The sequence below is a fragment of the Brevibacterium sp. FAM 24630 genome (assembly GCF_049804075.1).
Taxonomy (GTDB): Bacteria; Actinomycetota; Actinomycetes; order Actinomycetales; family Brevibacteriaceae; genus Brevibacterium.
Genome location: NZ_JBNBZD010000009.1, coordinates 57,672 through 115,342 on the forward strand (window position 1 = coordinate 57,672; position 57,671 = coordinate 115,342).

Below are 57,671 nucleotides of genomic sequence, written 5' to 3' on the forward strand. Positions count from 1 at the left end.
CGACTGGGGATAGAACAGAAGAAGAGTCTACGTGATGAGACTAGCGCAGACTCACAGTCGGCTGTGAGCCTTGAAGTCGAATTCCGGGTCCTCCAACTGGGCTCTCGTCGGAATGTGATTGCCGCCGAGCACCCGCCGTGCGGCGGCCTGCATGGGTGGCCAGTTGAACGTCTCGACACCTCGGAGTTTCGCCTCGGGGTCGGTGCTGGCGAAGTGGAAGACCTGGAACTTCTTCCCGCTCGGGTCGTGCCGGATGATCGTGTCGGTGGCGTCGGGGCTGGTCAGCCCCGCCGTGAACACCTTCTCCGGGCCTTGGAAACTCCAGTGCCAAGGCACTTCTGACCAGATCTTCGAGCCCGTTTCCGTCGGGTCCGCACCGGTCTCGGCAGGGGTGTCTTCGGTGCCGTTCGCGGTTTCGTCCGGGGCGTCGCCGAGGAGTTCGGCGAGGAACTTCCCATGGCTTTCGGCCACGGGTTCGCAGGCCCACGGATGGTCGAGAGCATAGGGTCCTGCAGTGACGATGGCACAGTCTCCGGCGGCGAAGACGCCTCGGTGAGATGTTGCCAAGCTCTCATCGACGTCCCATGCCAAGGCGGGCCTGTGACCGTCGATCGGGATCAGCCGCGGGCGGGCACCGACGCTGGTGATGAACAGATCGTGAACATCTGCAGCGATGTCGTCCGGGCTCGAAGAATGGGTGACGAATTCGACACCCGCAGCTCTGTGCCTGTCGAACAGTGCCTGCCGGACGGGGGCCGAGAGCTGTTTGCGCAGCGGCTCGTCCCCGCGCAGATAGACCGTGGCCCGGTGCCCGGCCGCCACCGCCGAGGAGGCGACCTCCATCCCGAGATAACCGGAGCCGAGCACGCCGACGTCGAACGGTCCGTGCGCCTTCTCCACCCGGTCGAGGACCCATTCGGCATCGCCGAGGTCGTAGACGGGAAGAGCGTCCGGATAGTTCGGGATCTGCGGCCGGTGGGCTTCCATCCCGGTCGCGAGAATGCAGTGGGTGAAGCCGATGGATTCCCCCGACGCCAAGTGGACGGTCCCCACGGTGGCGTGGTGATCGACCAGCGGATGGGGGTGTCGCTGGGACTCGGCGGTGTAGCGGGAGTCCGCGGACGCCTCGGCGAGGGTGATCTCTTCGGCCCAGTCACGGACGAAGGTGATGTGCTCGGTCGATTCGAGGTGGTACGGCAGGTGGTGGCGGGAATCGTCGAAGAGGTGCTTCGACAGGGGCGGCCGCTCGCAGGTGTCCCCGGCCTGCGGGTCGATGACGGTGACCGCCTGACCGCGCGCATTCAGCTCCCTGGCCGCAGTGGTCCCGGCCAGTCCTGCACCGATGATGACGATCCGCTTGCTCATGTCTCCATGCTAATGCCCGCGCTTCCCCACGCCGAGAAACGCCTTGGGTGCCTGCTGCGGCGCGACGGGGTTCCGGCTCTTTCCCTCCAAAAACGCACGGAGCGCCGAAACACGCTGGTGTGCGGGCGTGTCTCGGCGCTCCGTGCGTTATTCGGCGCGTGGCCTCAGCGGCCAGCGCCTGTGGTGTCAGAGTTCTGTGGTCTGTGTGCCACCTCCGGGACGGTCTCCGGTGATCTTGGACTTGATCATCTTCAACAGGCCCGAGGCCCTCCCACCAGGCAGCCCCCAGTGCTGGGCGGAGTCGGTGACGACCTTGATGAGGCCGAGGTTCGGGTCCTCCCGGCTCTCGAACCACGCCTTGGCCGAATCGCTCCACAGCTCCTCGACCTTCGCCCGATCATTGACGAACTCGACGCGGCCGGCCACGGAGAGCCAGTTGCCCGCCTCGGCGAGGCTGAGATTGACCTCCGGGTTCGTCCGCAGCGCCTTCGCCTGATCGCCGTCGAGAGTGAGGAAGAACCAGACTTCCGCGTTCTCCGTGACCTCCTGTGGGGCCATCGGGTGGGCGAGGATCTTGCCATCAGGCAGTGCGGTCGCGAGCATCACGGTGTCGGCACCGCGGAGGATCTTGACGACATCGGCGTGACCGAGATCGTTCGTCGCCGTCTCACCTGCGGCCTGACTGCTGCCAGCGCCGCGAGTCGGGCCGCCCTCGGTGTCGTCGCTGGCAGAAGCGGCAGCCGCTGCGCTCGCGGCACCGCCTCCAGCCGTGCTGGCGACCGCCGTTCCCATGCCGGGAACACTGTCGACGTCCTCGGCCTCAGGGGTGGTTCCGACCGCCGCGCCCATGCCGGGAGCAACTGCGGCGCCGGAGGACGGGGTCCCTGCGGCACCGGACGTCGGGCTCGCCTCGGCGGCTCTCGATTCGTCGATGGCGGTGTGCGATCCATCGGGATTGCGATGCAGCGTCACACCTTCATCCTCGGCCGCGTTCTGGGCGCGTGCCTCCACGTTCCGTTCGGTGTAGCCGACTTCGGCTCCCTGATCCACGTTCGAGGTTCCGCCCAGCGGCTCGGTCGACTTGTCGAGCTTGGCCGCGATATCGCGGGCCTTCTTCTCGCCAGTGGACTCATCGCTTGTATCCCTATTGACCATGACCATTTCCCTTCGCAGACGGTTCCTGGCACTTCAGCCGCTCGTGCGATCCGTGATCGAAACGGACATGAGCGACTGCACCGTCATTCTCACACGACTTCCCGAGTGGCAACAGCCCCCTTGGAACGGGACTACGGCGCCGTCGAACCCGGACGGTCTGGCTGCTGAATCGGCAGAAACGGTCTGGCTGCTGAATCGGCAGAATGGGGACCTCGATTCGAGACTGCGGAGCCACCGAACCGGGAACTGTCGACACGGCCGCGCGGGGCTCCCCACGGTGTTCGCAGTCTGCTTCGGGACGTGTGCGAACTCCGCAGCGCCGTGCCTAGACTGGGGCCATGGATGAAGAAACTACCGTCACCGTCAACGACATTCCCGAAGGTGCCGCCATCATCGACGTCCGTGAGGACGACGAGTGGGAAGCTGGGCACATCGAAGGCGCGATCCACGTGCCGCTGGGCGAACTGCCCGCCCGCCTCGACGATCTGCCCCTCGATGACGACATGTACGTCATCTGCCGCACCGGCGGACGGTCGAACCGAGCCGTGGCCTGGCTGAACCAGAACGGCTTCGACGCCTTCGACGTGGCCGGCGGCATGGGTTCCTGGAACCTCGATAACGGCAAGCCGATCGTCTCGGAGACCGGCGAGGAACCCTGGGTGAAGTGAGGGTCGAGACCCGTCACGGCTCGTCCCGCGGGTCTCACCCCCGTCCGGGGCAGCAGCCGAACGAGTCTTGATCCCACGCCACGTTGGGGTCTAGCGTCGGAACCACGGAACGCACTGTTCTGTTCACAATCACCGCCGCCACGATGGAACGCGGTACCGGTGTTCACCTCCGAAAGGAGTAGGAGTCCATGAGCGACGAGAAGAAGAACCTGCCGGAGAACACAGAGGAACACGGAACCGACGACGATCGCGAGATCAAGAGCTCTGCCGTAGGAGTCGGTCCCGACCCTGACGCGGAAGGCAGCTCGCAGACACCTGAAGAAAGGCTCGAGCGCATCGCCGCCGAGCACGAGGTTCCCATCGAGCGAGACCCTGAGGACGCCCAGGCCAAAGCCGAAGGGTCCTCCCCCGACAAAGACCGGGATATCAGCGGTGGAGACACGAAGGAAGAAGAGGACGACTCCGTGGAGCCGCCGGACTGAGTCTGCGACGGCGAGGGCTCGACCGTGGAATCTCGCTCAGTCATGTCTGCCGAGTCCACGATGCAAGAACTCCGTGGACACAACTGTGACAGGTGGCCCGGATTTGGCAAGGTAGAAGAATGACTACTCGCGCCGGCCAGTTGGCCCAGGACAAGGATCTCGTAGACATCCCTGCCCTTCTCGATTCCTATCACGATTTGGTTCCCGACCCTTCGGTGCCTTCGCAAGCAGTGAGCTTCGGGACCTCAGGCCACCGCGGTTCGAGCTTCAACCGATCCTTCAACGAGGCGCACATCGCTGCCATCACCGCCGCCATCGTCGACTTCCGCAGGGACAAGGGAATCCGCGGGCCGATCTTCCTCGGCCGGGATACCCACGCGCTGAGTGAGCCCGCGTTCCTCACCGTCCTCGAGGTGCTCGCCGCCGCCGAGGTGCCTGCGCGCATCGACGAACGCGACGGCTTCACACCGACCCCGGCCGTCTCGCATGCGATCCTCGGCTTCAACTCGGGAATGTCGCGCACGGATGCCCAAGCCGACGGCATCATCGTCACCCCCAGCCACAATCCGCCCGCCGACGGCGGCATCAAATACAACCCTCCCCACGGCGGCCCGGCCGGATCCGAGACGACGAAGTGGATCGCCGAACGCGCCAACGCCTACCTCCTCGACGGGTGGGAGAAGATTCCGCGCACCGCCTTCCAGCGGGCCTTCCATCTGGAGAACACCGAGAACTTCGACTACGTCTCGAACTATGTCGACGACCTCGAATCCGTCATCGACCTCGACGCCATCCGCTCCTCCGGGCTGAAGATCGGAGCTGACCCGCTCGGCGGCGCGAGCGTCGACTACTGGGCCGCGATCGCCGAAGACTACGACCTCAACCTCACCGTCGTCCATCCCGACGTCGACCCGGCCTGGTCATTCATGACCCTGGACTGGGACGAGAACATCCGCATGGACTGCTCCTCGCCGCATGCGATGGCGGGCCTCATCGCCTCCCGCGGCGACTACGACATCGCCACGGGCAACGACGCCGACGCCGACCGGCATGGGATCGTCACCCCCGATGCCGGACTGATGAACCCGAACCACTATCTGGCCGCGGCGATCGACTACCTGCTCGATTCCCGCACCGACTGGCCGACTGCAGCCGGCATCGGCAAGACCCTGGTCACCTCGTCGATCATCGACCGCATCGCGGCATCCCACGATCGGACCCTGTTCGAGGTTCCCGTCGGCTTCAAGTGGTTCGTTCCCGGACTGCTCGACTCCTCGCTGGCCTTCGGCGGCGAAGAATCGGCCGGGGCCTCGTTCCTCCGCCGCGACGGGAAAGTGTGGTCGACGGACAAGGACGGCATCATCCTCGCCCTGCTCGCCGCCGAGATGACGGCAACGACCGGGCAGAGTCCCTCGCAGCGTTACGCGGGTCTGGCAGCGAACCACGGAACCAGCGCCTACGCCCGCCAGGATGCCCCCGCCACCCGCGAACAGAAGGCTCGCCTCGGAGCGCTCGACGCCTCCCAGGTCAATGCACAGTCCGTCGGCGGTGAACCCGTGAAGGCGGTGCTCACCTCGGCGCCGGGGAACAATGCGCCCATCGGCGGGCTCAAGGTCACCACGGACAACGCCTGGTTCGCCGTGCGTCCTTCCGGCACGGAAGACGTGTACAAGATCTACGCCGAATCACTGCGCGATGAGGATCATCTGCGCCAGGTCCAACACGACGCCCGGACGCTGGTCGACGGCGTATTGAAGTGAGCGCCCTGCCGGCGCTCTGAACGGCGGGGTCTCTCAGCCCGTGTAATCCTGGTTCTGGGGAGGCAGGGCGGCCACAGCGGGATGGTCGCGACCGATGTTGCCGAGTTTGGCAGCACCGCCGGGCGAGCCCAGATCGTCGAAGAATTCGACGTTGTAGCTGTAGTAGTCCTCCCACTCGTCGGGCACATCGTCTTCGTAGAAGATCGCCTCCACTGGGCACACCGGTTCGCATGCGCCGCAGTCGACGCACTCGTCGGGATGGATGTAGAGGCTGCGTGCTCCTTCGTAGATGCAGTCGACCGGGCATTCCTCGACACAGGCTCTGTCCTTGACATCGACACATGGCTGCGCGATCACATAGGTCATCGGGTTCGACCGTCCTTCTTCTTCTCACATGGGGCATCGGGCATCGTCTGCCCTCCCGGTGTCGGTTGACCGACACAACACCCACACTAGGAAGCTGCGCGCCGACCGCACATGATCCCGATCATGTTCGAGCGATCGGCTTGATCAGGTTCGAGCGATCGGCTCGATTGTGGTGGCCACAATCAGTTCGATCATGGTGGGCACGGTCAGCTCGTGGCGATGTCGTGCAGCAGGGCCGGATCGATGATCGAGGTCCATTGCCGCCCGAAATCGACGGCCCCGACCGCGTGCAGTCGTCCCAATGCTCGGCTCGCTGACTCCGGTGTGATCCAAGCGATGGCTCCGAGATCGGCGCGGCTGAGAGGAATGGACAGCTCGATTCCTCCCGGTGTCTGACGCCCCAGCTTCTCCGAGAGATTCAGAAGCGCCGCGGCCACTCGCTTGTCGGCACTGCCGACTGAGAGCTGCTCGAGCGCCTGGTAGGACTGTTCGAGCCGGTCGGCGAGTTCATCGAACGCGGCCATGGCGACTTTCGGGTGCCTCTCCAAGACGCTGCGGACGACACGGACAGGGATGCCGATGATACACGAATCGACCATGGTCACGGCTGTCTCACCACAGCGTTCGATGCGGGTGAGTGTCCCGAAAGTGTCTCCCGGACCGAGCACGGACACGACCGCATTGTCACCTCGCGGAGACGGTCGCACCAGCTTGACCGCGCCCGAGGCCACGATGAACAGGGAACCCGCCTGGGCGCCGACCCGATAGATCCGTTCTCCCGCAACATAGCCGGGAGCGCTGACGAGTCGCTCGAGAGTGCTGAGCTCGGCAACAGGCAGCTCAGTGAAGAGGTGCGCATTGGACAGGGCTTCGATGCGGACCGAGTGCCGGCACGCCGCCGGGGCGGCCGAACAGGTCGAAAGCGGAGATCGGAGGCGGTGGGGCACGGTCTCCTCTTCCTTTCGCTGCCGCACAGAATCTGTCTTCGGGACAGCCTCGGGTCGGTTCCGCGCAGCTGCGATGAGCAAGCAACGAACTTCCAAGGCACTGTCAACAATACTCCGCCGGGCGCAGGCCAGGGTGGCCCGCCCTGGCCAGCGCCCGCGCCCGGCCGGCGCGGTTCGCCATTCCCCGCCCGGAGCCGAGGCGGCCCGATCCGGTCGGCCCATCACGGTCACGATTGCATATCGCTGTGCGGTCGGAGCTGTTGCATTCATCGCCAGTCGCACATCGCCGACGGCAGCCGCGCCAGCATTGCGGCGAAGCCCTCACCACCGAGCACAGTGGCAGGCTCCTCTGCAGTCAGAAACGTTCGCGGTGACCCACGACAAATGATCGCCGCACGGCTGCAACACTCCTGTCTTCGAGCTGTGACCCGCTCCGAGTCGCTTCTCAGTCGCTGTTGTCGCGCCCTCATGTTCGACCACAAGACTGGTCTGCGCCAACGACAGGTTGGCGTGCAACGGCAGAAGATGAATCGAAGGGATGGAAACAATGAAGTCCAGAATGCGCAACCGCGCAGCAGCCCTGGGAATCGCCACCGTCACCGGACTCGCCGGCATCGGGTTCGTCGGCGGGCCGGCCATGGCCGCCGATACCTCGTCCGCGAAGTCATCGAGCGAGACGTCAGACTCCGGCGTCGGCACGCAGTCGGTGTACTACCCGACAGTCCCCGTCACCTATGCCGATGAACTCGTGCGCGCATGGGGGCAGGGTGCCACGGACCGTGTCGAAGCCTTCGCTTCGCCCAAGGTCGCAAAGGCACTGGCCAATCACGAGATGACAATGGAACCCACTGGAACCGCGTCGGTGCAGAAGGAGCTGCAGGCACGATCTACGTCGATTACGAGAACACCGTGACCGGCGAGACCATGACTCTAGGAGTCGCTAACGAAGCCGTGTCCAACCCAGACAACGAGTGGGGCACACCCCACGGCGTGCACTCGGTCAAGTTCGAGGGCTGAAGCCTCGGCGTGACTCTCCGGCGCGGCTCTCGCCACGGAGCGCACCGCAGGCGCACCACTCGGCCTGCTTCGACTCGGCCTGCTTCGACATGATTCGAAGCAGGCCGGTGGCCCCGGGAGGACCAAGTTCTCTACGCTCCGGCGGCCAACCACATTTGGTGCCAGTCATCTGTATCGATCCAGATGCAGGGGACGAAAAGTGTCCGCCCGCGTACGGAATGTGTTGCGCAGCGCACGAAAAGTGGTTCGGAGCGTACGTAATGTGTCACCGGCCCCGATGGTGGGCGGGGCACTGGCCAGGATCGGCCGCCTCGGCGAAAGATTACAGGTGGGCCTCCGGGGCGTTCTGCACGTACTCGTCGACGGTGTCGTTCTGGAACGCGTCCTGGACCTTCTTCAGCTCGTCATCGTCGACCTTGACGATCGACGCACCGTTCGGCGCGGTGCCGACGCCGGCGACCGGGGCGGTGAAGAACTCGATGTCGCCGGGACGGACATCGCGCATGTTGAAGGCCGTGCCGGAGATGTACTTCGCGTCCAGGCCCGAGTCGACGTACATGTACGGCGCGAAGTTCTTCACCATGTCCTGGATCTTCTTCGGGTTCGACAGCGTATCGGCCGAGATGATCTCGTTCGTCAGCCCGCGGATGAACGCCTGCTGGTTGCGCGCCCGCTGGAAGTCGCCGTCCTTGAACTGCTTGCGCTCACGGACGAAGGTCAGCGCCTGGTCACCGTTGAGGTCGTTCTGGCCCTGGCTGAACGTGTAGCCGTTCTTCTCGAACGCCTGCTCCGAGTTCACGGTCACCCCGCCGAGGCTGTCGGTGAGAGCCTTGAATCCTTCGAAGTCGATGATCGCCACGTGATCGACGTCGGTGCCGATGAAGTCCGACACCGTGGACACCGCCAGCGGCAGACCGCCGTATGACAGAGCCGCGTTGATCTTCGCCTTCCCATGCCCCTCGATGTCGACGTAGCTGTCACGCGGGATCGACATGACCTGGACGCTGCCGCCGTCGTTGGGCAGGTGCATGACCATGATCGTGTCCGAGCGCAGACCGCGCGAATCGTTGACATCGACCTGATCCATGGGCTCGTCGGAGCCGAGCAGCAGGATGTTCGTGCCGCCGTCGCCCTTGTCGCCGACCTTCTGCTTGCCGAAGACCTGCTCGTCACTCAGCCGGTTCGAATTGCTGTCGAAGGATCGGCCGATGCTCCACACGTAGAGTCCGATGCCGAGCACGCCGAGGATGACGATGATGAGCAGGATGACGAGGACTTTGCGCCACACGCGTTTCTTCTTGCGCGGTCGCTGCTGTTCCTCGTACTGGTTGTCGAAGAGATCATCGAAGGTGGTGTTGTCCGTCATCGGCACTCCGGGATTCGGGCGGTCGGCGCAATGCGCCGGGAGAAAGTGGGCAATCTCGCTTATTGTATAGCTTTTGTTACATACCCAGGCGCACTTCGACGGCGCTCCCCCGCCGAGGTGAGAGGACTCACCAGTAATGGCACGGATCTGTATGGTCTGCGCGGGGGCGGGCTGGGTAGACTTCTCTGGTGTTCAACAACTATCGGGAAATCCTATCGCTTCCCGGTGCGCTCAAGTTCTCCTTGGCCGGTCTCGTCGCGCGCATGCCCATCGCAGTCCTGGGATTGGGAATCGTCCTCTTCATCCAGGGCGTGAGCGGATCATACGGTCTGGCGGGCATCGTCACCGCCGTGTACATGATCGTCCAAGCGCTTGCCGGCCCCGGAATCGCACGCCTCGTCGACCGCCACGGCCAGGCAAGGGTCATGGTGCCCATCGTCATCACCCACCTGGCCTCACTGACGCTGCTCATCTTCTCCGTCTACCTCGACTGGTGGGTCGGCTTCGTGTTCATCTTCGCCGGCATCGGCGGCGCCACTGTCGGCTCCGTCGGTTCGCTCGTGCGTTCACGCTGGTCACACATCGTTGACTCGCCGAAGAAGCTGCAGACCGCGTTCTCCTGGGAGTCCGTCGCGGATGAGCTGATGTTCGTCTCCGGACCCGTGCTCGCCACGGTGCTCGCCACAGCGGTGTGGCCGCCTGCAGGCATCATCCTCTCGATGCTCACCGTGGGCGTGGGATCGCTGCTGCTCTACATTCAGAAGGCCACCGAACCGCCTCCCGTCGAACGCACCACCGAGGCGAAGGGTCACGTGTTCTCGAACCCGGGGATCTTCGCGATCATCATCGTCAACATCTTCCTCGGCGTGAACTTCGGTGCCATCGACGTCATCGCCGTCGCGTTCGCCGACGAACTCGGGGTGAAGTCCTCAGCCGGTGTGCTGCTGTCGTGCCTGGCACTGGGATCCTTGCTGTCGGGCGCCCTGTACGGGGCCCGGAACTGGCAGACCGCGGTGCACCACCGCTTCGGTGTGGCCGTGACCGGCTTGGCCGTCGGCGCGTGCATGATGCTGCTCGCGCAGTCCATGGTCACCTACGGAATCATTCTCGTGGTCGTCGGCTCTGCGATCGCACCGAGCCTCATCGGCGCGAACTCCGTGATCGAGCAGCTGGCCCCGCCGAGGCGGCTGACCGAGGCTTTCGCCTGGCTGGGCACCTCCTTGGGCTTCGGCGTCGCCTTCGGTTCGGCGATCGCCGGCAACATCATCGATGCCTTCGACGCGAAGACCGCGATGCTGCTGCCTGCCGGCTGCGCGATTCTCGGAGCTGCGATTGCGCTGTCGCTGCTCAAGCTGCTCAACCCCTCACGGTCGAGCCACGAAGTACGGCTGGAGAAGGACCGTCGCCGCGTGAAGATCGCGGAGGACTGAAGAGGCTCAGATGCGGTCCCGACTGCCGGGCGACCGGCAGGATTCGGGGACAGCTTGAGCGGGGTGCTTCGCTGCGACGGCGAGAAGCACCCTCAGACAGCTCGTCGCCGCAGCAGGAGCACGCCGTCTTTGACCACGGCCGTCTCCTTACCGTCTGGACCGGCCGTCTCACGCGGACGGACCTCCTCGATCACGATCTCCCATTCGGCTCCGTCGAGCGCCAAAGCAGTGAGCTCGGCCGCTGGCGTGAGCAGGTGGCTGAGTTCGTCCTGCAGCGCGGGGTCCCTTGGGTCGTCGGTCTCGTAATAGCGCAGCACCCAGGGCGGAATGTCCTCAGGATCGTCGAACACATGAGAGACGATGAGCAGGTGCCCACCGGGTCGCAGCCGCTTGGCCGCACGGCGAAGAATCTCGGTCCTCGGCATCTCAGGAGTCGAGTGGAAGAACGATGCGGTCACGAGGTCGAAGGTCTCCTCGGTCGTCCATGTGGACAGGTCATGGCTGATCCAGGTGATCGCCTCGGCGACTCCGGACTCCCGAGCACTGTCGGCACCGCGTTCGATCGCCGTTGTCGAGACATCGACAGCGGTGACATGCCACCCCTGAGTGGCCAACCAGACGGCGTCACCGCCCTCTCCGCAGCCGAGCTCGAGCGCGGCAGTGCCATGGTCGGCACCCAGCGCCGCGACCACCTCGGCGGTGGTGGCGTTCGCCCGTCCCGACCATCGTTGGGCACTTTCGGCGTACAGGGCCTCCCAGTACTCCTCCAGCGAATCATTCGCTGGCGATGCCGTGCCCTGCCCGTCCGCCTTCTGCACGTCTGCCTTTTGTACGTCTGTCTTCTGCACCTCGGCGTTGTTCGCGTCTCCGGCGTGTTCGTCAGCCTGCCCGGATGAGGCTCGGTCGAAGTCCTCGCTCACCAACGCCATGTTGACCATGCCGCCGGCCGTCGACCCGGCCCCGATGGAGACGGCCACGTTCGCTGCGGGGTTGACGATATTGCCGACCGCCCAGACTCGCTCGTGGCTGGTCAGGCCGGCCGGGTCGACGGCGACGAAGCTGCCCATCGGGTTCTCGGCGCGGTCGAGGTCGAAAGGGGCAAGATACTCATCCTGCGGTCGTGACGACGGTGCGATGAACACCGCGTCGAGGGCGATGCTGCTGCCGTCGGCGAGGCGTGCCCCGGTCAGGCGTTCACCTTCGGTGAGGACCTCGGCCACCGGTGAGTCGATGAGTCTCACGCCCCGTGAGCGCAGGCGCGCAGCAACGTCTGGGCTGATGGCTCCGCAGTCGGCGGTGAAGAAGGTCACCTGGTCACTCCACTGCCGGATCAGTTCAGCTTGGTGCAGCGAAATCGCAGACGTGCCGAGCACAGCGAGACGCTGCCCGCGCACCTCCCACCCGTGGCAGTACGGGCAATGCAGGACGCCGGCGCCCCACTGCTGCGTCAGTCCCGGAATCTCGGGCAGCTCGTCGACGAGACCACTCGCTGCGATGAGGGCGCGCGTCGTGGCCGTACTGCCATCTGCAAAGGTCACGGCGAGTCCATCATCGACCTCTGCGACAGTCTCGACTGCCCCCGGGCGGATCGTGACATCGTAGGCGCTCACCTCTTCTCGTCCGCGCCGCAGCAGCTCGCTGGGGTCGACCCCGTCGCTTCCGAGCATGCCGTGCATATGCGCGGCAAAGCGGTTGCGCGGCTCGCCGACATCGACCACCAGCACCTGCCTGCGCGCGCGTCCCAAGGTCAGTGCCGCCGACAAGCCGGCGACGCCTCCTCCAACGATGATGACTTCCCAGTGTTCGCTCATGCTTTCATGGTCAGCTCAGACCTTGCCCGTGCGCAATGCTTCTTGCACAATTGGCAAGACAAGGAGTCGGAGACCACCGCATCCGGGAGATTCAGGGACGGACATGACTGAGGAACTCAAACACATCGGGCCGCGTCTGCGCGCACTGCGCAATGATCGAGACTGGACACTCGACGAGGTGGCCACTCGCGCCGGCATCTCACCGAGCACCCTCTCACGCCTGGAATCCGGAAAGAGACAAGCCAGTCTCGAGCTGCTCCTCCCCCTCACTCGTCAGTTCGGCATCAGCATCGACGATCTCGTGACTCCGAAGGCTGCCGACCCTCGGGTTCGCCGCCGAGCCATCCGCAGGAACGGCATGGTCATCACGCCCCTCGCGCCAGAGGGCTCTCCCGTCGCCACCTACAGGATCACCTACCCGCCCGTCGCCACTCCCCCGGAGCCGCAGGTCCACGACGGCTTTGAATGGCTCTACGTCATCTCTGGGCGACTGCGCCTGCTCCTCGGCAGTCAGGATCTCGTCCTCACCAACGGGGAGGCCGCCGAATTCGACACCCGCATCCCGCACAGCATCTGCGCAGCAGGCAAGCGCTCGGCCCAGGTGCTGAGCATCTTCAACAATGAGGGAATTCGCATGCACACGCACGCCCCCGGCGACGACATACACACGCACTCCCCCGGTGACGATACGAATCCCTGATCCGGCGCCCGCCATCGTCGCTGAGGCCGCGACGAGCACCCATCACCCACCGTTCGCGGCACTCCCTCCCGACTGCGTCACTTCACACCCGCCTGCTCACCCATCACCGGTAGCGTGAAAACGCCCTGGTGCACCGCGGTGTTTTCGCGCCCACGAGAGGTTATGCGCAAAGACCGCCGCGAAATGACCGGCACGCGGCACGGAACGGCGGAACCACCTCGGCGATGTCAAAGATCATCGACACCACAATGTCAACCATGCTTTACTTTGAGATGTAAAACAAAGTTGACACCAAGGAGCCCCATGGAAGTTCAGACCTCGAACCTCAAACAGGCTCGCAAGGCATCCGGGCTCACCCAAGCCCAACTGGCACAACTGACCGGAGTATCACGGCAGACGATCATCGCCACAGAAAAGGGCGACTACGCCCCAAGCGTCTACCTGGCCATACGGATCAGCCGCGCACTGAACACCACTGTCGAAGAGATCTTCTCACTGCAGGAGGAAGCCCCATGAGCAACATCAGCAACAAGAAGCACCGCGGCAACGAACTCGCCGACAAGATCGCCGGCTTCAACGACCCGTCCATGGGCGATGAACGCGAGCGCGACGTCATCCTGCGCGCGTATACGTTGGGGGCAGTCGTCTCCACCTACGTGTTCTTCGCGCTCGGCCTCATCTTCGCCGTTCTCGGCGCGGGAGTGTGGAGCGCGTTCATCATCCTCGGCTCCATCGCGACCAGCAGCGTCATTTCGGGCTACTGCAAGCGCGAGAATGTGGATTTCTCGATGTCGATGGCCCGCGTCTCACCGAAACGGCTGGTCGTCGGCAACATCGTCGGCGCGGTGTTCGCCATCGTCTGGGTCGGTGCGATTGTCTTCCACATGAGCGAAGGCCGTCCGCTCATCGATGCCGGCATGGGAACGAGCGCTACATTCGGCGCCCCAACCAGCATGTACGCCATCGTGATCGGTGCGGCGGTCGGCTTCATCGCTACGATCACCCTCACGACGATCTCTCGCACACGCAAGATCAAGCAGGCCCGCGCCGAGGCGGCCGCAGCTGCTGACATCGAAGACGAGGACTGACCGCCTCGGCGGTGTGGGCATCCGTTCAACCGGCAGTCGGACGGTCAGTGGGCATCACTTCACTGCCAGCGGCACACCGTCGCGGAAGTGACACTTCGCACTGCTGCCTGAGCATCCCTCATCGTTCACGCCAAAACACCCCGGCGCACCGGGGTGTTTTGCTGTTTGCGGCGAGGGACGCACCGTAAGCGTGAGCTGCCACGGACGCGAGGGCAGCGCGAGTGGCCACGGACGCGAGGGCAGCGCGAGTGGCCACGGACGCGAGGGCAGCGCGAGTGGCCACGGACGCGAGGGCAGCGCGAGCCGGCACGAATGCGAAGAACGCGCGGGAAGCCGAGCTCAGGCCCAGTTCTTCTTCGGCGAGGTCTCTCCGACTCCGGGGTTGAAGACGTTGCAGGGATCGAGTTCCTTGAAGTGGGCCTCCATCTTCGAAGGCACCTGATAGAGCCGACCGAAATTGTGCTCGGCGGGCACGGCCGCACCGCGCTCCTCGAGCAGCGCCGTCATCTGCTTCTTCAGCGCCACCGGATCAACACCCTTCTTCGCCACATGGTCTTGGTGGAAGACGTGGCAGAAGAAATGGCCGTAGTAGGAGCTGATGTGCAGCTGGTCGGCGATCTCGTCCGGCAGCACCTCGAGCCAGTCCTCATCATCACGGCGCAGCGCGACGTCGAAGGTGATCATGTCCGAGGAGTCCTCGCGGTTGAGGTTGAAGTAACGGGTGGCTGCACTCGCAGCACCGAACCGGTGGAGCATCGCGGACTGAGCCTCATCGGCATCGCAGACGAAGTACGCACCGTGGTGGGCCGCCTCGGCGAAGAAGTCATCGAGGAACGCACCCATCCGCGCCTTCTCCTCGCCGCTGACGACGAGCAGCAGGTGGTGTTCGAACCGGTCGCGGTACTCGAGCATCCGCTTCGGCAGCTGCTGCGGCAGCAGATTGAACGCGTTCTGCGCGATGGTGTCGGCAACGGTCTCGCCGAAGAACGGCAGCTTCGCAAACACCCCGTTGGCCCAGTTCTTCAGCGCGAAGAGCCTGATCTGCTCCCGGCTGCCTGCGTGCTTGATCGATACGAACGTGTCCTTGCCGTACTTCTCCGCGAGGTCGAATGACGGCCGGCCCATGTATTCGCCGGAGATCGGCAGCGGCATGTCCGAGGTCAGGATCGCGCGGCGCAGCGCTTCGAGCTCGGCCGGGGAGTTCGTGCCGACATAGAACGTGGTCGCGTCCGTGACCTTCGGGAAGGTGCGGGTGCGCACGGCGAAGACCATGAGCTTGCCCGCCGACCCCGAGGCCTCGTACAAATAGTCGGGGTTCGCGTTGAACCGGGCCGGCGAGTCGACGATCCGACGCACCTGCTCGCCGTATTCGGTCTCCATCGTGTCCTCGGGCGCGGGCGTGACATCGGCCGGATCCCAGTCACCGCGGTGCAGCTTGTCGAGGATGTGAGCGGGATCGTCACCGAGCTTCACGCCGAGGTGGTTGACCAGTTCCAGCCGTCCCTCCTCGGTCACTCGGGCGAAGATCGCCTGCTTCGTGAATGCCGGACCTTTTCGGATCTGAGACCCGCCGGAGTTGTTGGCAATTCCGCCGACGACGGACGCACCGATCGACGACGACCCGATGACCGAGTGCGGTTCGCGGCCGAGCGGGGCGAGCTTCTCATCGAGTTCGTACAGCGTCGATCCGGCGAGGCAGACGGCTTCGCGAGCGTCATTGATGAGGTGGATCTGGTTGATGCGCAGGGTCGAGATGATGACGATCTCGCGGTCGTAGTCCTGCGCGCCGGGGCCGGAACCGCCGGTCAGGCCGGTGTTCGCCGACTGCGGGATGACGATGAGGTCGTTGTCGACGCAGACCTGCAGCGCCCGCCACATATCGACGAGGCTGCCCGGCCGCAGAACGGCGAGGACGCTGCCGCCGCCGAAGCGGTTGCCCTTGGCATAGGGAGCAGTGGCCCGCGCCGAGGTGAGGACGTGGCGCGGTCCCATGATGTCGATGAAGGCGCTGACCGCCGGTGATGGCTTCGTGCGTTGATTACCGAGCATGAATGTCGACCCCTATCAGGTGGTTGCGAAGTGTTTTCATCCTAGTTCTTCCCCTGCGCCCCTCACCATGGTCTTTCCCACACCCCGGACGCTTGCTCACCGTGGTTGTATCCTCGCCACGGGCGCTTGCTCACCAGCGCCTGCTCGAAGCGCGGGCGACAGCGGCGAGGCAGAGCAGGCATATCACGGCCACCCCTGCCAGCGACAGGCTGTAGGGCATCACCGGCAGCAGTGCGGCGAGCACTGTCGGCAGGAGGAATCCGGAGTAGGCCAGTGAGTAGTAGACGCCGGTGATTCCGGCCAGGTCGTCCGGTGCGGCGATGGCCTGGACGAGGATGAGTCCGGCCACCACACAGGTGCCGTAGGCGATGCCGAGCACGATGGCCACGACGAAGGCAAGGATCGGGCTGGCCACCAGTGCCGCCACGACGGCGAGCACCATCCCGAGCGACATCAGGCCGAGCCCGACGACGAGCGCCCGACCTCCTGACCAGCGGTTGATCCGGGGAACGGCGTTCTGCACAAGCGCTCCGGCACCGAGGGTGACGACGGTGAGCACTGTCGCGTACAGCGTCGTCCACTCCCCCAGCGTGTCCTGCACGAGGGCGGGCATGACCGCGTAGGCGATGCCGGCGGCGCCGAAGACCCACGGGGCGGCGGGGATGATGAGTCGCACGAAGGTCCGGTGGCCGACCAGCGGGATCCGCAGTCCGCGCCACCAGTGTTCGGTCGAACGGCGGTCCCCGCCCAGGGACTCCGGCGCGGTGAGAACGATGACCAAGGCGATGATGCTCAGCAGTGTGTGGACCGCGTAGGGGGTCGCCTCGGGCAGTGGCCCCCATTGGGCGAGGCACCCGGTCACCGCCGCACCGAGCGCGAAGCCCAAGGTCAGGGTCAGGGCCGGGCGGCGAGCGCCAGCGGTGATGCCGGCCCGGTGATCGAAAGGCGGGGCGGAGAGTTCCTTGATCCAGCTCGTGCCCACGGACATCGCCACGCCGACTCCAGCACCGGCGAGCACTCGGCCCACGCACAGCAGCCAGAAGAGGTCGAAGCCGAGTCCCAGCAGCACGCTGCCGAGGATCGCGGCGATCGTTCCGGCGATGAGGAGCGGTTTGCGTCCGCGACGATCAGACAGCGCCGAGGCGACCAGGAGTCCCGGAATCAGTCCACCGACGTACATTCCCAGGAGCAGGTTCGCCTGCCAGACGGCATAGCCGCCGTCCTCTTCGTACATGTGCACGAGAGGGGTGAAGTGATTGCCGCCCCAGGCGAGGAGGAACATGGCCGGTGCTACGCGAAGCCACGCACCGCCTCGGCGCGGGCGAGGGTCGGCGGCGTCGGCCTGCATCTGGGCGGTCTCTGTGCGAGAAGCGGAGGCCATCGGCGAGGTCGTCGAATCGGTGGTCGCGGCATCGGACCCGGCGGTCACAGCGGTCGCCCCTGCGGGAAATGGGAGGCGTCGATGTGTTCGTGGACGAGCTGTCCGAATTCCTCGGCGCTGCCGTGCTCGGCACGGTCGGTGAGGCGTTCGTGCTCGCTCAGGAGGGTGTCGAGCGTGCCCGGCTGGTCGGTGGCGACTTGGTAGGTCAGCCGTGCCAGCCTCGGGCCCATCGTGGTCAGCAGCTCCTCGACGATGCTGTTGCCTCCGCCGCGGATGAGTCGGGCGTGGAAGGCGTAGTCGAAGCTCGCGAAGTCGAGCGGATTGCTCTCCTCGACGGCCTGCCGCTGCCCGTCGAGGAGAGCCCGCAGGTCGTCCGCGAGGGTTTCGAGGCCGCCGCGTGTGGTCAGCTCTTGGACGGCATCGGTTTCGAACATGGCGCGGACGGCGAGCAGGTCACGTCGTTCCCTGCTCGTCACGGTCGTCACGATCGCCCCCTTCTTCGGGACGAGACGGACGAGTCTCCACCGCTCGAGCTGGAGCATCGCCTCCCGTGCCGGGGTGCGACTGGCCTTCTGCGCCTCGGCGAGGTCAGCCTCGGTGAGGAGCTCGCCGGGTTCGAAGCGCCGTTCGATGATCTCTCGAGCCGCCCAGGCGGCCATCCGCGAGGCGATCGGGGCGGTGTCGTCGGTGCGTTGCCAGGGAAGCGTCAGCAGTTCGTTCACGCCAACAGGCTAACAGATGCATGCATTGATAGATGCATCAAGATCCTGAGGGCGCGAACACACAGCCCCCGCAAGGGTGACCACACAACCTCTTCTGCGGTTCGGTCAAGCCCCCGCAGACTCTCCCGCCCACTTTTCAGCGGGCCGGGAACTGTCGTCGATCTGCTGACCCTCAGCGCACAGACACACCTAACGGCGGCACTGCTACCTCGCGCGGGGTAGCTGCGCCGCCGTCGGGTGTGTTGGAGGGTCGTTGCGGGCGAGCCTCACTCCACGAGCTTGCCCTCCTGGCTGATCTCATCATGGCGCATGAGCTCGGCGACCTCGGGGGCAACGGGCGGGATGTCCTCGCGCACGACTCCCGTCGACGGCGACCACACGAGGTTGACCTGCAGGCTCGGGTCCTGCTCCGGATAGTCGCTGCGGTTGTGGCAGCCGCGGGTCTCGCGGCGCTCAAGCGCGCATTCGATCGTCGCCCGGGCCGCGAGCACCGAGGACTTGAGATCGAAGGCGTGCGAGAGATCGGCGAAGCCGGCGATATCCGGGTGGATGCCCACATTCTCCATCCGAGCCTCGATGCCCGCGAGCTTCTCCAGTCCGGCCTGCAGTCCAGCCTCGTCACGGACGACGCCGGCATGCTCGGTCATGAGGTTGCGGACCTCGCGCTGCAGCGCCCGGACATTCTCCGTACCGTCCGAGGCGAGCAGATCATCGATCTCGGCCCGCGCCTCGGCGACGGCATCGCGCGAACGCACCTGTGCCTCGAGCTCCTCGGAGTAGGCAACCGCGGACCGTCCGACGATCCGACCGAAGACGAGGAGTTCGATGAGCGAATTGCCGCCGAGGCGGTTGGCCCCGTGCAGACCGGACGAGGCCTCGCCGATGGCCCACAGTCCCTCGACATCGGTGCTGTGATCGACGGGATCGACCCACACCCCGCCCATCGAGTAGTGAGCGGTGGGTGCGATCTCGATCGGGCTGGCCGTGATGTCGAGCATCTGCGTCTCCATGAGTGTGGCGAACACGCGCGGCAGCCGGTTCATGATCGTCTCCCGCGACAGGTGGGACACGTCGAGCCAGACGCCGCCGTTCTCCGTGCCGCGGCCCTCGGCGATCTCCGTATAGGCGGCCAGGGCGACGCGGTCACGGGTGGACAGCTCCATCCGCTCGGGATCGTAGCGTTCCATGAACCGCTCCCCCAGGCCGTTGCGCAGGATTCCGCCCTCACCGCGGGCCGCCTCGGAGACCAGGGTGCCCGCGGCATTCTCGGGTTCGATGATGCCCGAGGGATGGAACTGGACGAGCTCGGCGTCGCGCAGACGCGCTCCGGCCTCGACGGCCAGGCGGAACGAGTCGCCGGTGTTCTCATCCCGACGGGAGGAGGTCCGCCGCCAGATGCGGTTGTGCCCGCCGGCGGCGAGGATGACGGCGTCGGCGTGGATGCGGTAGGCGGTGCCGTCGATGACGTCGAAGCCGAAGGCACCGAAGATGCGACCATCGGCGACGAGGAGCTTCGTGATGTAGACCCGATCGAGGATCGGGATGTTCAGGGCCTCGGCACGACGAATGAGGGTGCGCTGGATCTCCAGGCCCGTGTAATCTCCGGCGAAAGCGGTGCGGCGCCAGGTGTGGGCGCCGAAGAAGCGCTGAGAGATCCGACCGTCGTCCTCCTTCGCGAAGTCCATTCCATATCGCTCCAGGTCGGCGATGCCTTCGGCTGCGCCCTGGGTGACGATCTCGACGGTGCGGGGGTTGGCGAGGTCATAGGATTCCTTGATCGTATCGGCCGCGTGCTGCTGCCACGTGTCCTCGGGGTCGACGGTGGCCAGTGCGGCGTTGATGCCGCCGGCCGCGAGCGAGGTATGTGCATCTTCCTTCGGGCGCTTGCCCACGGCGAGGACATCGCCCCCTGCTTCGGCGACTTCGATCGCGGCGCGCAGGCCCGATCCACCGGTGCCGATGACGAGCACGGAGGTGGAGATGGAGCGTTCTCTGCGACGGGCTGTTCCCTGTGTAGTGGTCATGCTTCCACGCTAAGAGCGCCCACCACATACGTCCAATGCATTGTTTGAGTCGAGTTGATAGCGATACGCTATTGACATGAATCTGGAACAGCTGACGAGTTTCGTCGAGGTCGCCGCCACCGGTCATTTCACGAAGGCGGCCGCCACCCTGCACCTGGCTCAGCCCTCGCTGAGCCGCCAGATCTCGACCCTGGAGAAGGAGCTCGGCGCAGAGCTCTTCCACCGCGCCCACGGCCACATCTCGCTGACTGCGGCGGGCGAGACGCTGCTGCCGACGGCCCGTCGGATGCTCGCCGACGCCGAGGCGATCCGCCGTGACATGGACGAGCTCGCCGGCCTGCGCCGCGGTCGGATCCGCCTCGGCGCCACCCCGACCCTGTGCGTAAGCCTCGTCGCCGAGGCGATCAGTCGCTTCCACCATCAGCATCCTGGAGTCGAGCTCGAACTCGTCGAGAAGGGATCCCGGGAGCTCATCGAGGCTCTGGGTGCCGGCGAACTCGACCTCGCGCTCATCACCCGCACCGTCGACCTCGGCGCGCAGACACCCCGACTGCAGATGCAGGAAGTGCTCGGCGAGGATCTCGTCGTCATCGCGGCCGCCGACGGGGCGCTGATCAGCGGCGATCAGATCACCCTCGCCGAGGTGGCCGCACTCCCCCAGGTCCTGTTCCATCACGGGTACGACCTGCGGGAGGCCACCTCGGCGGCCTTCGAATCGAGCGGCCTGTACCCGAACGTCGTCGTCGAGGGCGGGGAGATGGACGCGGTGCTGCGCTTCGTCGAACGCGGCGTTGGCGTGGCGATCGTCCCCGCCATGGTCCTCGTCGACCGACCTCAGCTGATCTCGGCCCAACTGGTGGAGCCGAGCCTGTCACGGACGGTGAGCATCGCGACCCGCGCAGATGTGCGACCGACACGGGCCGCCTCGGCGATGGAGGACACGATCCTCAGCACCGCACGAGTCCTGGCCGCCGACGACACCGGGCTGGCCGCACATGTGCGGCTCACGAGGTGAGGTGCCGAGTCAAAACCAGGCGTCAGCCAACAGGCGCAGTGACCGCTGGCCCACCTCGATGTCGTAGGCGTAGGTGACGGTGATGAGCTCATCGGCACCGGTGCGCTCGACGAACTCGGCCATCTGCTCGGTCGCGGTGTCCGGCGAGCCGACGGCGCTGATCGTGAGCATCGGGTTCTCGCCCATGCCCTGAGCGGCGAATTCGCTCGGCTCGACCGGCGGCTGCAGCTGCCGGCTGCGTCCCCGGCCGATGTCCGCAAACATCTGCCTGACCGGGGTGAACTCACGCTGCGCCTCGGCGTCGGTGTCGGCGACCATCACATTGATCCCGGCCATGACGTAGGGCTTGTCGATCTGCGCGGTCGGGGCATCGGCGGTGAAGGAATCACGGTAGACCTTGATGGCCGCGTCGATCTGATCGGGAGCGAAGTGCGAGGCCAGTGAGAACGGCAGCCCCAGCTGACCGGCGATCGACGCCCCATTCATCGTCGACCCGAGCACCCAGATCGGAACGTTTGTTCCAGCCGAGACGGCCGACTTGATCGGTGCGCTGTAGGCCTGACCCCGTTCGCTGAACCAGCCCTGCAGGTCGTAGATGTTCTGCGCGAAGGACTGCGGTTCGGCCGAGGAACGGCTCAGCGCCTGGGCCGTCATGCCGTCAGTGCCGGGGGCGCGCCCCAGGCCCAGGTCGATGCGATCGCCATGGATGTTCGCCAGGGTTCCGTACTGCTCGGCGACCATGAGCGGCGCATGGTTGGGCAGCATCACACCGCCGGAGCCCACTCGGATCCTCTCCGTCACCGAGGCGGCCTGAGAGATGAGCAGTGCCGTGGCGCTGGCAGCCAAACCCATCGTGTTGTGGTGCTCGGCGAACCAGAGGCGTGAGTAGCCCAGTTCATCGGCGAGCGCGGCGGTCGACATCGAATTCGCGATGGCCTCGCGGGCCGTGGATCCCTCACGGATGGAGACGAGGTCGAGGATGTTGAGAGGAATGGACACTGTGATGCCGTCCTTCGGTCAGCGAGGTGGTGGCGAGCGATCGGATGTCGATGCTCGGTGAGGCGATCAGCCCTGTAGGACAACAGCGTCCCGGTCCGGTTCTATTCCGCGGCCTCTGCGCCGGTCGAGTCCCGCACGCAAACGGTCCGACGATGCAGCGAGGCCCCGGAAGCTCTCGCCTCCGGGGCCTCGGCCATCGGTTCGTCAGATGAGTGTCGCTGTGCCGCGGACCTCAGTCGTTCTTCGGACCGGGGCCGGAACTCGAATCATCGCCCTTGGTGCCGGGCAGGCCCTGGGCCTTGCGGCGCATGAGCAGGACGACGATGACGATGATCGCGAGTCCGCCGACGGAGAGCAGCACGATCATCGGGGTCGACATACCGGAATCGCTGCCGCTGGCCTCTCCGATCTCACCGCGCTCTCCGGTGTCCTTGCCCGGTTCGTCGACGACTCCGCCGCCGAGGCCAGCCTTGGTGGACTCTTCGACAGCGCCGCCTGCGCCCTCGGAGTCCTTGATGGTGAAGGCATAGTCACCGGAGATCGGGTGTCCGTCCTGGGACACCACACGCCAGGTCACCTCATAGTCGCCGGGTTTGAGGTCATCGGGCAGCGCCACGCTGAGCTTCTTGCCCTCGACGGTGAGCTCACCGGCCGAGACGTCCTTGCCGTCGACGACGACGGTGACTTCGGAGCCGACCTCTTGGATGTTCCCGGAGAACGTCATCTCGAGCCACTCGGGCTGCTGATCCAGTTCCGCCCCGTCTTCGGGGTTCGAGGACACGAGCTGGTCGTGAGCACTGGCGGGCGCAAACGCGAAGACACTCAAGGCAGCCACCAGCAGGGCGGCGAAGCCCAGCTTGAAAGCGGACCACTTAGTACGAGTCATGAGAGTTTCTCCTTCAGGGCGTTCGTTCATCGATCGGCGATTCTGCTTCCAGTATCACGCAGACTTCTCGGCCAGAGCGTGCAGGTGATCGGTGATTCCCGGCACGGACACTTCAATTGTCTCAAGAGTTTCTTCGAAATCCTTTAATTCGCCGTACCAGGGGTCCGGCACATCGGGTGCGGGGGCACCGGGCTCGGCCGCATCACTGATCCCGCGGCCCTGCCCACGACCGACGGACTCGCCTTCGGACCCGTCTTCGGACCCGTCCGGAACCAGCCGGGGATCGAACTCACGCAGCATCCGCAGCTCCGGGGCCGCCTCGGCGGGGATCTGCTCGATCAGCCGCTGCAGCGCACGATAGTGGCGAGCGGTCATCGCCACGGCCAGATCGCGTTCGGCCAGCCAGTCGACCGTGATCTGTCGAGCGGCGTGATCATCGGTGCGGTAGCCGGCGGCCGCGAGCACCCGCGCCTGACGTGGGTCGATGGGATTGCCCGCCTCCTCGTCGCTGATTCCGGCGGAATCGACGACCGCCTCGGTGCCGTTGATCCTCAGATGATGCTCGAGCACGCGTTCGGCCGTCACCGAGCGGCAGATATTGCCGGTGCACACGAACACGACGGATGCCATACTCATTCGTTCCTCCTCAACGATCTGCGGCGGGCGGCCGACCGACGGACGACGTCGGAAACTCCAGCGCAGAACCCCTGCTGATCACGATACTGTTGCACCATGACTTCTGAAACTTCTTCCGCCTCGGTGCGCCCTCAGGACGACCTGTACCGCAACATCAACGGCGAGTGGATCGACGCGTTCACCATCCCCGACGACCGGGCCGGCGACGGTGCCATGCGCGAGCTCTTCGACACCGCCGAGACCAAGGTCCGCGACCTCATCACCGCCGTCTCCGACGCCCCACAGGAACCCGGTTCCGAGGGCCAGAAGGTCGCGGACCTCTTCACCTCGTTCATGGACGTCGACCGCATCAACGAACTCGGTGTGACCCCGCTGGACTCGACGTTCACCGCCATCGACGCCGCCGAGGACAAGTCCGAGCTCGCGGCCCTGCTGGCCCGGCTCGAGATCGAAGGCATCGGCGGAGTGCTCGGCGGGTACGTCACCGCCGATGCGAAGGACTCCGACGTCTACGCCCTCTACCTCGTCCAGGCCGGCATCTCCCTGCCCGACGAGGACTACTACTTCAACGACGACCACGCCGAGGTGCGCGCGAAGTTCCTCGCCCATGTGAAGAAGATGTCCGCCTTGGCCGGGCTCGGTGAGAAGTCCGGGATCTCCGACGCCGAGGTGGCCGCGAAGGTCATGGCGTTCGAAACCGAGATCGCCCGCCACCACTGGGACCGGGTGGCCTGCCGCGACGCCGAGAAGACCTACAACAAGTACTCGATCGCCGAACTGCGCGACCTCGGCCCGGAGTTCGACTTCGACTCCTATTTGGGGCTGCTCACCGCCGAAGCCACCGACCTCAAATACCTCGTGGTCTCTCAGCCGTCCTTCGTCACCGGCATGGCCAAGGTGTGGGCCGAGACCGATATCGACACCCTCAAGACCTGGCTGCGCTTCGTCGTCGTCTCCGACACCGCGTCCCTGCTGGCCGATGAATTCGTCGAGGAGAACTTCGACTTCAACGCCCGCACGCTCTCGGGCACGCCGGCGCTGCGGGAACGCTGGAAGCGCGGGGTCGGGCTCGTCGAGTCCCTCCTCGGCGAGGCCGTCGGCAAACTCTATGTCGCCGCCGAGTTCCCGCCCGAAGCCAAGGAAGCCATCGACCACCTCGTGGGCATGCTCATCAAGGCCTACGACAAGTCGATCCGCGAGCTCGACTGGATGAGCGAGGAGACGAAGGACCGTGCGCTGGTCAAGCTCTCGAAGTTCACCCCGAAGGTCGGCTATCCCGAGGTGTGGCGGGAGTACCCGGCTGCGATCGATTCCTCGGATCTGGTGGGCAACGTCCGCCGCTGCGCCCAGGCCGAACACGTGCGGCAGGTGCGCCGCATCGGCGGAGGCATCGACCGGACCGAATGGCTGATGACCCCGCAGACGGTCAACGCCTACTTCCACCCGGTGATGAACGAGATCGTCTTCCCCGCCGCGATCCTCCAGCCGCCGTTCTTCGATGCCGCAGGTGATGTGGCGGCGAACTTCGGGGCGATCGGTGCGGTCATCGGTCACGAGATCGGGCACGGCTTCGACGATCAGGGTTCGCGCTACGACGGGGACGGCAACCTCGTCGACTGGTGGACGTCGGAGGATCGGGAGCGTTTTGAGGAGCGCACGAACGCGCTCATCGCCCAGTACGAGGCACTGGTTCCGGCCGGTCTCGATGACGCCCAGCATGTCAACGGGGCGCTGACGGTCGGGGAGAACATCGGTGACCTCGGCGGTCTGTCGATCGGGTGGAAGGCTCTCGAACTCGAACTCGGTGAGCGGGCCGGGACTCCCGGTGTGCCAGTGGCGCCGAGCCCGGAGCAGGCGAAGGCGTTCTTCGAAGCCTGGGCGAAAGCGTGGCGGTCGAAGATGCGCACCGAGGAGCGCGTCCGCAGGCTCTCGATCGACCCCCATTCGCCGGAGGAGTTCCGCTGCAATCAGGTCGTGAAGAACATGACGGCCTTCCACGACACCTACGGCGTCAGCGAAAGCGACGGCATGTACCTGGCTCCCGAGGAGCGCGTGACCATCTGGTAACCACTCCCCCTCCCATTGCTACCTGACGGCGGCCCAGCAACCTCGCGCGAAGTTGCTGGGCCGCCGTCAGGTAGTTCTGGGGGTGGTCAGCGGTGGCCGCGGATGAGGTGGACCATGCGGAAGTCGAATTCCTGCCAGCTGGTGATCGGAGCGTCGGCCTGCAGCGCGGCTTCGAAATCCTCGACCTCGGTGAGCTCGGATTCGAGCGGAATGTCGAAGGGCATCTCCACATACAGCAGCCCACTGGCGTCGGTGTGGACGACATCGAACCCGGCCTGCTGCGGTTCGAGTTCGTTATTCATCACGATGAGCAGACGATCGTCCGGCGCCTGGTATTCGACCTCGATGCCGTCGTTGTAGCCCTGCTGCGAGCGCAGTTCCCGCTGGGCCTGAATGACGAACGCCGAGTACGCTCCGATGCCGATGACCGGGATCCGTGAGGTCAGCGCTTCGGTGGCGACGTCGATGAGCCGCGATCGGGCCTTGCGCCCCAGCGGGCTGAGGTCGCCGCCGGACATCGCGACTCCGTCGAAGCCGACGAGCGAGACCCGACCGTCATCGTGGTTCGGGTTGAGGACCGTGATGTCGAGGCCGAACCGGGAGTACCAGGGCCGGGTCACCTCGGCGCTCTCTTCGTCCCACCACACGTAGAACAGGAACGGCACGTTGATCCCGGCTTCCGAGAAGAAGAACGGGGGACGCCGCTCACCCGCCGTGACCTCGAAGGGCACGACGTTGCCCTCGATCGGGGCGGGGCAGGTCGCGAACGAGGTGAACGCGAAGGGGTAGTTGACCGCGCGGTTGAAATCGATGACGAGCGAGCCGTCCTGATTCGGCACTCCGAGGTCGATCGTCCGCCACGCCGAAGTGGTTGCCCCGTTCGTTCCATCGTGGAAGTCCAGGTGGAGCCCGGTCTTCGGGCACCCGGTGGCAAGCAGTGTGACCTCGCCCTGCTGAGTTTCGAAGGTCACGGTTCCCGCGGCTTGGGTCTGCAGCTGCAGATCCTCCTGCGCGGTTTCGATCGTATGGGTCGGGAACGGGTCGAACCGGGTGAACCGGGCGAGGAAGACGAAGTCTGGGTTCGGGTCGAAGACCGGGACTTCGAAGAATTTGCCCAGCAGCGGCGATTTCGAATCGCGCACACGCACACCGAGGCGGCCGCCCCGGTCGATGAGCTCGTAGAGGACATTGCCGACGGTGAACCAGTTGAGCGATCCCCCGGCCGGCAGCTTCGCGGTGAAGCCGTTGTCCTCGACACGCACCTGCGGTCGGGCTGGGGCCGAGTCATGACCCGCGGTTCCGGCCTCGGCCGCACCGGCATCTGCGGAGGCGTTGTCAGCGGCAGAAGCTCCTGTGGCGGCGTGGTCTGTCACAGCAGGCAGGGTCGAGGTGTCGCTGGGCACCGAGGGGCTCGTCGCTCGGACCGCACCGCCGCCTGTCCCGGCACCCGCACCGCCGCCGGCGGCTTGGCTCAGCAGGTCGAAGGTCTCGGCAGCGGGACCGGCATTGATTCCGGAGTCGAGGGCGACGGTGACCCAGCCGTCCTCGACGGTGAAGGTGCCGGGGGCATCGGGCCAGGTGGACTCGACGTCGAGCCAGTGCAGTCCGACGACGCTGAGCCAGCCGAACGGTTTCGCCAGTGCCGAGTTCCGTGAGTCGCGCCAGGTGTTCCACTCCGTCACGAACTGGTTCACGTCGAACACTCCTTGCCGTTGCTGTTGCGGGCGCAGGATCCCTGCCGCCGCCTTACCCTCGGAACCGATGTCTGACCGGTGCCTGAGGCCTTGTTCCTTGTCATCCAAACTACCGCAAACGATAGGCTGGGGAAATGAGTGAATCACACCCGGACCCGGTTGTCGCCGCGCAGACAGCGGCCGACCTCGGCGACTTCGTCAGTGCCTCCCCCAGCTCCTACCACGCCGTAGCCACCGCAGCCGCCCGTTTGGAGCAGGCCGGTTTCTCCCGCCTCGATGAGGCGAGCGCATGGGCGTTGACGCCCGGATCCGGCCATTTCGTCGTCCGCGACGGTGCGATCATCGCGTGGATGAATCCCACGACCACCGCCGAGGCAGTCCCCGGGTTCCGCGTGTTCGGATCCCACACGGATTCCCCGGCCTTCAAACTCAAACCCGGGGACGAATACACCGCCGAGGGCATGCGCCAGGTCGGAGTGGAGATCTACGGCGGTCCGCTGCTGAATTCCTGGCTCGACCGGGAACTCGCGTTCGCCGGTCGCCTCAGCCTCGCCGACGGCCGGGTCGTGCTCGCCCGCACCGGTCCGATCGCGCGCATTCCGCAGCTGGCAATCCACCTCGACCGGCAGGTCAATGACGGTCTGGCCTTGGACAAGCAGCGTCACACCGCTCCCGTGATCGGCTTGGCCGATCTCGCCGAGGCCGACGTCATCGAACTGCTCGCCGCTTCCGCCGAGGTCGATCCCGAGGCGGTGGTCGGTCACGACGTGTACACCGTCCCCACCCAGGAGCCGGCGCTTTTCGGTGCACGTGAGGAGTTCTTCGCCTCGCCGAGGTTGGACAACCTTCTGTCCGTCCATGCCGGGGTCACTGCACTGACGAGTCTCGACGCCGACTCGGTCGAAGGCATTGCGCTCTTCGCCGCCTTCGACCACGAGGAGATCGGGTCGAACTCACGCTCCGGTGCGTGCGGACCGTTCCTCGCCGATGTCACCGAACGCATCATCGCCTCTCTGCTGCCGGACTCGACGCGCAGCGACTATCTGGCGTCGCTGGCGGCATCGGTGTGCGTGTCATCGGACGCCGGGCATGCCGCTCACCCGAACTATCCGGAACGCCATGATCCGCATGTGCGTCCCCGCCTCGGCGGCGGTCCGCTGCTCAAACTCAACGCTCAGCAGCGGTACGCCACGGATGCTGTGGGCACCGCAGTGTGGTCGCGGGCGTGCACGGCCGCCGGCGTCGACTACCAAGACTTCGTGTCGAACAATGCGATGCCGTGCGGGTCGACAATCGGTCCGCTCACGGCGACACGCCTGGGCATGACGACCGTCGACGTGGGCCCGGCCCTGTATTCGATGCATTCGGCCCGCGAAATGGTCGCGGTCGCCGATGTCGTCGCCCTCGGCAGAGCCGCGACGACGTTCCTCCAAGGCTGATGCTCCTGCAGAACTGATGCGGCAGCGTCGTTTCGCTGGAGCTGTTGTCCTCCGTGGAGGCACCCTCCGTGGAAGCACCCCCGCCTCGGCGGGGTTTGTCCTCACCGCTGTCGACGTGATACGAATTGCACGACCCCACGGGAGCCCTGCAGAAGGGCTGAGATCGGACTGGATCGTCCGAGACCGTAGAACCTGATCCGGTTGATACCGGCGTAGGAAGCGAGGACTGCAGATGACTGCGTTCACCCCTGAAACACCTGTCCCTGCCACGGCTTCGGCCACCGTGCCCAATGCGAAGAACTCCACGAACGATTTCACGATCGAGCAGTATCCGACGCATTCTCCGGCGTGGCTCGAGGATGCCGAGCACGACATCCGCGTTCCCGTCACCCGCATCGAACTCGAGGACTCCGACGGACGGACCAACGCTCCCGTCCACGTCTACCGCACCGTCGGCCCTGGCAGCGTCCCCGAGGAAGGACTGCCGGCACTGCGGTTCCCCTGGATCGAGGGCCGCCTCGACACCGAAACCTACGCCGCCCGCGGACACCGCATCGCCGATGACGGTCGCGCTGCCGTGCGCCGCGGAGCGCCCTCACAGCAGTGGAGGGGTCGCAAACCGGTCCCACTCCGGGCCAAGCCCGGCCGGACCGTGACCCAGATGCACTACGCCCGGGAAGGCATCATCACCCCGGAGATGCGCTTCGTCGCCCTGCGCGAGCAGTGCGATGTCGAGCTCGTCCGCTCGGAGCTCGCCGCCGGCCGCGCGATCATCCCGAACAACATCAACCATCCCGAGTCCGAACCGATGATCATCGGCAAGGCCTTCCTTGTGAAAATCAACGCGAACATCGGCAATTCCGCGGTCACCAGCTCCATCGCCGAGGAGGTGCAGAAGCTGCGATGGGCCGCGAAGTGGGGTGCCGACACCCTCATGGACCTCTCGACCGGAAACGACATCCACACCACCCGAGAGTGGATCATCCGCAACTCCCCCATCCCCATCGGCACCGTCCCGATCTACCAGGCCCTGGAGAAGGTCGACGGCGAGGCGAACGCTCTGACCTGGGAGATCTATCGGGACACCGTCATTGAGCAGTGCGAGCAGGGCGTGGACTACATGACCGTCCATGCCGGCGTGCTGCTGCGCTACGTGCCGCTCACGGCCAACAGGGTCACCGGGATGGTCTCCCGCGGAGGCTCCATCATGGCTGGCTGGTGCTTAGCCCACCATGAGGAGAACTTCCTCTACACCCACTTCGACGAACTCTGCGAGATCTTCGCCCGCTACGACGTCGCGTTCTCACTCGGCGACGGGCTGCGGCCGGGCTCGATCGCCGATGCCAACGACGCCGCCCAGTTCGCCGAGCTCGACACCCTCGCCGAACTCACCGAACGCGCGTGGGCCCACGACGTCCAGGTCATGGTCGAAGGCCCTGGGCACATTCCGCTCCACCTGGTGCGCGAGAACGTCGAACGCCAGCAGAAGCTCTGCCACGGCGCCCCCTTCTACACCTTGGGTCCGCTCGTGACTGACATCGCACCCGGCTACGATCACATCACTTCGGCGATCGGGGCGACCGAAATCGCCCGCTACGGCACGGCGATGCTCTGCTACGTCACCCCGAAGGAGCACCTCGGCCTGCCCGACCGCGACGACGTCAAGACCGGGGTCATCACCTACAAGATCGCCGCTCACGCCGCCGATGTTGCGAAGGGCCACCCAGGCGCGACTGCCAGAGACGATGCACTGTCGAAGGCACGGTTCGAGTTCCGGTGGCGCGATCAGTTCGCCCTCGGCCTCGATCCGGAGACCGCCGAGGCGTTCCACGACGAGACGCTGCCGGCGGAACCGGCGAAGACGGCCCACTTCTGTTCGATGTGCGGGCCGAAGTTCTGCTCGATGCGCATCTCCCAGGACATCCGTGACACCTACGGCAGTGCCGAGGCGCAGGCCGCGCTGGCAGGCATGCAGGAGAAGAGCCGCGAGTTCCTCGCTGCGGGCGGCACGGTGTATCTTCCCGAGCCGACTGTCGGCCCCCATGCGCGGGTTCGGTAGGTTGGTTTCATGGGAGAGCTTCAGCGTGCTTTCGACGCGCACCTGCATATCATCGACCGGGATCATCCGCTGATCGAGAACAACGGCTATCTGCCGGACCCGTTCACTGTCGCCGACTACCGATCCCGCCTGCAGAGCCTGGCGGAGGTCGGAGTCGAGGTCGCCGGCGGTGCTGTGGTCTCCGGTTCGTTCCAGGGCTTCGATCAGGGGTATCTCCTCGCCGCGCTGCGCGAACTCGGCCCGAACTATGTCGGCGTCACCCAGCTGCCGGCTGAGACCAGCGACGATCAGATCCGTGCCCTCGACGTCGCCGGCGTCAGGGCGCTGCGCTTCAACATCGCCCGTGGCGGTTCCACCGCTCTCGAGGCTCTCGACACCTTCGCCCGCCGGGTCTTCGACCTCGTCGGCTGGCATGCGGAGCTCTACATCGACGCACGCACCATCGATGCCGAGCTCGCCTCCCGCATCGCCTCCCTGCCGGCTGTGAGCATCGACCACCTCGGCATGCACGCCGAGGGTCTGCCCACTCTGCTGCGCCTCGTCGAGGCCGGGGTGAAGGTCAAGGCCACCGGTTTCGGGCGGGTGGAGCTCGATCCCGCCGAGGTTGTCCGCCGCATCGTCGACACGGACCCGGGCGCACTGATGGTGGGCACGGACCTGCCGTCGACCCGTGCCCGCAGACCCTTCGCCGCTGCCGACTTCGCGCTCATCCGCGAAGTCCTCACTGCCTCCGAGTCCGATGCCGTGTTCTGGTCCAATGCGGCGCAGTTCTACGGCATCGGACCCGAAGGGGGCGAGTAAGCAGTCATCTCCAACCAGTAGCATGTGTCCAATGAGTTCACGTCAGTCGAATCTCGCATCCACTCTGCACAGCCTCGACGGTCGCAGCTACGGCAATCTCAAGCAGATCCGCGGCCGCTACAGCTTCGGACCGGTGACGCTCTTCATCGACCGCATCCAGGCCGATCCCTTCGCGTCACCGTCGAAGGTCCGCGTCCGAGTCGACCGGGCCGATGCCAAGCTCCCGCCGGAACTGACCACCGATCGTGCCGACCGGATCGTTGCGGCCGACTATCTTCTGCGGGCCGGCAACATGATCCTCGCAGACCTCAAACAGCGCGCCCTCATCCTCGGCCAGCCGGGTCAGGAGATCCTCGAGAGGACGAACATCCTCATCGACGATGCCGGCTTCGAGGCACGGCTGCTGGTCAATCTGCCGGCCCGCGGTCGGCGCATCCTCGGCCATCAGGCCGCCGACATCCTCACCCGCGACCTTCCGAAGCTCGCCGAAGCACTGTTCCTCTTCGACAGCTGGCCGGCGTCCGGCTCCCCGTCCGCCCACGACCTGGAGGCGCACGTCCAGCTGCACAGGGATCAGTTGGAACTGCGCGATCACCTCGGCGAGGTCGGGCTGGTCGGATTCATCGGCAATGGTGCGGTCCTGCCGCGTGTCTCCGGGGATTCGGACCGGCCGATGGATGTCGAGACTGCAGTCTCCTTCACCTCCCCTCCGGAACTCGAGCACACGGTCGATCTGTCGAGCGGGCGCAGCCTCACCGGTATGGGCATTCCCCGTGGTGTCACCGTCATCGTCGGCGGCGGGTACCACGGCAAGTCGACGATTCTGCGCGCTCTCGAACGCGGTGTCTACCCGCATATCGCGGGCGACGGACGCGAGTGGGTCATCAGCGACCCTTCTGCCACCTCCATCCGAGCCGAGGACGGTCGGGCCGTGACCGGCGACGACATCTCGGCGTTCATCAACAACCTACCGTCGGGGACTGACACGAGATCGTTCTCGACGACGAACGCGAGCGGGTCGACCTCACAGGCGGCCAACCTCGTCGAAGCGATCGAAGCCGGGGCGCAGACCCTGCTCATCGACGAGGACACCTCGGCGACGAACTTCATGATCCGCGACGAGCGCATGCGGAACCTCATTCCTGCCGAGCGGGAACCGATCACCCCGTTCGTCGACCGCGTCCGCCCCCTGCTGACCAGGCAGGGCGTCTCCACGGTGCTCGTCGCCGGCGGATCGAGTGCGTTCTTCGAGGTCGCCGATCACGTCATCGCCCTCGATGCCTATGTCCCCCGCGAGGTCACCGAAGAAGCGCACCGTCTCGTCGGTGTCACCGCCCACGGCCTCGCCACGGATTCGGACGCGTCCGACCCCGGTTTCGTCACGTCACCGCGCGTACCGACGGCCCGGGCCCTGCGCCCATCGTCGAAGACGAAGTCGGCCCGTGCGAAGGGCTCCGATCGAATCCAGTTCGGCCGCAGCTTCATCGACCTCATCGCCGTCGCTCAGCTCGTCGACGCCCAGCAGACCGCCGGGGTCGCCGAGTCGCTCGAGCACCTCGCTGAGGTCTTCGACGGACGCACCTCGCTGACCACAGCCCTCACCGAGCTCGAGAGCATGCTCGACGCCCAAGGCATCGACGCAGTCACCGGCCACCGCGACCACCCGGGCCATCTGACCCGGCCCCGCGCGCAGGAGATCGCCGCCGCCCTCAACCGCTACCGCGAGCTCCGCCTGGAAAGCTGACCGTCCCCGAGGCGACGCGCGGCTTTCCGCTGAACTCAGCAATCCGTCCGGCTCAGCAATCCGTCGAGCTCGGCTTTCCGCTGAACTCGGCTACCCGTCCGGCTCGGTTACCCGGCCACCAGTGCCGAGAGTTCGGCAGCAGTCCCAACCGGCAGGGAGCACGACGTACCCCGGCAGACGATCGCTGTCCCCGCGGGGACGGCGACCTCGCCGCCGTCCGGTCCCGGCACTCCGGTCGAGTCCGCGAGCAGGGTGAGGGATGGGTGCCGGGCCGCGGCTGCCCGCAGACTGGCGTCCGTGGTCGCGACCCGCACGGATCCGAGGGCCCGTTCGGCCTGCCAGAGTGCGTGCCCGCAGCCGCGCGGAGCCTGACCGGCCAGCGCCCGATAGACGCCGAGGAGTCGGTCCCGCAGCTCGAGCAGCCTCCCCGTCTCCAACAGGGCACTCCCGCTCGTCGCCTCCGAGCCATCGGATCCCGCATCGCCCGCAGCCGCGGCGGACGCATCTGCACCCACCACCGCGTCGACGCCGAGTTCGGCGAGCAGCAGCACGACCTCGGCAGCTGCCGAGCGACCCGAGGGGACGGTGTTGTCCACCGGGTCCGCCGACTTCACGTCGATGATTCCGTCACCGAGCGAATCGACGACCTCGAGGATCCCGTCCTCACCGCCGGCGGTGAAGTCATCGAGCATCTGCGCACTCGCTGTGACCAGGACATTCACCGGCACCGAGGCGGCCCCGCCCGGCAATTGCCGGACCGTGATCCCAGCGGTGATGAATTGCGCCCGATCGGCAAGCCCGCCCCGTCCTGGGCCCGGCTCTCCGTCGGTGAAGCTGCGCCGCACATCGAACCCGGCCGAGCCGGCTGCGTCCACTGAATCGGACGCCCCCGTCCGCTCGAACCGTTCGTGCATCGCTTCCCAGAACCGCAGTGCGGTCCTGCCCCACTCTCTCGGATCCGCACCATCCGACCCTGCACCATCCGCGCCCGCACCGTCCGAATCCGCGCCATCGGCGCCCTCAGCACCCGCACCCGTGTACAGCGTCGCCTCGGCGAGGGCGGTGACGGCCAGCGCATTCCATTCGGTGATGATCTTTTCGTCCCGGGCCGGCTGCGAACGCCGTGCCCGCAGCTCGGCGAGCACTTCGCGTTGACGTCGTGTCGCTTCGATGTCCCAGGGCGCGGGATGATCGGCGTCGAAGGGCACGTCCTCCATTCCGAGCCAGTCGATGATGCGCACGGCCGCGACGACCTGCCCGGACAGTTCCGCGCCGGCCGGCGAGTCGACGAGCCCGAGCAGACCCGCCTGCCCCGCCTGTGCGAACTCCTCGGGAGTGAACACGTAGGCGGCGCCCTCCTCGGACACCCCTGCTTCGTTGAGCGAATCCGCGTCGAGGGCCGCGATGCAGCCGCCTTCGGTCGTCAAGTCGCTGACCAGGAAGTTCGCGGTGTCAGCGATCTCGCGTTCGGCCAGTGCGAGCCATTTCGACTTCGGGTCGAGGCGGCGTTCGACCTTCGCCCACGCGACCACGGCGCGCAGGTAGAGGGCATTGTCGTAGAGCATCTTCTCGAAGTGCGGCACGAACCACTGCCGGTCGACGCTGTAGCGGGCGATCCCGCCGCGCACCTGGTCACGCATGCCGCCGCTGGCGATCCGCGCGAGCGTCCCACGGACGGCGATGAGGCAGTCGAGGACGAGCTCCCCGGTCAGGTGCCCATCCGCGCCGAGCCAACCGAGCCGTCCCTCCGCGCGCACCCGATCCATCGGGTGGGCATCGTCTCCGTCGTCCGATTCCCTCGCCGAGGCGGCGGTGCCGTCCCCGCCCGCCGGGTCGGGGCCACCCGAACCGCTCGCCGAGGCTGTCCCACCCAACCGTACGAACGCGGCCAGGAGTTGGAGGACGTTCATCATCGGCGGGAACTTCGGCGCCCCGCCGAATCCGCCCCACGCCGGGTCATAGGAATCGAGGAGGGCCGCGGCTGCGGAATCGAGCTCCTCGGGGCTCAGGGACTCGGCGGCCGCCTCGGCGGGCAGCGCACTCGTCACGGCATCGGCCATCTCGGCCAGTCCGCGGTCCATCCGCCGGGTCATCTGATCGACTTCATCACGGCGATCCGTCCACGTCTGGGACACCGCGGTGAGCACCTGGGTGAACGCGGGCAGTTTCCCGCGCGGAGCCGGCGGGAAATACGTGCCGGCGTAGAAGGGGCTGCCGGCGGGCGTGGCGAAGATCGTCATCGGCCATCCGCCCTGCCCGGTCATCGCCTGGAGCGCGTTCATATAGTACGAGTCGATGTCCGGCAGTTCCTCGCGATCGATCTTGATCGGAACGAACCGGTCGTTCATCAGCTTCGCGACCGCCTCATCCTCGAAGGACTCATGTGCCATGACGTGGCACCAATGGCAGGTGGAGTACCCGATCGAGATGAGCAGGGGAACGTCTCGGCGGGCCGCCTCGGCGAGGGTTTCCGGCGTCCACATCCGCCAGTCCACGGGATTGTCGGCATGCGCGCGGAGGTAGGGGCTGGTTGAGGCAGCGAGTTCGTTCGGCATGCCCCCAGCGTCTCACTTCCCGCGGGTCGGGGCGAGGCCCGACCACGGAAACCGCCCGTCGAAAATAGCAAGGTACCTGGCTTTATGGAATCATGACGGCATGAGCCCCACCCCGAACGATGCCACGGGAGCCGCACACGATGAGGCTCCGCAGACCGCTCCCGCACCCGTGGACGACAAGACTCTGTCGATCACGGTCGGCGCTTTCGTCGTCTTCATCGCGACCTGGATCGGATCGAAGATGGCGGGCACGGCCCTGCCTTCGGCTGGTTTCGGCGGGACCGATCTCCGTCTCGCCCAGATCGTGCTCGTCCTCATCGCCGGAGTCGCCGCCGTCCTCCTCGGGCGCAGCCTGAAGTCGATTCCGCGCAGCGTCTTCCTCGTCATCACCGTCTTCTACTTCGCGTTCGCCGCTCTGGCCGCGGTCTTCACCGGTCAATTCACGAGCGTCGAAGTCGAATCACGACTCTTCGCCATCGTCCGCCTTGTTCACTTCATCGCCGACCTCATCTATCCGCTGATCGTCGCCCAGGTTCTGGCCGTCACGGTCTCACGAGTCGGGGCTGCGCTCGGTGACACGGACGTCGACGCGGACTCCGCCGGCACAGACACGGGACGCCTCGAGCAGCGTGCGGCCCGCAGCGGCAGAGCCGCCGCGATCGTCCTCTTCGCCGTGGTCGCCGCCATCATCGTCGTGTGGATTCTGCGCCAGCCGATCACGGCTGAACCATTGCTGTCGCAGTCCGGTGATGTTATCGGCGCCGTTGCCGCAGCCCTCGGCTCTGTCGCCGCGGTCTATGCTCTCCGCGCGGTCGCGGTCGCCCGCTCACTGCCGGCAGAGCAGCCGGCCGTGGGACGCGACCTCAGCCGCACCCGCCCTCACCTGGCGCACACCCTCACCTTCCTCACGATCGCCGCGGGCCTCTACCTCTGCCGCCAGTACGCCATCACCTCCGTCGACTTCGGCGCCGGCCTCGGCGGCGGCTACCCATTCGGGCCGGTGGGCCTGCTCGTGTTCACGATCGGCAGTTTCGGTCTCGCGGTCATCACCTTCGACGCAGTGACGCAGCGCCGGAAGACCCCCGCCGACCCGAAGTGAACGCACCTCGCCGAGGCGGGGCCGCCTCGGTGAGGGTGAGCGCGTTGCTGAGACCGTGCGATCCGATTGGCGGCACCCTCTTCCCCTGCCCGCGACATTCTTCTACAATATGTAGAAATCAGTGGTGAGGGTGCCGCTCCCGGTATCCGCCCCTGCCGAACGGGAGGCCGACGATGAACGCCGAATCAACCTGGACGCTCGATGCCAAGGAATGCTGGGAACGCCTGCGATCGACTTCTGTCGGCCGCCTTGCCGTCATCGTCGACGAGGCCCCGGAGATCTTCCCGGTGAACTTCGTCGTCGAACATTCCGCGCTCGTCATCCGCACCGGAGAGGGCACCAAGGTCGACGCCATCCGCAGCCGCCCGCGCGTCGCCTTCGAGATCGACGGGCTTGAGGCGGGCACCGCGTTCAGTGTCATCGTCAAGGGCGATGCGAAGACGATCAGTGCTCCCGACGAGCTGCGCGACACCGTCTCCCTCGACGTGTCCCCGCTGCAGCCGGGAACGAAGAATCACTTCATCCGGATCCTCGCCGAGGAGGTCACCGGGCGGTCCTTCCCCGTGACCGATCCCTCGACGTGGGAGACGGAGCTGAGCCACGTGGCCCGTGCACCCCACGAATGACCGTGGCCGGGCCCTCGCATCGTGACGCTCTGAGCCTTCGCATCCTGGAGTTCAGAGGGCTTCGACGATGTCGACGAGGCGGTCGGGGGTGTTCGTGATGATGCCGTCGGCACCGATGTCGATGGCACGATCCATCCCCGCGGGCTCGTCGACCGTCCACACCAGGCTCGACATGCCGAGCTCGTGGATCATCATGAGGAATTCCGGGTCGGCTGCGCAGAATTCGGGGTTGATCTGGTCGACCCATTCGGCGAAGTCCTCAAGTTCATCCGGGCACGGGCGGCCGAGCACCCCGACGGGGACCTCGGGTGCCAGGGCATGGAATTCGCGGATGAACGCCCAGTTCGCCGACTGGACGACGAGCATGCCTGCGGCCAGGGCCCGGTCGAGATAGTTCGGCAGAGCGCGCAGGGCAGACACGATTGCTGCGGCGATTCCCGGATAGCGTTCGGGATGTTTGACCTCGAGCAGCAGGCCGGTGCGTGTGTCGTGGACGAGGGTGAGCACCTCGGCGAGGCGGGGCACACGGATCCCCGCGAACTCCTCCCCCTTCCATCCGCCGGCGTCGAGCGTGGCGATCTGTGCGGCGTTCATCCCGCCGATGGAACGGTCGGTGCGATTCGGGTAGAGCGTGCGGGCGTCGGTGGTGCGGTCGACGGTCGCGTCGTGCATGATGACGAGCTCACCATCGGCGCTCATGTGCACATCGGTCTCGATCATGTCTGCCCCCTGGTCGATGCCGGCCATGAATGCGGGGATCGTGTTCTCCGGCCAATTCGCCGACGCGCCGCGGTGGGCGATGACCAGGGGCGGGATGCGGACCCGGGCGGGATCGGGCACGGCTGCAGACTGATCGTCGGGGCGATGGGTCCTCGCCCTCGAGCGGCGAGGCGCGGGTTCGGCGGTGGGGGGTGAGAAGGGTGATGGGCATTTCAGAACTCCTCTGCGGAGACTTCCGGGGTGGCCACAAGGCGTCGTGACGACGTCCGAGCATTGAGTGCAATGGCGGCCAGAATAGTCTCGGCGAGCAAGTTCCCGATGATGGGCGGGTGGACGGGACGTGAATCATGGATTTGCACCCCCTGAGGGCTGGCTGCGTTGGGCATAAGTGGCAGACTGAGGTGGAAGACAGATGGAACCCGTGCTGTCGCCGGGCAGGACCCACAACGCATTGCCAGATGAAGGAGACACAGTTCGATGGAGATGCTCCAGAGCGCCTTTGACAGTATCGACACTTTCTCGTCATACATTCTCGTTGCGGTCCTGATCCCCACGGGCCTGTATTTCACCATCCGCACGGGCGTGGTCCAGCTGCGGCTGCTGCCCGAGATGTTCCGCACGCTGGTCGAACCCGGTGGACGGGACCCCGAAGGCAATCGGAACATCTCTCCGTTCCGCGCCTTCTCCATCTCCGCTGCCTCCCGCGTGGGCACAGCGAACATCGCCGGTGTGGCACTGGCGATCTCGCTCGGCGGTCCCGGCGCGATGTTCTGGATGTGGCTGACAGCGATCGTCGGCGGTGCCACGGCCTTCGCCGAGTCCGCCCTCGGACAGCTCTACAAGCTCAAGGACGGCCCGAACTTCCGTGGAGGTCCGGCGTACTACATCAGGCACGGGCTGAAGATGAAGAAGCTCGGGCTGATCTTCGCGGTGATCGTGGCCATCACCTACGGCATCGTCTTCAATACGGTGCAGTCGAACTCCATCGTCGACGCGGTGGGAACATCATTCGGCGTCGAGGATTCCAACTTCATGTTTACTGCGATCACCGGACTGGTCATCGCCCTCGGCGCTTATGCGATCTTCGCCGGTGGAGCCAAGCGCATCTCGAACGTCTCCGCCTACCTCGTGCCGATCATGGCCGGCCTCTACCTCATCGTCGGGATCATCGTCGTGGCGATGAACATCGAAGCCGTTCCGGGGATGGTCGGCACCATTTTCACCGACGCATTCAGCATGCATTCGATCTCCGGCGGAGCGATCGGCTCGATCATGCTCGTCGGCGTGCAGCGCGGCCTGTTCTCCAATGAGGCCGGCATCGGCTCGGTGCCGAACGCCGCGGCGACCGCCTCGGCTTCTCACCCGGCCAAGCAGGGCTTCGTGCAGGCGCTCGGCGTGTACTTCGACACGATCCTCGTGTGCTCGATCACCGCGTTCATCATCCTGCTGTCGAACCCCGAGTACGGCAGCTCGGCCGAAGGCATGCAGCTGACCCAGACCGCGCTGAGCGGACAGCTCGGCCAATGGGCCATCCACTTCCTCACCTTCGCGATCTTCCTCTTCGCGTTCTCGTCGATCCTCGGCAACTACTACTACGGCGAGGCCAATATCGAGCACCTGACGACGAGCAGAACGGCGCTGCGGGTCTACCAGGTCATTGTCATGGTGGCCGTATTCATCGGGTCCATCGCGGCGCTCGACATCGTCTGGAGTGCGGCAGACATCTTCATGGCGATCATGGCGCTGATCAACCTGTTCGCTCTGCTCATGCTCTCGCCACTGGTGTTCCGAATCCTGAAGAACTACACGGACCAGCGTCGTGCCGGACAGGAACCGATCTTCCGGCGCACCGACCTGCCGACCTTCAGGTACATCAACACCGACGTCGACGCCTGGGACGGTGAGGACGAGGTCACCACGACGAAATTCTGGCAGGATCGCGGCAAGAAGGTACGCTCCGACAGCGAGTGATGGCGCGAGCATTCTGCTCCAACTAGCACGTCGGGCGCCCCGTTCGCGGGAGCGCCCGACGTGTATTCACACCCTGGATTTCAACAGGAGGTTCCGATGAGTGTTGACCGCTCGGAATTGGCGGACATCCTCGCCGAGGCGACCGGCTGGTCGGTCACGGCCGGTCCATCGGATCATTCGAAGGATCCCGCGGGGTGATGCGGGGGACAGACCTGAGGATCATCGAGTAGTCGCGATGCGTCGAGATCCTCCGGGAGTGCAAAAGGGGCCCGGCGCCGCGACTGCGGCACCGGGCCCCACTTGTGCTGATGCGCTCACTCCACGGCCTGTGTCAGGCCTGCGCGAGGCATCAGCGGCCGAATTCTTCGCGCGCGTGGCGTCAACGACCGGCAGGCGTGAAGTCCGTGCTGCCGACGAACTCCGGACGCGGCTTCGGCGCGGCGTAGGGCTCCACGCAGGTATTCTCCACCGAGTTGTACACGATGAAGATATTCGAGCGCGAGAACGGAGTGACGTTGCCGTTCGACGCATGCATGCAGTTGGAGTCGAACATGATCGCTCCGCCGGCCGCACCTTCAAGCACGTCGATGCCGTATGCGTCGGCGAAATCAGTGAGAGTCTGACGATCCGGGGTGCCTGCACCCTGCATGATGAGCGACTTCCGATAGTTGTCCTCGGGAGTGCCTCCCACACAGCTGATGTAGCGCTTGTGCGAGCCGGGCATGATCATCAGCGGACCATTGTATGAGTAGTTGTCCGTCAGCGACAGCGAGAGACTCACCGCGCGCGGAGCGGGCATTCCGTCCTCAGCATGCCAGGTCTCGAAGTCCGAATGCCAGGAGAACTCCTTACCCACGAATCCCGGCTTGTAGTTGATTCGGCTCTGATGGATATAGACATCGCTTCCGAGGATCTGACGTGCGCGGTCGACGAGACGCGGATCGTTTGCGATCTTTCTGAAGATCTCATTGGTGCGATGGATGTCGAATATCGACCGGACCTCGTCGGACTCGGCTTCGACGACGGTGCGCTCATCGGCCTTCACCTCGGGGTCGTGCGAAAGCCTGTGGAGCTCGTCAGTGAAGAGTCTGAGCTCTTCGGGGGTGATGAGCTGATCGATCGTCAGATAGCCCGTGTCCTCGAAGTGCTTGAGCTCCGCCGCCTCGAGGGGGCCGTCTTCGGGGGAACCGAAGACGATCGGACCCGTGCGCGGGAGAACCTCAGTGGTCTCGCCGGAGCGAGTCGGATAGAGATCTGTGGCTGCGGTCGCAGTGGACACTGCGGTCATCAATTCTCCTTCCTTCGCTATGTGCCGTCTGCCGGAGTGATGGCGTGAGCGCTCATCGCCCCCGCAGATCGGGTTGTGCCGCCACCGTAACAGGAGGACGTCGTCACCGGTACCCCGGGTGGAGCCAAAGCGAAGGAACCGGCGCTTTCGGAACGGTCCACCAGAGACGAATCGCCCTGAAAGCGCAAGTCATTCCTGCGACGGTCAGCGCTTGACTGACTTCGAGGTGGCTCCCGTCGCCCAGCTGACCTGACTGAAGGTGACACGGTAAGTCTTCTTCGTCTTCGTTTTGATCTTGTACGTGGCTTTGCCCTTCTTGGGCTTGACCGTCTTCAGTGTCTTCCACTTACTGCCGGACTTGACCTGAAATTTCACCTTCGGGTTGTAGTTGACCTTGCCGTACTTCCCCGGGTTGTAGACCTTCGACGTCGAAGTCAGAGTGACGGTCTTGCCACTGCGCTTGGTCGACAGCGAGGCATAGGCCTTGCCGCGGACATAGAACGAGCCTTTGGTGTAGTCAGCGCGTTCGACCTCGGAGTACTTGTATGACGGGTAGGACCCGTAGTGATAGGCGGCGACCTCCGAAGGGCCGAGCGTGTACTTGCCGAGACCATCCCAAGAGGGGCAGACCTGGATGCGGTCCTTCTTGGTCGATCCATGGGAATTGAAGAACGCATCGGTCGAGGGGCCGTATCGGCCATGGACCTCGGTATCGACGTACCAATCTTCGACCACGGACTTCTTGTGCTTCATGTACACATTGGTGCTCTTGCAGTTCGTGTTGGAGACGACGAGGTTGTCCGCTGACAGTTTCGTAACGTCGAAGGAAATGCTTGCCGCTTCGGCAGAGAACGCAGGTCCGGCGACAAGCGCCAGGGCAGCGAAAGCGGAAACGAGCACACGCCTGATGAACTTCATGGAGACTCCATAGGAGAGCGGGGTGAACTGGGGAATGCCAGAGTTGGAGTCTGTGAGAGTTCTGTCGGCAGCGTCAGGTTTTGATCGTTGAACGTTGTATGACCGAAGAGTACCACGGTTGAAGTCGACATCTGTGCGTCACTTCCCGCAGGCGGCACGTCGGTGCGTTGAATGCGCAGACAGCAAAGGGCGGCTCGAGCGATCAATCGCCCGAGCCGCCCTTCGGCGTCACGGTGCCTCAGCAGTCGATCTCAACGATCGGCAGCCTCGGCGAGTGGAACTCGATCAGTTCGCGGGTGCTGCTTCGTCTTCGACGATGAGCGGGTACACGCCGTTCTCGTCGTGGACCTCACGCCCGGTGACCGGCGGGTTGAACACGCAGGCCATGCGCAGCTCTTCCTCGGCGACGACGGTGTGCTTCTCGTGTCCGTCGAGGAGGTACATGACGCCGTCGTGGAGCGGGTATTCCTTACCGGTCTCCTGATCGGTCAGCGTGCCCTTGCCCTGCACGCAGTACACGGCTTCGACGTGGTTCTGGTAGTGGAACGTCGAGGTGGTTCCGGCGTAGATCACGGTGTCGTGGAAGGAGAATCCGACGCGCTCCTTGCCGAGCACCATGCGACGGCTGCGCCAGGTCTCGGACTTCACATCGCGGTCGGTGTCATTGAGGTCATCGCGGTTGACTACGTACATTCGTGGTCCTTTCGTGAAAGGTCGGGGAAAGTTCAGGTGATGGGTCACGGACTCCCGTCGCGTTTCGACGGTGCGCGCCGACCCGGCTGGGCCATCGAACCGGAGTTCGGTTCGGCCCACAGCTCGGGCCGGCGCCACGGGTGCGGCGCCGGCCCGGCAGAGGTGAGTCAGGCCAGTGCGGCCTCAGCAGCGGCGGGAGCGAACTTGGCCACTCCAGCCTCGATGATGTCCAGGCCCGCCTGCAGATCGCGCGAGTCGATCGTCAGCGGCGGCATGATCTTGATGACCTCGTCCTGGGACCCTGAGGTCTCGAGGAGCAGGCCGTTTTCGAAGGCGTATGCTGCAACCTTCTCGGCCACTTCGGCGTCTTCGAAGTGGAGGCCGGCCAGCAGTCCGCGGCCGCGGATGGTGGCGCCCTCGGCCTTCTCGACGATGCCGTCGAGGCGCTGGTGCAGCTCGGCGATAGTGTCGGCGAGTTCGTTCTGGAAGGAGTTGTCGGCCCAGAAGTTCTTGATCGCGGCGGTGGCGGTCACGAACGCGGGGTTGTTTCCGCGGAAGGTGCCGTTGTGCTCGCCGGGCTCCCAGACATCGAGCTCGGGACGGAACAGGGTCAGAGCCAGGGGCAGACCCGAACCGGAGATCGACTTCGACAGGCAGACGATGTCGGGCTCGATGCCGGCCTCTTCGAAGCTGAAGAACGAACCGGTGCGGCCGCAGCCGGCCTGCACGTCATCGACGATGAGGAGGATGTCGTGCTTCTTGGTCAGCTCGGACAGAGCGCGCAGCCATTCGGCGCGAGCGGCACGCAGGCCGCCTTCGCCCTGGACGGTCTCGACGATGACTGCGGCGGGCTTGTCGACGCCCGAACCGGAGTCTTCGAGGACCTTCTCCAGCCACAGGAAGTCCGGCGTCTCGCCGTCGAAGTAGTCGTCGTAGGGGATCTTCGAGCTGTTGGTCAGCGGGATGCCTGCGCCTTCGCGCTTCATCGAGTTGCCGGTCACCGACAGCGATCCCAGGGTCATGCCGTGGAAGGCGTTGGTGAACGAGAGCATGTGCTGACGTCCGGTGACCTTGCGGGCGAGCTTGAGGGCTGCCTCGACGGTGTTGGTGCCCGTCGGACCGGGGAACATCACCGAGTAGTCGAGTCCGCGCGGCTTGAGGATGAGGTCCTGGAAGGTCTGGAGGAACTCACGCTTGGCCGGGGTCTTCATATCCATCGAGTGGAGGACGGCACCCGACTGCAGGTATTCGATGAGCGGTCCCATCACTGCCGGGTTGTTGTGGCCGTAGTTGAGTGCGCCGGCACCGGAGAAGAAGTCGAGGTATTCGTTGCCGTCCTCGTCCCACTGCTTCGCGCCCTGCGAGCGGGCGAAGGTGGCCGGCCAGGAGCGGCAGTAGCTGCGTACGGCTGATTCGCGGGTTTCGAAGATGTCGGGCTTGCCAGAAGGTGTGGTCGTGGAGCTTTCGGTCATCGTTGGAGTCCTTTCGACTTCTTGATTGTGCGGCTGCATCGTGTGCAGCCGCCGAGGCGGTGGTCGCAGTCGCTCATGGCGAGCGATCTCTTCCGCCTCCTGACGCCGGCCGCGGCCTTCTCCCGTGCACCGGGGGTCCGCGCAGCGCCGTGGTGGGGCTCGTTACAGCGGTGCGATCTCGTAGAGGTACTCGGTGTCGTGGCCGTCCGGGTAGAGGTCCGGGGTGAACAGCGGGCGACGGTCGAAACCGGCCCCGCGCTGCTCGGCGAACGCCTGGAACAGGCGGTTGGACGCCGCGTTGTCCGCGGTGATCGTCGTCTCCAGGCGGAGAGCGCCGGTGTGGTCAGCCAGCTCATGGAGCATGGTGGAGGCGAGTCCGTGACCACGGAACTTCTCATCGACTGCGACCTGCCAGATCATCAGGGTGTCCGGGTTCTCCGGACGGGTGTACCCGGTGATGAAGCCGGCGGGCTCTCCGTCGATCCGTGCGATCACCGAGGTCTCCGCGAAGTCGCGGCACCACAGCAGGTACGAGTACGAGGAGTTCAGATCGAGCACGGCTGTGTCTTTCGCGAGCCGCCATAGATGTTGTCCGTCCTCCAGCTCGGGAGTCCGGACGTCGGTTTGCGTCTTCGGTTCAGCGAGTGCGTTAATCACGCCAATAAACCTAGCGGCATGAGATTGAGCGTCAACCCCGAACCCGTCGAATCAGGGGCACTTTGACAACGATCAGCGCCGCCTGCCGGCATGTAACAGACCCGGCCTTCCCCATGGCATCTCTGGGATGTGACGGGGGGCTCCTTCGCGCTCATGACGGGCCGGATGTTCGTTATCGTTTCGTTACATTTATCGACTTCTGGAACTTGGGTTCCACGTGTTCCACGTCACCATCATCGAATTGGGACAGCAAGGAATCCTGCTGGCCGACGCCCCGGCGGCCCTCAGCACTCGACGACGTTGACGGCGAGGCCGCCGAGCGCTGTCTCCTTGTACTTCGAGGACATGTCGGCACCGGTCTGGCGCATCGTCTCGATGACCTCGTCGAGGCTGACCCGGTGCTGGCCGTCGCCCCACAGCGCCATGCGGGAGGCGTTGATCGCCTTGCCTGCCGCGATCGCATTGCGTTCGATGCAAGGGACCTGCACGAGCCCGGAGATCGGGTCGCAGGTCAGGCCCAGGTTGTGTTCCATCGCGATCTCGGCGGCGTTCTCCACTTGCTCGGGCGTACCGCCCATGACCGCGGCCAGTCCCCCGGCCGCCATCGACGAGGCGGATCCGACCTCACCCTGGCAGCCGACCTCGGCACCGGAGATCGACGCGCGTTCCTTGTAGAGGACGCCGATCGCCGCCGCAGTGAGCAGGAAGTCGATGATGGCTCGGTGCTTCGCGGCTTCACCGCCTTCGGCCACAGACGGCACGTAGTTGAGCGCGTAGTGCAGCACGGCCGGGATGATCCCGGCTGCCCCGTTCGTCGGCGCGGTGACGACGCGTCCGCCCGAAGCGTTCTCCTCGTTGACGGCCATGGCGATGAGGTTGACCCATTCGAGGTAGTACCCCGGATCGTGGTTCGGGTCCTCGGCCTTGAGCTTGAGATACCAGTCGTGGGCGCGCCGGCGGACCTTGAGCCCGCCGGGCAGGTAGCCGGAACGGTCCAAGGACGCCGAGGCGCACTCCTCCATCACCGAATAGATGTGGAGCAGCCCGTGCCGGATCTCGTCTTCGTCCCACATCGACAGTTCGTTCGCGTGCATGATCTCGGCGATCGACATGTCGTTCTCGCGGCAGCGTTCGAGCAGTTCGGCCCCGGAATGGAACGGGTACGGCAGCTCTTCGCTGTAGGACTCGAGTTCGGCTTCGACGACCGAATCGGCGACCGCGAATTCCGAACTCTCGGGACCGTCTTCTGCCCCCGCCTCGGCGGACTTCTCCTTCTCGAGGAATTCGGTCTCCGAGGTGACGAACCCGCCTCCGACGGAGTAGTAGGTCTCTTCGGCCAGGGTCTGGCCCGTGGAGTCGAAGGCGGTGATGGTCAGGGCGTTTGTGTGGCGCGGGAGGACGGTCAGCGGCCGCTTGACCATGGCGTCTTCGGTGAGGGCGATCTCGACTCCGTTGCCGGTGGAATCGCCGAGGATGATCGTCCCGGTCTCGGACATCCGTGTCCGGCGGGCGGTGAGTTCGTTGGCTTCGATGAGGTCCGGTCGGCAGCCTTCGAGGCCGATGAGGATGGCGTCGAAGGTTCCGTGGCCGGCACCGGTGGCGGCCAGGGATCCGAACACGTCGACGCGCAGGTCCGCAACGGATCCCAGCGCATCGCCGAGGAGGTGGATGAAGCTCGAGCCCGCTCGCATCGGTCCGACGGTGTGCGAGCTCGAGGGTCCGATGCCGACGGTGAAGAGGTCGAAGACACTCAATGGCATGGCAATCACTTCGTTTCTGGTGGGATGACGACGGGGCCGGCCGAAGGACCGGGCACGCTCACATGCCCGGCGAGCCGGTGCGGACGCTGACGCCCGCACCGACCTCGACCGACCCCGATCTGAGGGTGTTTCCGCGACCGGGCGTGCACACGGATGTGCTCGCCGCCGATCCCGGGAGGTTTCCCCGAGTACCCCGCGTAGGGGTGTGACTCAGAGAGAGTTCGCCTCGGCGTAGGCGGCGGCGTCCATGACTTCGCCGACTTCGGTCACGCTGACCTCGAACAGCCAGCCCTCGCCGTAGGGGTCGGAGTTGAGCAGACCGGGTGAGTCCACGGCCGCCTCGTTGATGGTGACGACCTCACCGGACACCGGGGTGTAGAGGTCGGACACGGACTTCGTCGATTCGACCTCTCCACAGGTCTCACCAGCGGTGATCGTGTCGCCGACCTCGGGCAGGTCGACGTAGACGACCTCGCCGAGGGCGTCGGCGGCGACCGCCGTGATACCGACCTTGACGGTCGTGCCGACGAGCGCATCGGCGGCGCCGTCGACCCACTCGTGCTCGGCCGAGTAGGTGTATTTTTCAGGGAGCGGGGGCAGCTGTGCCATGTTTCTTCCTTCTCTGCGGCCCCCGGCAGACAGCGGAGGCCGCGACGTTGTTGTGGCAGGTGAGACCAGTGTACGAGTCACCGGCTTCGCCCGAGTGGACTCAGTTCGACGGGCGTTTGTAGAACGGCAGTTCGGTGACGGTGAAGTCGTGCGCCTTGCCGCGGATGTCCACGGTCACGGCGGTTCCCACCTCGGCGGCGGACCGGTCGACATAGGCCAGAGCGATGGGGTGGCCGAGGGTCGGCGAGGGCTGACCGGAGGTGACGGTGCCGACCTCGGTGCCGTCGACGGACACGGCGGCGCCGGAGCGTGCGGCTCGGCGTCCCTCCGAGGTCAGTCCGACGAGCACGCGCGGCGGTTCGGTCTCCCCGAGCGCGGCCAGAGCCTCACGGGCGAAGAAGTTCTCCTTCGTCTTGAACCCGATCATCCGGCCCAGCCCCGCGTCGTAGGGCGTGGTGTTCTCGTCGAGTTCGTTGCCGTAGAGCGGCATTCCCGCTTCCAGGCGCAGCGAGTCGCGTGCGGCCAGCCCGCACGGCACGAGCCCGTAGTCGACGCCCGAGGTCACCAGGGTCTCCCACAGGCGGGCGGCGCCGATGTTCGGGGCATAGAGTTCGAACCCGTCCTCACCGGTGTACCCGGTGCGAGCGAGCATGAGGTCGATCCCGGCGATCGTCAGCGGCATCCACGCGTAGTACTTGAGTTCGCGCACGGTCTCACCGATGGTGACCGTGTCCGCCTCCGCCGAGGCGGCTGACCCCTCGGCATCGCCGGTGGCCTCGGCCTTCGCCGGGTCGCCGGCCCCGGTGCGCGGACCGAATTCGCCATGAGCGCTCTCGTCGAGGGCGCGGAGGATGATCGCCTCCGAGTTCGGTCCCTGCACGGCGATGAGAGCGGTGGCGTCGGACTCGTCGACCAGATGCACATCGGCCCCGGGGGCCTCGTCCCGGACGAAGGCCTGGACCCGGTCCTTGAGGGCTGCGACCACGGCGGGCGTGTTCGAAGCATTGGGGACGATGAGGAATTCCTCCTCGCCGATGCGGTAGGTGATGAGGTCGTCGAGGATGTACCCGCCCTCGTTGACGAGGACACCGTACCTGGCCTTGCCGATCTTCATCTTCGAGTACTTCGCCACGAGCGCGTAGTCGAGGAAGGCGGCGGCGTCCGCACCGCTGATGCGCACCTCACCCATGTGGGAGAGGTCGAAGAGGCCGGCGGCCTCGCGCACGGCACGGTGTTCGGCGAGTTCCGAACCGTACTTCAGCGGCATGTCCCAGCCGCCGAAGTCGGTGAACGAGGCACCGAGTTCGGCGTGGATCGCGTGCAGCGGGGTCTCTTTGGTCTGGGCGTTGGCGCCCTGCGTGTTCTCAGTCATCACTTGTCCTCTTCCTCGAACTCTTCGAAGGCCTCTGGCGGCGGGCAGGAGCACACCAGATTGCGGTCGCCGTAGGCTCCGTCGATGCGGCTGACGGGCGGGAAGTACTTCGTCAGGCGCAGCCCGGGTGCCGGGAACACCGCGGTCTCACGGCTGTACTTGCCGTCCCAGCCATCCATCACGACGGTCGCCGGGTGCGGGGCTCCGACCAGCGGCGATTCCTCGTAGGAGTACGACGTGCCGATCTCGTCGATCTCGGCGCGGATGGTGCGCATCGCTTCGATGAAGCGGTCGAGTTCGGCCTTGTCCTCGGATTCGGTCGGTTCGACCATGAGGGTGCCGGGCACCGGGAACGCCAGCGTCGGAGCATGGAAGCCGAAGTCGATGAGACGCTTGGCCACATCCTCGGCGGTGACTCCCGTCGCCGAGGTGATCGCGCGCAGATCGAGGATCGTTTCGTGGCCGACGAGGCCGTTCTCCCCCGAGTAGAGGATCGGGTACACGTCGCCGAGCTTCTTCGCGAGGTAGTTCGCGCCCAGCAGCGCGGCCCGGGAGGCTTCGCGCAGGCCTTCGGCGCCCATGAGCTCGAGGTAGGCGAAGCTGATGGGCAGGACGCCGGCGGAGCCGAACATCGATCCGGAGATCGGCAGTTCCTTGGCGTTCGGATCCCCGGCGACGAGCTCGGCGGAGGTGGCGTCGCCGGGCAGATACGGGGCGAGGTGTTCGCGCACGGCGACCGGTCCGACACCGGGCCCGCCGCCTCCGTGCGGGATGCAGAAGGTCTTGTGCAGGTTGAGGTGGGAGACGTCGCCGCCGAACTCACCGGGTTTGGCGAGTCCGACCATGGCGTTGAGGTTCGCACCGTCGACGTAGACCTGGCCGCCGGCGGCGTGGACCTTCTCGCACACCTCGCGCACCTGCGGTTCGAAGACACCGTGGGTGGAGGGGTAGGTGATCATGATGCCGGCGATCTTGCCTTCGTGCTTGGAGATCTTCGCATCGAGATCGTCCATGTCCACCGATCCGTCGTCAGCGGTGCCGACGACCTGGACCTGCAGTCCTGCGAGCACCGCGGAGGCGGCGTTCGTGCCGTGCGCCGACTGCGGGATGAGGACAACGGTGCGGGCGTCATCGCCGTTGGCGACGTGGTAGCTGCGGATGGCGAGCAGTCCGGCCAGCTCGCCCTGGGAGCCGGCATTGGGCTGCAGAGACACGCGGTCGTAGCCGGTGACAGCGACGAGCGAGTCCTCGAGGCGGCTGATGAGGGCGCGCCAGCCCTGCGTCTGCTCGGCCGGGGCGAAGGGGTGGATGGAGGCGAATTCCGGCCAGGTGATGGATTCCATCTCTGCGGCGGCGTTGAGCTTCATCGTGCACGAGCCCAGCGGGATCATCGTCCGGTCCAGGGCGAGGTCCCGGTCGGCGAGAGTGCGCAGGTAGCGCATCATCGAGGTCTCGGAGCCGTGGGCACTGAAGACGGGGTGGGTGAGGAATTCGGTGTCGCGGTGGAACTTCGCGTCGAATGCGGGTTCGGGCACGGCGTTGGCACCGAAAGTCCCCGCCGAGGCGGCTTCGAACTCGGACTCATCGACTCGGGCGTAGATGCCCAGAGCCTCGAGCAGACCGTTGACATCGGCGACCGTGTGGGGTTCGCCGAAGGAGACGCCGACGGTCCTGCTGTCGATGACGCGGATGTTGAATCCGGCCTGGTCGGCGACGGCGCGGGCGGCTTCGGCATCGGCCACACGCAGGGCGACGGTGTCGAAGAACTCCCAGGTGGCCACCTCGGCGCCGGGGGCGGTGTCCGCGGCACCTGCGAACGCGTGGGCGAGCCGGTGGATGCGGGAGGCGATGCGGGTCAGGCCGATGGGGCCGTGGTAGACGGCGTACATCGAGGCGACATTGGCCAGCAGGGCCTGGGCGGTGCAGATGTTACTCGTCGCCTTCTGACGGCGGATGTGCTGTTCACGGGTCTGCAGGGCCAGACGGTAGCCGGGCTTGCCCTGGGCGTCCTTGGAGACTCCGACGAGGCGGCCGGGCAGCTGACGTTGGAGACCGGACCTCACGGCCATGAAGCCGGCGTGGGGTCCGCCGAAGAACAGGGGCACACCGAAGCGCTGGGCCGAGCCCACGGCGATGTCGGCGCCCTGGCTTCCCGGCTCCTTGAGCAGGGTCAGCGCGAGCAGGTCGGCTGCGAAGGTGACGAGCGCACCGCGGTCGTGAGCGCCGGTGACTGCCTCGGAGAAGTCGCGGATGGCACCGGTGGTGCCGGGCTGAGCGCAGACGATGCCGAAGATGTCTTCGCCGACGAGGCCCTCGGAGAGGTCGGCGACGGTGATGCGGAAGTCCATGGCCTTGGCGCGGGCGCGGACGACGGCGATGGTCTGCGGGTGGAGTTCGGAGTCGAGGACGACGGTCGTCCCCTTCTTCACGGCTCGACGCATGAGCAGGACCGCCTCGGCGACGGCGGTGGCCTCATCGAGGAGGGAGGCGTTGGCGATGTCGAGGCCGGTGAGGTCCTGGACGACCTGCTGGAAGTTCAGCAGCGCTTCGAGCCGGCCCTGGGAGATCTCGGGCTGGTAGGGGGTGTAGGCGGTGTACCAGGCGGGGTTCTCGACGAGGTTGCGGCGGATGACGGCCGGGGTGATCGTGTCGTAGTAGCCCTGGCCGATGAGCTGGGTGCGCATGACGTTCTGGCCGGCGAGGTCGCGCAGGTCATAGAGGACGTCGAATTCGGAGCGGCCCTCAGGCAGGTCGAGCTCTTCGTTCTGGATCGAGTCCGGGACGGCGGAATTGGAGAGCGCGGACAGGGAGTCATAGCCGAGTTCGGCGAGCATGGCCGTGACATCGTCGGCGCGCGGGCCGATGTGGCGGTCGGAGAAGGGGCGTGCGGTGTCCCCGGTTGCCTGCGTCGTGTGGGCGAGTGAACTGGTCAATTGCCGTCCTAGGGTCGGTGTCGCGCCCACCGAGTTCGGAGGACGCAGCGATCACTGAGAGTCCTCCCCGATCTGTCGGAGCTGCTGCCTGCCTGTCGTCTTGTCGACAACGTGTCGCGTTCGCGAGTGTCGCCTCGGTGAGGTGGCCGGTCGGCTCCTTCAGAATTGCCTGCAATCGGTGGTACTGGGCCTGAGAGTTTCCCGGGGAGGGAATTGCACCTACGGCGCTGCTCGGTGTCTGCTGCTTCTGCGTCGGCCGGTGCTCCAGCGATGGCTGGGGCGTGCCCGTTCCCGCGCAGTCGCGGCTGCCCGGCAGCTCTCCCACGTCATGTCTTAGCGGCGTATGAAGTTGTGTGCAGAACCTGCACGGATCTGCGCAGCACCGGTCAGGACTCGCGGCGATGTCCGTGTGGAACCGCGCCTGCTGGCTCTGCGCCTCTGATTCTAGTGAATGAAATCACCCCCGACAAACCTCGAGTCCAGGCGCTGGTCGGCGGCGCCGCCCGCCCGCGCATCGCCCGCGCATCGGCGCTCGCCGAGCCCCGGGGCGAGGCACGGGGCGAGCGCCGAAGCACGGGCCTGTGCCCCGCCCACTCGCCGACAAACGGGTCTGCGCCCCGCCCACTCGCCGAGAAACGGGGCGAGTGCCGAGAAACGCATGCGTGCACGAGTGTTTCGGTCATCAACCCGTTTGTCGGCAGAGGTGTCGCCTGCCCACGACTGGCTCAGATCGCATTGAGGTCCTTGCCTTTGGTCTCGGGCAGCTTCACCACGGCGACGATCGTTGCAAGACACAGTAGGATCACCCAGCCGCTGGAGAGCCAACTGAGGTCAAGCGAGTTGAACAGCCCGTTGAGGTAGGGCGCCGTTCCGCCGAACACCGCCACGGACACCGAGTAGGCGAAGCCGATTCCCTGGGTTCGCACCTTCGTCGGGAAGGCTTCGGACAGCACGGCCGAGAGCAGAGCGCCCGCCATCGAGACGACGAGCAGCGCCAGCGTCGATGCGATGAACAGAGACCAGCCGGCGGCGGTGATCATGCCCATGAGCGGATACTGCAGGATCGCCATGAGCACACCGAAGCCGATGAGCACCGGGCGACGGCCGATCCGGTCGGACAACAGTCCCCAGAACGGCAGCGACACGAGGGCGATGATCTGCGCCCCGACTGTCGCCCAGTAGGCGGTCTGGGCATCCATGCCGCGTTCGGTGATCGCCAGCGTCGAGGCATACGACGTCCATGTGTAGTGGGCGGCGGTGATGCCGGAGGTCATGAGCACGACGAGGACGATGGCGCGGGCGACCCGCCCCCGGTCGACGGGCACGGGCGCGACGGCCTCCGCCTGATCATCGGCTTCGAATACGTCGCTTTCGACCATGCCGCGGCGCATCCAGAGGGCGACGAGAGCGAGCAGGCCGCCGAGCGCGAACGGGATCCTCCATGCCCAGTCGCTGACAGCGGCCTCGGAGAAGACATTCGTGATGACCCCGCCGACCGTGTAGGCAAGCACCGAGCCGCCGTAGATGGCGACGAAGACGATGGAGCCCCAGAATCCGCGGCGGCGCGCCGGGGCGATCTCGGCGATATAGGAGTTCGCCGTCGCCGATTCGCCGCCGTGGGCGAAGCCTTGGGCCACCCGCACGAGGAGGAAGATGAGCGAGGCGAAGACCCCGATCTGTCCGTAACCGGGCAGGACGGCGATGAGGAACGAGCCGCCGGCCATGATGAGCATGGTGAAGATGAGGACGAACTTCCGGCCCTTGACGTCGGCGATCCTGCCGAACACGATGCCGCCGAGTGGCCGCATGAGGAATCCGACGGCGAAGACACCGAGCGTTTGCGAGGACGGATGAGACCTTGTCCTCACTGTTGAACATCGCTGCCGCGATGAACGGGGTGAACACCGCGTAGGCGCTCCATTCGTACCATTCGAGGACGTTGCCGATGGTGCTTGCGACGACGGATCGCCGCTTGAGCTGCAGAGGCACCTTTGTCTCTGCGGTCGTGACGGTCATGGCTTCCTTTCCACTGCTTCTTCGGGGTGGTAGTTCTGAACTGCTCTGATCTGCTCTTTTCTAAGCGATGGCGCCTGCGATGGCGTCGGCCGCCTCGATGAGTTCGGGCACTCCGGTCTCCAACGCCCCGGTGAATCCGCCGGCCGCTGGCGCCTCCCCAGCCAGCCATCGGGTGTAGATCGCTTCGCTGAAGATCGCCGCCTTCCACAGGGCGAAGGCTTCATACCAGGGCAGCACGGACAGGTCGAGCCCGGTCTTCTCCGCATACCGGGCGGCGAGTTCGGCCCGGCTGAGGAACCCCGCTTCCGCGGTCACGGGGGTCAGGTCCATGACCGTGCGAGTGTGCTCGCGATCCGTATACGTAGCCAGGAAGTATCCGAGATCGGCGAGCGGATCACCCAGAGTCGACATCTCCCAATCGAGGATCGCCGCCACCTTCACCGGCGAGGATGACGCGATCATGGCGTTCCCGGCCCGATAGTCGCCGTGGACGACCGCATGTGCCTGAGTGACCGGAATGTTCGCAGCCAACCACTCGCCGAGGCGGCTCACCTGCGGCAGGGAACGCTGAGTGTTCTTCTCCCACAGGGCAGAGAACAGCTTCACCTGACGCTGCAGGTAGCCGTCGGGGCGGCCGAGCGCGGCCACTTCGGGAACGGTGACGTCGACGGAGTGGAGATCGACGAGGCGGTCGATGAGGGCTTCGCTCAGCGCTTGCCGGTCGGCCGTCTCGGCGAGGAAGTCGGGCAGGGTGTCGGTGACGACGGTGCCCGGCACGAAATCCATGACGTAGAACGGCACGCCGAGGACCGATTCGTCCTCGCACACGTGGTGGATCGTCGGCACCGCCACGCCCTGGCCGCGCAGCACCTGCTGGATCTTCGCCTCTCGGACCATGTCATGGGTTGATTTCGGAATCGGCGGCCTGGGTCCACGTCTCAGCACCACGTCGATGTCATCGCGGCGGATCCGGAAGGTGACATTCGACTGGCCTTCGCCGATGCGGTCCCAGCGGACGGGGCCGGTCCCGATGCCGTGGGCGTCGAGGTAGTCGGTGAGGACGTCGACGATGAGCAGCGGAGGAGCCGACAGTGCGCGTGCCTCGGCGACGGTGGCGACGACGTCGATGAGCTTCTCGGTCATCGGGCCTCCTCTACGATGTCGAGGCGCGGCGCTCCGGCTGCGACCTGCCGACGGCGCTTCGACGAGGCGCGGCGGGAGATCGCGAACTTATGCGTCTCCGTCGCTCCGTCGTAGATGCGGAACGGGCGGACGTCATTGAGGTACTGGATGAGCGGCAGCCGGTCGGAGACCCCGTCACCGCCGGTGAGCTGGATGGCACGGTCGATGACGCGGTAGACGGCCTCTGAACAGTAGACCTTCGCGATGGAGGACCGGGAGTTCGCTTCCTTCGCGTCCGTGTCGAGTACCTCGGCGGTCTTCGTGATCATCGCATCGGAGGTCTCGATGTCGATGACCGACTGTGCGATGAGCTCCTGCGCGAGCCCCTGACGGGCGAGGATGTCGCCGAAGGCTTCACGGTGCTCGGCCCGGTCGAGGGCGGTGTCGAGTGCGCGGCGGGCCAATCCCAACCAGCGCATGCAGTGGGTGAGCCGGGCCGGTGCGAGTCGCACCTGCGCGTAGGCGAATCCCTTGCCGGCTTCGCCGAGGATCGCCGAGGCGGGCACGCGCACCTCGTCGAAGTGGACGTAGGGGTGGCCGCCGGCGATCGTGCGGTCGACGGTATGGATCGGCTTACCGACCGTCACCCCGGGAGTGTCCCGATCGACGAGGAACATCGTAGCCGCCTGGCCCTTCTTCGCCTGCGCGGCACCGGAGCCGTCGGTCGCGGAGCCGTCGGCATCCTCGGGGTCGGTGGCGGCCATGACGATGAAGAAGCTGCACAGCTCGGCCCCGGAGATGAACCGCTTGTCCCCGGTGATGACCCAGTCGTCGCCGTCTCTCACTGCGCGAGTAGTCAGTGCCGAGGGGTCGGAACCCGTGCCAGGGTGGGGTTCGGTCATCGCGAAGGAGGACCGCACATCGCCACCTGCCAGGGGTGCGAGGTAGCGTTCTTTCTGCTCCTGCGTGGCGATCTGGGCGAGCATGTGCATATTGCCTTCGTCGGGTGCCATGCAGCCCAGCACGGCGGGCCCGATCGGCGAGTATCCGGCTTCCTGGAAGATCGGAGACCAGAATTCGGTCGGCACTCCCTGGCCGCCCCATTCCGTGGGCACATGCGGGGCGAAGACACCGGCATCCTTCGCTTTGGCCTTGAGCTCAGCCAGGACCGCCTCGTCGAGGTAGTCGCCGGGGTAGGGCTCGGCCGGGATGACGACCTCGTGGATGAACGTGCGGGTGCGGGACCGCAGCTGCTCGACCTCTGCCGGGATCCGGCTCATGCTGTGCCTCCTGCTGTGATGAGTCCGCCATCGGCGGTGAGAATCTGGGCGGTGATCCAGTCGGCATCCGACGAAGCCAGGTAGGCTGCGGCGGCACCGATGTCCTCGGGCGCTCCGAGCCGGCCGACCGGGTACGCGGCGGCGACCTCAGCTTCCCTGCCTTCGTAGAGGGCGGTGGCGAAGCGGGTCTTGACGACGGCCGGGGCGATGCCGTTGACGCGGATATCGGGCCCGAGTTCGACGGCGAGGGTCTTGACCAGGTGGGCGACGGCGGCCTTCGAGACGCCGTACATACCGATGCCTTCGCTCGGGTTCTGTCCGGCGACAGAGGAGATGGACAGGATCCTGCCCTTGTTCTCCTTGAAGTGCAGTCCGTCGTGGCCGATCGCACCCTGGATCCAGGCGAGCGTTCCGAGCACGTTGACCTCAAGGATCTTGCGAGCCGCGTCGAGCTCGATTTCGGCGGTGTCCCCATAGACGGGGTTGATGCCGACATTCGTGACGAGCACGTCGAGGCGACCGAACTTCTCGGCGATCGTGTCGAAGACCTCGGCGCGGTGGGCCGCGTCATCGGATTTGCCGGCGATGCCCACGGCGGTGCCGGCGGGGAACTCAGCGACGGTCTCGGCCAGGGGCTCGGGCTTGCGGGCGGTGAGGACGACGGTCGCGCCTTCGGCCTGCAGACGCTGCGCGATGCCGAGGCCGATGCCGCGGCTGGCGCCGGTGACGAGGGCGACCTGGCCCTCGAAACGGCGTCCGGTCACTTGTTCGCTCATAGATTCTCCTGTGTTGCGGGTTGTCTGTCGGTGGTTGCCGCTCACGGCCGGTGGAGGTGGTTGCCTGTCAGTGACGGCGGGGCGGGCTGCCTCTGCGTCGGCACGGTTCTCAGTTCTGCGGGGCCGCCTCGGT

General features: G+C 65.8%; 47 protein-coding genes and 1 riboswitch (1 of these 48 only partly in view). Of the genes, 17 read left to right on the forward strand and 30 right to left on the reverse strand.

Annotated elements, in window-relative coordinates; genetic code table 11:
• Positions 1 to 51 precede the first annotated feature (51 nt).
• Positions 52 to 1,365 (reverse strand): FAD-dependent oxidoreductase, encoded by a 1,314-nt coding sequence (locus ACPUD7_RS08785; RefSeq protein ID WP_135542542.1) that lies wholly within the window; start codon positions 1,363 to 1,365, stop codon positions 52 to 54.
• Positions 1,366 to 1,551: 186 nt separating this feature from the next.
• Positions 1,552 to 2,520, reverse strand: coding sequence for a pyridoxamine 5'-phosphate oxidase family protein (locus ACPUD7_RS08790; RefSeq protein ID WP_425119668.1), 969 nt, complete (start codon positions 2,518 to 2,520; stop codon positions 1,552 to 1,554).
• A gap of 338 nt (positions 2,521 to 2,858) precedes the next feature.
• On the opposite strand from ACPUD7_RS08790, the gene ACPUD7_RS08795 reads away from it, so the two are divergent.
• From ACPUD7_RS08795 to pgm, 3 genes are all read left to right on the forward strand, one after another.
• Positions 2,859 to 3,188 (forward strand): rhodanese-like domain-containing protein, encoded by a 330-nt coding sequence (locus ACPUD7_RS08795; protein ID WP_425119669.1) that lies wholly within the window; start codon positions 2,859 to 2,861, stop codon positions 3,186 to 3,188.
• A gap of 188 nt (positions 3,189 to 3,376) precedes the next feature.
• Positions 3,377 to 3,670: a hypothetical protein gene (locus ACPUD7_RS08800; RefSeq protein WP_135542539.1), complete on the forward strand. Its 294-nt coding sequence runs from the start codon at positions 3,377 to 3,379 to the stop codon at positions 3,668 to 3,670.
• A 119-nt stretch (positions 3,671 to 3,789) separates the two neighbouring features.
• Positions 3,790 to 5,430 (forward strand): phosphoglucomutase (alpha-D-glucose-1,6-bisphosphate-dependent), encoded by a 1,641-nt coding sequence (pgm, locus tag ACPUD7_RS08805; protein ID WP_425119670.1) that lies wholly within the window; start codon positions 3,790 to 3,792, stop codon positions 5,428 to 5,430.
• Between the two features lie 33 nt (positions 5,431 to 5,463).
• Here the strand turns inward: pgm and fdxA are convergent, their stop codons facing one another.
• Together fdxA and ACPUD7_RS08815 are read right to left on the reverse strand one after the other, a co-directional pair.
• Complete coding sequence (fdxA, locus tag ACPUD7_RS08810; RefSeq protein ID WP_425119671.1) at positions 5,464 to 5,796, reverse strand: ferredoxin; 333 nt, start codon at positions 5,794 to 5,796, stop codon at positions 5,464 to 5,466.
• A 206-nt stretch (positions 5,797 to 6,002) separates the two neighbouring features.
• Positions 6,003 to 6,770 (reverse strand): Crp/Fnr family transcriptional regulator, encoded by a 768-nt coding sequence (locus ACPUD7_RS08815; RefSeq protein WP_425119672.1) that lies wholly within the window; start codon positions 6,768 to 6,770, stop codon positions 6,003 to 6,005.
• Between the two features lie 520 nt (positions 6,771 to 7,290).
• Here ACPUD7_RS08815 and ACPUD7_RS08820 point away from each other — a divergent pair.
• Positions 7,291 to 7,656 carry a hypothetical protein gene (locus tag ACPUD7_RS08820; RefSeq protein WP_425119673.1) on the forward strand — a complete coding sequence of 122 codons (366 nt, stop codon included), beginning with the start codon at positions 7,291 to 7,293 and terminating at the stop codon, positions 7,654 to 7,656.
• 426 nt (positions 7,657 to 8,082) lie between these two features.
• Here ACPUD7_RS08820 and ACPUD7_RS08825 read toward each other — a convergent pair whose 3' ends face one another.
• Positions 8,083 to 9,126, reverse strand: coding sequence for an LCP family protein (locus ACPUD7_RS08825; RefSeq protein ID WP_425119674.1), 1,044 nt, complete (start codon positions 9,124 to 9,126; stop codon positions 8,083 to 8,085).
• Between the two features lie 188 nt (positions 9,127 to 9,314).
• Between ACPUD7_RS08825 and ACPUD7_RS08830 the strand changes: the two genes are divergently transcribed.
• The gene (locus tag ACPUD7_RS08830) at positions 9,315 to 10,556 is read left to right on the forward strand and encodes an MFS transporter (RefSeq protein WP_425119675.1); all 1,242 of its coding nucleotides are present in this window, start codon (positions 9,315 to 9,317) and stop codon (positions 10,554 to 10,556) included.
• Between the two features lie 92 nt (positions 10,557 to 10,648).
• On the opposite strand, the gene ACPUD7_RS08835 is transcribed toward ACPUD7_RS08830, so the two are convergent.
• Positions 10,649 to 12,367 (reverse strand): FAD-dependent oxidoreductase, encoded by a 1,719-nt coding sequence (locus ACPUD7_RS08835; RefSeq protein WP_425119676.1) that lies wholly within the window; start codon positions 12,365 to 12,367, stop codon positions 10,649 to 10,651.
• A gap of 103 nt (positions 12,368 to 12,470) precedes the next feature.
• Here ACPUD7_RS08835 and ACPUD7_RS08840 point away from each other — a divergent pair, with 103 nt between their 5' ends.
• The 3 genes from ACPUD7_RS08840 (at position 12,471) to ACPUD7_RS08850 (ending at position 14,155) form a co-directional block, all read left to right on the forward strand.
• Positions 12,471 to 13,067 carry a helix-turn-helix domain-containing protein gene (locus tag ACPUD7_RS08840; RefSeq protein ID WP_425119677.1) on the forward strand — a complete coding sequence of 199 codons (597 nt, stop codon included), beginning with the start codon at positions 12,471 to 12,473 and terminating at the stop codon, positions 13,065 to 13,067.
• 303 nt (positions 13,068 to 13,370) lie between these two features.
• A complete protein-coding gene (locus ACPUD7_RS08845; protein ID WP_425119678.1) occupies positions 13,371 to 13,583 on the forward strand; it encodes a helix-turn-helix transcriptional regulator in 213 nt (70 codons plus the stop codon).
• On the forward strand, positions 13,580 to 14,155 hold the full coding sequence (locus ACPUD7_RS08850; protein ID WP_425119679.1) for a hypothetical protein: 576 nt from the start codon (positions 13,580 to 13,582) through the stop codon (positions 14,153 to 14,155). The genes ACPUD7_RS08845 and ACPUD7_RS08850 overlap by 4 nt, the downstream gene beginning before the upstream one ends.
• Before the next feature lie 339 nt (positions 14,156 to 14,494).
• Here the strand turns inward: ACPUD7_RS08850 and dld are convergent, their stop codons facing one another.
• The 4 genes from dld to ACPUD7_RS08870 all read right to left on the reverse strand — a co-directional run bounded on the left by dld (position 14,495) and on the right by ACPUD7_RS08870 (position 20,331).
• Positions 14,495 to 16,204: a D-lactate dehydrogenase gene (gene dld / locus ACPUD7_RS08855; protein ID WP_425119680.1), complete on the reverse strand. Its 1,710-nt coding sequence runs from the start codon at positions 16,202 to 16,204 to the stop codon at positions 14,495 to 14,497.
• A 130-nt stretch (positions 16,205 to 16,334) separates the two neighbouring features.
• Positions 16,335 to 17,633, reverse strand: a complete 1,299-nt coding sequence (locus ACPUD7_RS08860) for an MFS transporter (protein WP_425119681.1) — start codon at positions 17,631 to 17,633, stop codon at positions 16,335 to 16,337.
• Positions 17,630 to 18,307, reverse strand: coding sequence for a GntR family transcriptional regulator (locus ACPUD7_RS08865; protein ID WP_425119682.1), 678 nt, complete (start codon positions 18,305 to 18,307; stop codon positions 17,630 to 17,632). The genes ACPUD7_RS08860 and ACPUD7_RS08865 overlap by 4 nt, the downstream gene beginning before the upstream one ends.
• Positions 18,308 to 18,573: 266 nt before the next feature.
• Positions 18,574 to 20,331, reverse strand: a complete 1,758-nt coding sequence (locus tag ACPUD7_RS08870) for an FAD-binding protein (RefSeq protein WP_425119683.1) — start codon at positions 20,329 to 20,331, stop codon at positions 18,574 to 18,576.
• A gap of 76 nt (positions 20,332 to 20,407) precedes the next feature.
• On the opposite strand from ACPUD7_RS08870, the gene ACPUD7_RS08875 reads away from it, so the two are divergent.
• Complete coding sequence (locus ACPUD7_RS08875; RefSeq protein ID WP_425119684.1) at positions 20,408 to 21,346, forward strand: LysR family transcriptional regulator; 939 nt, start codon at positions 20,408 to 20,410, stop codon at positions 21,344 to 21,346.
• 9 nt (positions 21,347 to 21,355) lie between these two features.
• Here the strand turns inward: ACPUD7_RS08875 and ACPUD7_RS08880 are convergent, their stop codons facing one another.
• The 3 genes from ACPUD7_RS08880 to ACPUD7_RS08890 form a co-directional block, all read right to left on the reverse strand.
• Entirely contained in the window at positions 21,356 to 22,345 is a 990-nt protein-coding gene (locus ACPUD7_RS08880) for an LLM class flavin-dependent oxidoreductase (RefSeq protein ID WP_425119685.1), read from the reverse strand.
• Positions 22,346 to 22,577: 232 nt separating this feature from the next.
• Positions 22,578 to 23,231: a copper resistance CopC family protein gene (locus ACPUD7_RS08885; protein ID WP_135540757.1), complete on the reverse strand. Its 654-nt coding sequence runs from the start codon at positions 23,229 to 23,231 to the stop codon at positions 22,578 to 22,580.
• 54 nt (positions 23,232 to 23,285) lie between these two features.
• Complete coding sequence (locus ACPUD7_RS08890) at positions 23,286 to 23,867, reverse strand: low molecular weight protein-tyrosine-phosphatase (protein WP_425119686.1); 582 nt, start codon at positions 23,865 to 23,867, stop codon at positions 23,286 to 23,288.
• Between the two features lie 96 nt (positions 23,868 to 23,963).
• Here ACPUD7_RS08890 and ACPUD7_RS08895 point away from each other — a divergent pair, with 96 nt between their 5' ends.
• The gene (locus ACPUD7_RS08895) at positions 23,964 to 25,934 is read left to right on the forward strand and encodes a M13 family metallopeptidase (RefSeq protein ID WP_425119687.1); all 1,971 of its coding nucleotides are present in this window, start codon (positions 23,964 to 23,966) and stop codon (positions 25,932 to 25,934) included.
• Between the two features lie 86 nt (positions 25,935 to 26,020).
• Here the strand turns inward: ACPUD7_RS08895 and ACPUD7_RS08900 are convergent, their stop codons facing one another.
• A complete protein-coding gene (locus tag ACPUD7_RS08900; RefSeq protein WP_240689941.1) occupies positions 26,021 to 27,628 on the reverse strand; it encodes a DUF1684 domain-containing protein in 1,608 nt (535 codons plus the stop codon).
• 134 nt (positions 27,629 to 27,762) lie between these two features.
• Here ACPUD7_RS08900 and ACPUD7_RS08905 point away from each other — a divergent pair, with 134 nt between their 5' ends.
• From ACPUD7_RS08905 to ACPUD7_RS08920, 4 genes are all read left to right on the forward strand, one after another.
• Positions 27,763 to 29,067: a M18 family aminopeptidase gene (locus ACPUD7_RS08905; protein WP_135540751.1), complete on the forward strand. Its 1,305-nt coding sequence runs from the start codon at positions 27,763 to 27,765 to the stop codon at positions 29,065 to 29,067.
• Positions 29,068 to 29,195: 128 nt separating this feature from the next.
• Positions 29,196 to 29,304, forward strand: a riboswitch (TPP riboswitch).
• On the forward strand, positions 29,300 to 31,126 hold the full coding sequence (gene thiC / locus ACPUD7_RS08910) for a phosphomethylpyrimidine synthase ThiC (protein WP_425119688.1): 1,827 nt from the start codon (positions 29,300 to 29,302) through the stop codon (positions 31,124 to 31,126). It overlaps the preceding riboswitch by 5 nt.
• Positions 31,127 to 31,135: 9 nt before the next feature.
• Complete coding sequence (locus ACPUD7_RS08915; RefSeq protein ID WP_425119689.1) at positions 31,136 to 31,927, forward strand: amidohydrolase family protein; 792 nt, start codon at positions 31,136 to 31,138, stop codon at positions 31,925 to 31,927.
• A 31-nt stretch (positions 31,928 to 31,958) separates the two neighbouring features.
• Positions 31,959 to 33,671, forward strand: coding sequence for an ABC-ATPase domain-containing protein (locus ACPUD7_RS08920; protein WP_425119690.1), 1,713 nt, complete (start codon positions 31,959 to 31,961; stop codon positions 33,669 to 33,671).
• A 107-nt stretch (positions 33,672 to 33,778) separates the two neighbouring features.
• On the opposite strand, the gene ACPUD7_RS08925 is transcribed toward ACPUD7_RS08920, so the two are convergent.
• Complete coding sequence (locus tag ACPUD7_RS08925) at positions 33,779 to 36,226, reverse strand: thioredoxin domain-containing protein (protein ID WP_425119691.1); 2,448 nt, start codon at positions 36,224 to 36,226, stop codon at positions 33,779 to 33,781.
• 100 nt (positions 36,227 to 36,326) lie between these two features.
• Here ACPUD7_RS08925 and ACPUD7_RS08930 point away from each other — a divergent pair, with 100 nt between their 5' ends.
• Complete coding sequence (locus tag ACPUD7_RS08930) at positions 36,327 to 37,325, forward strand: hypothetical protein (RefSeq protein ID WP_425119692.1); 999 nt, start codon at positions 36,327 to 36,329, stop codon at positions 37,323 to 37,325.
• 173 nt (positions 37,326 to 37,498) lie between these two features.
• Positions 37,499 to 37,951: a pyridoxamine 5'-phosphate oxidase family protein gene (locus ACPUD7_RS08935; RefSeq protein ID WP_135540741.1), complete on the forward strand. Its 453-nt coding sequence runs from the start codon at positions 37,499 to 37,501 to the stop codon at positions 37,949 to 37,951.
• 51 nt (positions 37,952 to 38,002) lie between these two features.
• Here ACPUD7_RS08935 and ACPUD7_RS08940 read toward each other — a convergent pair whose 3' ends face one another.
• Entirely contained in the window at positions 38,003 to 38,791 is a 789-nt protein-coding gene (locus tag ACPUD7_RS08940; RefSeq protein ID WP_425119693.1) for a glycerophosphodiester phosphodiesterase, read from the reverse strand.
• A gap of 357 nt (positions 38,792 to 39,148) precedes the next feature.
• On the opposite strand from ACPUD7_RS08940, the gene ACPUD7_RS08945 reads away from it, so the two are divergent.
• Positions 39,149 to 40,642 carry an alanine/glycine:cation symporter family protein gene (locus ACPUD7_RS08945; protein WP_425119694.1) on the forward strand — a complete coding sequence of 498 codons (1,494 nt, stop codon included), beginning with the start codon at positions 39,149 to 39,151 and terminating at the stop codon, positions 40,640 to 40,642.
• Positions 40,643 to 41,021: 379 nt separating this feature from the next.
• Here ACPUD7_RS08945 and thpD read toward each other — a convergent pair whose 3' ends face one another.
• From thpD to ACPUD7_RS09015, 14 genes are all read right to left on the reverse strand, one after another.
• Positions 41,022 to 41,930, reverse strand: a complete 909-nt coding sequence (gene thpD / locus ACPUD7_RS08950) for an ectoine hydroxylase (RefSeq protein ID WP_425119695.1) — start codon at positions 41,928 to 41,930, stop codon at positions 41,022 to 41,024.
• A gap of 204 nt (positions 41,931 to 42,134) precedes the next feature.
• Positions 42,135 to 42,848 carry a hypothetical protein gene (locus ACPUD7_RS08955; protein WP_425119696.1) on the reverse strand — a complete coding sequence of 238 codons (714 nt, stop codon included), beginning with the start codon at positions 42,846 to 42,848 and terminating at the stop codon, positions 42,135 to 42,137.
• 285 nt (positions 42,849 to 43,133) lie between these two features.
• Entirely contained in the window at positions 43,134 to 43,541 is a 408-nt protein-coding gene (locus ACPUD7_RS08960) for an ectoine synthase (RefSeq protein ID WP_370036166.1), read from the reverse strand.
• Positions 43,542 to 43,708: 167 nt separating this feature from the next.
• Complete coding sequence (gene ectB, locus ACPUD7_RS08965) at positions 43,709 to 45,013, reverse strand: diaminobutyrate--2-oxoglutarate transaminase (RefSeq protein ID WP_425119697.1); 1,305 nt, start codon at positions 45,011 to 45,013, stop codon at positions 43,709 to 43,711.
• 162 nt (positions 45,014 to 45,175) lie between these two features.
• Positions 45,176 to 45,670 (reverse strand): diaminobutyrate acetyltransferase, encoded by a 495-nt coding sequence (ectA, locus tag ACPUD7_RS08970; protein WP_276606436.1) that lies wholly within the window; start codon positions 45,668 to 45,670, stop codon positions 45,176 to 45,178.
• 284 nt (positions 45,671 to 45,954) lie between these two features.
• Entirely contained in the window at positions 45,955 to 47,430 is a 1,476-nt protein-coding gene (locus ACPUD7_RS08975; protein WP_425119698.1) for an L-serine ammonia-lyase, read from the reverse strand.
• Positions 47,431 to 47,640: 210 nt separating this feature from the next.
• Positions 47,641 to 48,039, reverse strand: a complete 399-nt coding sequence (gene gcvH, locus ACPUD7_RS08980; protein ID WP_135540726.1) for a glycine cleavage system protein GcvH — start codon at positions 48,037 to 48,039, stop codon at positions 47,641 to 47,643.
• Positions 48,040 to 48,139: 100 nt separating this feature from the next.
• Positions 48,140 to 49,411 (reverse strand): glycine cleavage system aminomethyltransferase GcvT, encoded by a 1,272-nt coding sequence (locus tag ACPUD7_RS08985; protein WP_425119699.1) that lies wholly within the window; start codon positions 49,409 to 49,411, stop codon positions 48,140 to 48,142.
• A complete protein-coding gene (gene gcvP, locus ACPUD7_RS08990; protein WP_425119700.1) occupies positions 49,411 to 52,344 on the reverse strand; it encodes an aminomethyl-transferring glycine dehydrogenase in 2,934 nt (977 codons plus the stop codon). The genes ACPUD7_RS08985 and gcvP overlap by 1 nt, the downstream gene beginning before the upstream one ends.
• A gap of 725 nt (positions 52,345 to 53,069) precedes the next feature.
• Entirely contained in the window at positions 53,070 to 54,212 is a 1,143-nt protein-coding gene (locus ACPUD7_RS08995) for an MFS transporter (RefSeq protein ID WP_240689930.1), read from the reverse strand.
• Positions 54,213 to 54,420: 208 nt separating this feature from the next.
• A complete protein-coding gene (locus ACPUD7_RS09000) occupies positions 54,421 to 55,503 on the reverse strand; it encodes a phosphotransferase family protein (protein WP_425119701.1) in 1,083 nt (360 codons plus the stop codon).
• Positions 55,500 to 56,762: an acyl-CoA dehydrogenase family protein gene (locus ACPUD7_RS09005; protein ID WP_425119702.1), complete on the reverse strand. Its 1,263-nt coding sequence runs from the start codon at positions 56,760 to 56,762 to the stop codon at positions 55,500 to 55,502. Before ACPUD7_RS09005 ends, ACPUD7_RS09000 begins: the two co-directional genes overlap by 4 nt.
• Entirely contained in the window at positions 56,759 to 57,538 is a 780-nt protein-coding gene (locus ACPUD7_RS09010; RefSeq protein ID WP_425119703.1) for an SDR family oxidoreductase, read from the reverse strand. The genes ACPUD7_RS09005 and ACPUD7_RS09010 overlap by 4 nt, the downstream gene beginning before the upstream one ends.
• A gap of 109 nt (positions 57,539 to 57,647) precedes the next feature.
• Positions 57,648 to 57,671 carry the final stretch of a class I adenylate-forming enzyme family protein gene (locus tag ACPUD7_RS09015; RefSeq protein WP_425119704.1) on the reverse strand. It continues 1,710 nt past the right edge of the window, so the window shows 24 of its 1,734 coding nt (coding positions 1,711-1,734); its start codon lies off the right edge, out of view — the gene reads right to left on this strand; it ends in the stop codon at positions 57,648 to 57,650.

Excerpts from the sequence above, each read along its gene's own strand:
- ACPUD7_RS08785 (WP_135542542.1), bottom strand. The coding sequence starts at position 1,365 with ATGAGCAAGCGGATCGTCATCATCGGTGCAGGACTGGCCGGGACCACT.
- ACPUD7_RS08790 (WP_425119668.1), bottom strand. The coding sequence starts at position 2,520 with ATGGTCAATAGGGATACAAGCGATGAGTCCACTGGCGAGAAGAAGGCC.
- ACPUD7_RS08795 (WP_425119669.1), top strand. The coding sequence starts at position 2,859 with ATGGATGAAGAAACTACCGTCACCGTCAACGACATTCCCGAAGGTGCC.
- ACPUD7_RS08800 (WP_135542539.1), top strand. The coding sequence starts at position 3,377 with ATGAGCGACGAGAAGAAGAACCTGCCGGAGAACACAGAGGAACACGGA.
- pgm (WP_425119670.1), top strand. The coding sequence starts at position 3,790 with ATGACTACTCGCGCCGGCCAGTTGGCCCAGGACAAGGATCTCGTAGAC.
- fdxA (WP_425119671.1), bottom strand. The coding sequence starts at position 5,796 with ATGACCTATGTGATCGCGCAGCCATGTGTCGATGTCAAGGACAGAGCC.
- ACPUD7_RS08820 (WP_425119673.1), top strand. The coding sequence starts at position 7,291 with ATGAAGTCCAGAATGCGCAACCGCGCAGCAGCCCTGGGAATCGCCACC.
- ACPUD7_RS08825 (WP_425119674.1), bottom strand. The coding sequence starts at position 9,126 with ATGACGGACAACACCACCTTCGATGATCTCTTCGACAACCAGTACGAG.
- ACPUD7_RS08835 (WP_425119676.1), bottom strand. The coding sequence starts at position 12,367 with ATGAGCGAACACTGGGAAGTCATCATCGTTGGAGGAGGCGTCGCCGGC.
- ACPUD7_RS08840 (WP_425119677.1), top strand. The coding sequence starts at position 12,471 with ATGACTGAGGAACTCAAACACATCGGGCCGCGTCTGCGCGCACTGCGC.
- ACPUD7_RS08845 (WP_425119678.1), top strand. The coding sequence starts at position 13,371 with ATGGAAGTTCAGACCTCGAACCTCAAACAGGCTCGCAAGGCATCCGGG.
- ACPUD7_RS08850 (WP_425119679.1), top strand. The coding sequence starts at position 13,580 with ATGAGCAACATCAGCAACAAGAAGCACCGCGGCAACGAACTCGCCGAC.
- dld (WP_425119680.1), bottom strand. The coding sequence starts at position 16,204 with ATGCTCGGTAATCAACGCACGAAGCCATCACCGGCGGTCAGCGCCTTC.
- ACPUD7_RS08870 (WP_425119683.1), bottom strand. The coding sequence starts at position 20,331 with ATGACCACTACACAGGGAACAGCCCGTCGCAGAGAACGCTCCATCTCC.
- ACPUD7_RS08875 (WP_425119684.1), top strand. The coding sequence starts at position 20,408 with ATGAATCTGGAACAGCTGACGAGTTTCGTCGAGGTCGCCGCCACCGGT.
- ACPUD7_RS08885 (WP_135540757.1), bottom strand. The coding sequence starts at position 23,231 with ATGACTCGTACTAAGTGGTCCGCTTTCAAGCTGGGCTTCGCCGCCCTG.
- ACPUD7_RS08890 (WP_425119686.1), bottom strand. The coding sequence starts at position 23,867 with ATGAGTATGGCATCCGTCGTGTTCGTGTGCACCGGCAATATCTGCCGC.
- ACPUD7_RS08895 (WP_425119687.1), top strand. The coding sequence starts at position 23,964 with ATGACTTCTGAAACTTCTTCCGCCTCGGTGCGCCCTCAGGACGACCTG.
- ACPUD7_RS08905 (WP_135540751.1), top strand. The coding sequence starts at position 27,763 with ATGAGTGAATCACACCCGGACCCGGTTGTCGCCGCGCAGACAGCGGCC.
- thiC (WP_425119688.1), top strand. The coding sequence starts at position 29,300 with ATGACTGCGTTCACCCCTGAAACACCTGTCCCTGCCACGGCTTCGGCC.
- ACPUD7_RS08915 (WP_425119689.1), top strand. The coding sequence starts at position 31,136 with ATGGGAGAGCTTCAGCGTGCTTTCGACGCGCACCTGCATATCATCGAC.
- ACPUD7_RS08920 (WP_425119690.1), top strand. The coding sequence starts at position 31,959 with ATGAGTTCACGTCAGTCGAATCTCGCATCCACTCTGCACAGCCTCGAC.
- ACPUD7_RS08925 (WP_425119691.1), bottom strand. The coding sequence starts at position 36,226 with ATGCCGAACGAACTCGCTGCCTCAACCAGCCCCTACCTCCGCGCGCAT.
- ACPUD7_RS08930 (WP_425119692.1), top strand. The coding sequence starts at position 36,327 with ATGAGCCCCACCCCGAACGATGCCACGGGAGCCGCACACGATGAGGCT.
- ACPUD7_RS08935 (WP_135540741.1), top strand. The coding sequence starts at position 37,499 with ATGAACGCCGAATCAACCTGGACGCTCGATGCCAAGGAATGCTGGGAA.
- ACPUD7_RS08945 (WP_425119694.1), top strand. The coding sequence starts at position 39,149 with ATGGAGATGCTCCAGAGCGCCTTTGACAGTATCGACACTTTCTCGTCA.
- thpD (WP_425119695.1), bottom strand. The coding sequence starts at position 41,930 with ATGACCGCAGTGTCCACTGCGACCGCAGCCACAGATCTCTATCCGACT.
- ACPUD7_RS08955 (WP_425119696.1), bottom strand. The coding sequence starts at position 42,848 with ATGAAGTTCATCAGGCGTGTGCTCGTTTCCGCTTTCGCTGCCCTGGCG.
- ACPUD7_RS08960 (WP_370036166.1), bottom strand. The coding sequence starts at position 43,541 with ATGTACGTAGTCAACCGCGATGACCTCAATGACACCGACCGCGATGTG.
- ectB (WP_425119697.1), bottom strand. The coding sequence starts at position 45,013 with ATGACCGAAAGCTCCACGACCACACCTTCTGGCAAGCCCGACATCTTC.
- ACPUD7_RS08975 (WP_425119698.1), bottom strand. The coding sequence starts at position 47,430 with ATGCCATTGAGTGTCTTCGACCTCTTCACCGTCGGCATCGGACCCTCG.
- gcvH (WP_135540726.1), bottom strand. The coding sequence starts at position 48,039 with ATGGCACAGCTGCCCCCGCTCCCTGAAAAATACACCTACTCGGCCGAG.
- ACPUD7_RS08985 (WP_425119699.1), bottom strand. The coding sequence starts at position 49,411 with ATGACTGAGAACACGCAGGGCGCCAACGCCCAGACCAAAGAGACCCCG.
- ACPUD7_RS09000 (WP_425119701.1), bottom strand. The coding sequence starts at position 55,503 with ATGACCGAGAAGCTCATCGACGTCGTCGCCACCGTCGCCGAGGCACGC.
- ACPUD7_RS09005 (WP_425119702.1), bottom strand. The coding sequence starts at position 56,762 with ATGAGCCGGATCCCGGCAGAGGTCGAGCAGCTGCGGTCCCGCACCCGC.
- ACPUD7_RS09010 (WP_425119703.1), bottom strand. The coding sequence starts at position 57,538 with ATGAGCGAACAAGTGACCGGACGCCGTTTCGAGGGCCAGGTCGCCCTC.